Annotated in this window: 48 protein-coding genes (1 of these 48 running past the window's edge); 23 read left to right on the forward strand and 25 right to left on the reverse strand. The window is 71.3% G+C overall.

Going from position 1 to position 57671, the window contains the following annotated elements; genetic code table 11:
- Positions 1 to 589 precede the first annotated feature (589 nt).
- A complete protein-coding gene (locus ACIPJ2_RS17865; RefSeq protein WP_402729967.1) occupies positions 590 to 847 on the reverse strand; it encodes an acyl-CoA carboxylase subunit epsilon in 258 nt (85 codons plus the stop codon).
- A complete protein-coding gene (locus tag ACIPJ2_RS17870) occupies positions 844 to 2439 on the reverse strand; it encodes an acyl-CoA carboxylase subunit beta (RefSeq protein ID WP_281265019.1) in 1596 nt (531 codons plus the stop codon). Before ACIPJ2_RS17870 ends, ACIPJ2_RS17865 begins: the two co-directional genes overlap by 4 nt.
- 74 nt (positions 2440 to 2513) lie before the next feature.
- Here ACIPJ2_RS17870 and ACIPJ2_RS17875 point away from each other — a divergent pair, with 74 nt between their 5' ends.
- From ACIPJ2_RS17875 to ACIPJ2_RS17890, 4 genes are read left to right on the forward strand one after another with little or no spacing between them, the layout of a single operon-like run.
- Entirely contained in the window at positions 2514 to 3320 is an 807-nt protein-coding gene (locus ACIPJ2_RS17875; RefSeq protein WP_402729968.1) for a biotin--[acetyl-CoA-carboxylase] ligase, read from the forward strand.
- A 4-nt stretch (positions 3321 to 3324) separates the two neighbouring features.
- The gene (locus tag ACIPJ2_RS17880; protein ID WP_281265017.1) at positions 3325 to 3852 is read left to right on the forward strand and encodes a PH domain-containing protein; all 528 of its coding nucleotides are present in this window, start codon (positions 3325 to 3327) and stop codon (positions 3850 to 3852) included.
- A 54-nt stretch (positions 3853 to 3906) separates the two neighbouring features.
- A complete protein-coding gene (locus ACIPJ2_RS17885) occupies positions 3907 to 5214 on the forward strand; it encodes a UDP-glucose dehydrogenase family protein (RefSeq protein WP_402729969.1) in 1308 nt (435 codons plus the stop codon).
- Between the two features lie 8 nt (positions 5215 to 5222).
- Positions 5223 to 6686 carry a hypothetical protein gene (locus tag ACIPJ2_RS17890; RefSeq protein WP_402729970.1) on the forward strand — a complete coding sequence of 488 codons (1464 nt, stop codon included), beginning with the start codon at positions 5223 to 5225 and terminating at the stop codon, positions 6684 to 6686.
- Here ACIPJ2_RS17890 and ACIPJ2_RS17895 read toward each other — a convergent pair.
- A complete protein-coding gene (locus ACIPJ2_RS17895) occupies positions 6664 to 7839 on the reverse strand; it encodes a glycosyltransferase (protein WP_402729971.1) in 1176 nt (391 codons plus the stop codon). The genes ACIPJ2_RS17890 and ACIPJ2_RS17895 overlap by 23 nt on opposite strands.
- 128 nt (positions 7840 to 7967) lie before the next feature.
- Between ACIPJ2_RS17895 and ACIPJ2_RS17900 the strand changes: the two genes are divergently transcribed.
- Together ACIPJ2_RS17900 and ACIPJ2_RS17905 are read left to right on the forward strand one after the other, a co-directional pair.
- On the forward strand, positions 7968 to 9191 hold the full coding sequence (locus ACIPJ2_RS17900) for a polysaccharide pyruvyl transferase family protein (RefSeq protein ID WP_402729972.1): 1224 nt from the start codon (positions 7968 to 7970) through the stop codon (positions 9189 to 9191).
- Positions 9188 to 10162, forward strand: a complete 975-nt coding sequence (locus ACIPJ2_RS17905) for a lysylphosphatidylglycerol synthase domain-containing protein (RefSeq protein ID WP_402729973.1) — start codon at positions 9188 to 9190, stop codon at positions 10160 to 10162. Before ACIPJ2_RS17900 ends, ACIPJ2_RS17905 begins: the two co-directional genes overlap by 4 nt.
- A gap of 46 nt (positions 10163 to 10208) precedes the next feature.
- On the opposite strand, the gene ACIPJ2_RS17910 is transcribed toward ACIPJ2_RS17905, so the two are convergent.
- Together ACIPJ2_RS17910 and ACIPJ2_RS17915 are read right to left on the reverse strand one after the other, a co-directional pair.
- Positions 10209 to 11780, reverse strand: a complete 1572-nt coding sequence (locus ACIPJ2_RS17910) for an ArnT family glycosyltransferase (protein ID WP_402729974.1) — start codon at positions 11778 to 11780, stop codon at positions 10209 to 10211.
- 102 nt (positions 11781 to 11882) lie between these two features.
- Positions 11883 to 12371 (reverse strand): GtrA family protein, encoded by a 489-nt coding sequence (locus ACIPJ2_RS17915; protein WP_402729975.1) that lies wholly within the window; start codon positions 12369 to 12371, stop codon positions 11883 to 11885.
- A gap of 111 nt (positions 12372 to 12482) precedes the next feature.
- On the opposite strand from ACIPJ2_RS17915, the gene ACIPJ2_RS17920 reads away from it, so the two are divergent.
- The 3 genes from ACIPJ2_RS17920 (at position 12483) to purE (ending at position 16357) form a co-directional block, all read left to right on the forward strand.
- Positions 12483 to 13619, forward strand: coding sequence for a 5-(carboxyamino)imidazole ribonucleotide synthase (locus ACIPJ2_RS17920; protein WP_402729976.1), 1137 nt, complete (start codon positions 12483 to 12485; stop codon positions 13617 to 13619).
- A 207-nt stretch (positions 13620 to 13826) separates the two neighbouring features.
- Positions 13827 to 15782 carry a glycoside hydrolase family 6 protein gene (locus ACIPJ2_RS17925; RefSeq protein ID WP_402729977.1) on the forward strand — a complete coding sequence of 652 codons (1956 nt, stop codon included), beginning with the start codon at positions 13827 to 13829 and terminating at the stop codon, positions 15780 to 15782.
- 62 nt (positions 15783 to 15844) lie between these two features.
- Positions 15845 to 16357, forward strand: a complete 513-nt coding sequence (gene purE / locus ACIPJ2_RS17930) for a 5-(carboxyamino)imidazole ribonucleotide mutase (RefSeq protein WP_402729978.1) — start codon at positions 15845 to 15847, stop codon at positions 16355 to 16357.
- 9 nt (positions 16358 to 16366) lie between these two features.
- Here purE and ACIPJ2_RS17935 read toward each other — a convergent pair whose 3' ends face one another.
- Both ACIPJ2_RS17935 and ACIPJ2_RS17940 read right to left on the reverse strand, forming a co-directional pair.
- The gene (locus ACIPJ2_RS17935) at positions 16367 to 17311 is read right to left on the reverse strand and encodes a GH25 family lysozyme (RefSeq protein ID WP_402729979.1); all 945 of its coding nucleotides are present in this window, start codon (positions 17309 to 17311) and stop codon (positions 16367 to 16369) included.
- 85 nt (positions 17312 to 17396) lie between these two features.
- The gene (locus ACIPJ2_RS17940; RefSeq protein WP_402729980.1) at positions 17397 to 18539 is read right to left on the reverse strand and encodes a glycosyltransferase family 4 protein; all 1143 of its coding nucleotides are present in this window, start codon (positions 18537 to 18539) and stop codon (positions 17397 to 17399) included.
- Between the two features lie 105 nt (positions 18540 to 18644).
- On the opposite strand from ACIPJ2_RS17940, the gene ACIPJ2_RS17945 reads away from it, so the two are divergent.
- Positions 18645 to 20483, forward strand: coding sequence for a hypothetical protein (locus tag ACIPJ2_RS17945; protein WP_402729981.1), 1839 nt, complete (start codon positions 18645 to 18647; stop codon positions 20481 to 20483).
- 65 nt (positions 20484 to 20548) lie between these two features.
- Here the strand turns inward: ACIPJ2_RS17945 and rfbD are convergent, their stop codons facing one another.
- The 5 genes from rfbD to ACIPJ2_RS17970 form a co-directional block, all read right to left on the reverse strand.
- Entirely contained in the window at positions 20549 to 21397 is an 849-nt protein-coding gene (gene rfbD, locus ACIPJ2_RS17950; RefSeq protein WP_402729982.1) for a dTDP-4-dehydrorhamnose reductase, read from the reverse strand.
- Complete coding sequence (rfbB, locus tag ACIPJ2_RS17955) at positions 21394 to 22380, reverse strand: dTDP-glucose 4,6-dehydratase (RefSeq protein ID WP_402729983.1); 987 nt, start codon at positions 22378 to 22380, stop codon at positions 21394 to 21396. Before rfbB ends, rfbD begins: the two co-directional genes overlap by 4 nt.
- 109 nt (positions 22381 to 22489) lie before the next feature.
- Positions 22490 to 24046 (reverse strand): hypothetical protein, encoded by a 1557-nt coding sequence (locus ACIPJ2_RS17960; protein ID WP_402729984.1) that lies wholly within the window; start codon positions 24044 to 24046, stop codon positions 22490 to 22492.
- A 1-nt stretch (position 24047) separates the two neighbouring features.
- Positions 24048 to 24989 (reverse strand): glycosyltransferase family 2 protein, encoded by a 942-nt coding sequence (locus tag ACIPJ2_RS17965; protein ID WP_402729985.1) that lies wholly within the window; start codon positions 24987 to 24989, stop codon positions 24048 to 24050.
- 125 nt (positions 24990 to 25114) lie between these two features.
- Positions 25115 to 25774: a hypothetical protein gene (locus ACIPJ2_RS17970; protein WP_402729986.1), complete on the reverse strand. Its 660-nt coding sequence runs from the start codon at positions 25772 to 25774 to the stop codon at positions 25115 to 25117.
- 145 nt (positions 25775 to 25919) lie between these two features.
- On the opposite strand from ACIPJ2_RS17970, the gene ACIPJ2_RS17975 reads away from it, so the two are divergent.
- The 6 genes from ACIPJ2_RS17975 (at position 25920) to ACIPJ2_RS18000 (ending at position 31518) form a co-directional block, all read left to right on the forward strand.
- Positions 25920 to 27005: a hypothetical protein gene (locus ACIPJ2_RS17975; protein ID WP_402729987.1), complete on the forward strand. Its 1086-nt coding sequence runs from the start codon at positions 25920 to 25922 to the stop codon at positions 27003 to 27005.
- A 75-nt stretch (positions 27006 to 27080) separates the two neighbouring features.
- Positions 27081 to 27440, forward strand: coding sequence for a DUF2142 domain-containing protein (locus ACIPJ2_RS17980; protein ID WP_402729988.1), 360 nt, complete (start codon positions 27081 to 27083; stop codon positions 27438 to 27440).
- Entirely contained in the window at positions 27437 to 28060 is a 624-nt protein-coding gene (locus tag ACIPJ2_RS17985; protein ID WP_402729989.1) for a DUF2142 domain-containing protein, read from the forward strand. The genes ACIPJ2_RS17980 and ACIPJ2_RS17985 overlap by 4 nt, the downstream gene beginning before the upstream one ends.
- Positions 28061 to 28101: 41 nt before the next feature.
- Positions 28102 to 28710 (forward strand): dTDP-4-dehydrorhamnose 3,5-epimerase family protein, encoded by a 609-nt coding sequence (locus ACIPJ2_RS17990; RefSeq protein ID WP_402729990.1) that lies wholly within the window; start codon positions 28102 to 28104, stop codon positions 28708 to 28710.
- A 13-nt stretch (positions 28711 to 28723) separates the two neighbouring features.
- Complete coding sequence (rfbA, locus tag ACIPJ2_RS17995) at positions 28724 to 29587, forward strand: glucose-1-phosphate thymidylyltransferase RfbA (protein ID WP_281264996.1); 864 nt, start codon at positions 28724 to 28726, stop codon at positions 29585 to 29587.
- Between the two features lie 2 nt (positions 29588 to 29589).
- Positions 29590 to 31518, forward strand: coding sequence for a glycosyltransferase (locus ACIPJ2_RS18000; protein WP_402729991.1), 1929 nt, complete (start codon positions 29590 to 29592; stop codon positions 31516 to 31518).
- Here ACIPJ2_RS18000 and ACIPJ2_RS18005 read toward each other — a convergent pair.
- From ACIPJ2_RS18005 to ACIPJ2_RS18030, 6 genes are all read right to left on the reverse strand, one after another.
- The gene (locus ACIPJ2_RS18005; protein WP_402729992.1) at positions 31515 to 32660 is read right to left on the reverse strand and encodes a glycosyltransferase family 2 protein; all 1146 of its coding nucleotides are present in this window, start codon (positions 32658 to 32660) and stop codon (positions 31515 to 31517) included. The genes ACIPJ2_RS18000 and ACIPJ2_RS18005 overlap by 4 nt on opposite strands.
- A gap of 53 nt (positions 32661 to 32713) precedes the next feature.
- A complete protein-coding gene (locus ACIPJ2_RS18010) occupies positions 32714 to 33559 on the reverse strand; it encodes a glycosyltransferase family 2 protein (protein WP_402729993.1) in 846 nt (281 codons plus the stop codon).
- A complete protein-coding gene (locus ACIPJ2_RS18015; RefSeq protein ID WP_402729994.1) occupies positions 33556 to 34671 on the reverse strand; it encodes a glycosyltransferase family 4 protein in 1116 nt (371 codons plus the stop codon). Before ACIPJ2_RS18015 ends, ACIPJ2_RS18010 begins: the two co-directional genes overlap by 4 nt.
- A gap of 16 nt (positions 34672 to 34687) precedes the next feature.
- Complete coding sequence (locus tag ACIPJ2_RS18020) at positions 34688 to 35929, reverse strand: ABC transporter ATP-binding protein (protein ID WP_281264991.1); 1242 nt, start codon at positions 35927 to 35929, stop codon at positions 34688 to 34690.
- Positions 35930 to 35933: 4 nt separating this feature from the next.
- Positions 35934 to 36830: an ABC transporter permease gene (locus tag ACIPJ2_RS18025; protein ID WP_402729995.1), complete on the reverse strand. Its 897-nt coding sequence runs from the start codon at positions 36828 to 36830 to the stop codon at positions 35934 to 35936.
- Between the two features lie 69 nt (positions 36831 to 36899).
- Positions 36900 to 39467 carry a glycosyltransferase gene (locus ACIPJ2_RS18030; RefSeq protein WP_402729996.1) on the reverse strand — a complete coding sequence of 856 codons (2568 nt, stop codon included), beginning with the start codon at positions 39465 to 39467 and terminating at the stop codon, positions 36900 to 36902.
- A 121-nt stretch (positions 39468 to 39588) separates the two neighbouring features.
- Here ACIPJ2_RS18030 and ACIPJ2_RS18035 point away from each other — a divergent pair, with 121 nt between their 5' ends.
- The 4 genes from ACIPJ2_RS18035 (at position 39589) to ACIPJ2_RS18050 (ending at position 45782) form a co-directional block, all read left to right on the forward strand.
- Complete coding sequence (locus tag ACIPJ2_RS18035) at positions 39589 to 40617, forward strand: glycosyltransferase family 2 protein (RefSeq protein WP_402729997.1); 1029 nt, start codon at positions 39589 to 39591, stop codon at positions 40615 to 40617.
- 234 nt (positions 40618 to 40851) lie between these two features.
- On the forward strand, positions 40852 to 42927 hold the full coding sequence (locus ACIPJ2_RS18040; RefSeq protein WP_402729998.1) for a hypothetical protein: 2076 nt from the start codon (positions 40852 to 40854) through the stop codon (positions 42925 to 42927).
- 90 nt (positions 42928 to 43017) lie between these two features.
- Positions 43018 to 44538 (forward strand): hypothetical protein, encoded by a 1521-nt coding sequence (locus ACIPJ2_RS18045; RefSeq protein ID WP_402729999.1) that lies wholly within the window; start codon positions 43018 to 43020, stop codon positions 44536 to 44538.
- Positions 44535 to 45782 (forward strand): lipopolysaccharide biosynthesis protein, encoded by a 1248-nt coding sequence (locus ACIPJ2_RS18050; RefSeq protein ID WP_402730000.1) that lies wholly within the window; start codon positions 44535 to 44537, stop codon positions 45780 to 45782. Before ACIPJ2_RS18045 ends, ACIPJ2_RS18050 begins: the two co-directional genes overlap by 4 nt.
- Before the next feature lie 68 nt (positions 45783 to 45850).
- Here ACIPJ2_RS18050 and ACIPJ2_RS18055 read toward each other — a convergent pair whose 3' ends face one another.
- From ACIPJ2_RS18055 to ACIPJ2_RS18065, 3 genes are read right to left on the reverse strand one after another with little or no spacing between them, the layout of a single operon-like run.
- Positions 45851 to 46870 carry a glycosyltransferase family 2 protein gene (locus tag ACIPJ2_RS18055; RefSeq protein ID WP_402730001.1) on the reverse strand — a complete coding sequence of 340 codons (1020 nt, stop codon included), beginning with the start codon at positions 46868 to 46870 and terminating at the stop codon, positions 45851 to 45853.
- Positions 46870 to 47253 (reverse strand): DUF2304 domain-containing protein, encoded by a 384-nt coding sequence (locus tag ACIPJ2_RS18060; protein ID WP_402730002.1) that lies wholly within the window; start codon positions 47251 to 47253, stop codon positions 46870 to 46872. The genes ACIPJ2_RS18055 and ACIPJ2_RS18060 overlap by 1 nt, the downstream gene beginning before the upstream one ends.
- Positions 47250 to 47987: a glycosyltransferase family 2 protein gene (locus ACIPJ2_RS18065; RefSeq protein ID WP_402730003.1), complete on the reverse strand. Its 738-nt coding sequence runs from the start codon at positions 47985 to 47987 to the stop codon at positions 47250 to 47252. Before ACIPJ2_RS18065 ends, ACIPJ2_RS18060 begins: the two co-directional genes overlap by 4 nt.
- Positions 47988 to 48081: 94 nt before the next feature.
- Between ACIPJ2_RS18065 and ACIPJ2_RS18070 the strand changes: the two genes are divergently transcribed.
- Positions 48082 to 48828: a polyprenol monophosphomannose synthase gene (locus ACIPJ2_RS18070; protein ID WP_402730004.1), complete on the forward strand. Its 747-nt coding sequence runs from the start codon at positions 48082 to 48084 to the stop codon at positions 48826 to 48828.
- Here ACIPJ2_RS18070 and ACIPJ2_RS18075 read toward each other — a convergent pair.
- Positions 48773 to 50164 (reverse strand): hypothetical protein, encoded by a 1392-nt coding sequence (locus tag ACIPJ2_RS18075; protein ID WP_402730005.1) that lies wholly within the window; start codon positions 50162 to 50164, stop codon positions 48773 to 48775. The two genes, ACIPJ2_RS18070 and ACIPJ2_RS18075, sit on opposite strands and share 56 nt — an antisense overlap.
- Positions 50165 to 50189: 25 nt before the next feature.
- The gene (locus ACIPJ2_RS18080; RefSeq protein ID WP_402730006.1) at positions 50190 to 51503 is read right to left on the reverse strand and encodes an O-antigen ligase family protein; all 1314 of its coding nucleotides are present in this window, start codon (positions 51501 to 51503) and stop codon (positions 50190 to 50192) included.
- Positions 51504 to 51599: 96 nt separating this feature from the next.
- On the opposite strand from ACIPJ2_RS18080, the gene ACIPJ2_RS18085 reads away from it, so the two are divergent.
- Positions 51600 to 52988 carry a hypothetical protein gene (locus tag ACIPJ2_RS18085; RefSeq protein ID WP_402730007.1) on the forward strand — a complete coding sequence of 463 codons (1389 nt, stop codon included), beginning with the start codon at positions 51600 to 51602 and terminating at the stop codon, positions 52986 to 52988.
- A gap of 30 nt (positions 52989 to 53018) precedes the next feature.
- On the opposite strand, the gene ACIPJ2_RS18090 is transcribed toward ACIPJ2_RS18085, so the two are convergent.
- Entirely contained in the window at positions 53019 to 54398 is a 1380-nt protein-coding gene (locus ACIPJ2_RS18090; RefSeq protein WP_402730008.1) for an O-antigen ligase family protein, read from the reverse strand.
- Positions 54399 to 54417: 19 nt separating this feature from the next.
- A complete protein-coding gene (locus ACIPJ2_RS18095) occupies positions 54418 to 56529 on the reverse strand; it encodes an acyltransferase family protein (RefSeq protein ID WP_402730009.1) in 2112 nt (703 codons plus the stop codon).
- A gap of 78 nt (positions 56530 to 56607) precedes the next feature.
- Between ACIPJ2_RS18095 and manA the strand changes: the two genes are divergently transcribed.
- Positions 56608 to 57671, forward strand: the 5' portion of a protein-coding gene (gene manA, locus ACIPJ2_RS18100) for a mannose-6-phosphate isomerase, class I (protein ID WP_402730010.1). Its footprint extends 154 nt past the window's final position; 1064 of the gene's 1218 nt are visible here — the first part of the coding sequence; its start codon is at positions 56608 to 56610; the stop codon falls past the right edge of the window.

Consider the following 57671-nt stretch of genomic DNA (forward strand, 5'->3'; position numbering starts at 1 on the left):
GAACACGGCACGGAACTCCCGCGAATACGCCGCCTCGCGACCCACCACAACCACCCCAATCGCTCAAGGTGTTGCGACCACCGAATGAACCCAAGTCGTCGTACGACAGCGGTCCTGTCGCTGGTGCGCGCGTGCAACAGTTGCGCGCGCGTGCTGACGACAGCGTCGTTGTCGTACGACAGCGAGTCTGTCGTTCCGAGTCGGCAGCGCCCGGCACGTGGCAGCACGAGTCGGCAGCGCCCGGCACGTGGCAGCACGTCCGGAAACGGGGAACGGGCCGGTCAGGAAACCCGACCGGCCCGTTCACGACCCGAGGCAGAGCGACAACCCGAATATCGCCCTGGCTCGCAGCGGACAGTGGCTTCGTACCCTAGTCGGCCACCGTCCGGCGATGTACTTCGTACACCGAACACCAGTAACTATGCCCGGAAGTACGCATCGTGTCAGTCATCATTATGGGGGACAAACACGCCCTTTCCGGTCCCCCTCGAGCGACACGTGTCCCCCGCACGAGGGGAGACCGACCGGGAAGTGCACCCTGCAACGCGCATACCGTCCGGTATCCCAGGGGTACATCCCAGCTCGGTCGTCAGCGCAGCGAACGGGCCCAGGCACCCGGACCGTGGGGCAGTGGGCCGCGGAGCCCACGAGCGGAGGTCTCCCACCCGACACGCGGTGACACCTCGATCTGCGCACGGCCAGCGGCCGCCGCTTCGTCGGCCTGGTGCTGCAGGACGGCGATGACCGCCGCGAGCTCCTCGGGCGTCGGCTCGCCGGAGACGACGTGGACGTCCGCGACCGGAGTCGGTTCGTCCGCGGGGACGGCTGCTGCGTGGCGCGGCGTCACAGCGGGATGTTCCCGTGCTTCTTCGGCGGCAGTGATGCCCGCTTGCCGCGCAGCGCCCGCAGCGCCTTGATGACCGAGACGCGCGTGGCATGCGGCTGGATGATGCCGTCGAGCTCCCCGCGCTCGGCGGCGAGGTACGGCGACGCCACGTTGTACGTGTACTCGTTGGCCAGTCGGGAGCGAACGGCTGCGACGTCCTCGCCCGCCTCTTCCGCGCGCTTGATCTCGCTCCGGTAGAGGATGTTCACGGCACCCTGGCCGCCCATCACGGCGATCTCGGCGGTCGGCCACGCCAGGTTGATGTCGGCGCCGAGCTGCTTCGAGCCCATCACGATGTACGCGCCGCCGTAGGCCTTGCGCGTGATGACGGTGACGAGCGGGACGGTCGCCTCGGCGTACGCGTAGAGGAGCTTCGCGCCGCGTCGGATGACGCCGGTCCACTCCTGGTCGGTGCCTGGGAGGTACCCGGGGACGTCGACGAGCGTCAGGATCGGGATCCCGAACGCGTCGCAGAACCGCACGAAGCGCGCCGCCTTCTCGCCGGCGTCGATGTTCAGCGTGCCGGCCATGGCCTGCGGCTGGTTCGCGATGATGCCGACGGTGCGTCCCTCGACCCGGCCGAAGCCGATGAGGATGTTCGGTGCGAAGAGCGGCTGCACCTCGAGGAAGTCGGCGTCGTCGACGATGTGCTCGATGATCTGCGTGACGTCGTACGGCTGGTTCGCGGAGTCCGGGATGACGACGTCGAGTTCGCGGTCGGCGTCGGTCGTCTCGAGCTCGGGGGCCAGGTCGTAGGCCGGTGCGTCGGACAGGTTGTTGTCCGGCAGGAACCCGATGAGCGAGCGCGCGTAGTCGAGCGCGTCGTTCTCGTCGTCGGCGAGGTAGTGCGCGACACCGGAGACCGCGTTGTGGGTCTGTGCGCCGCCGAGCTCCTCGAAGCCGACGTCCTCGCCGGTGACGGTCTTGATGACGTCGGGGCCGGTGACGAACATGTGGCTGGTCTTGTCGACCATGATCACGAAGTCGGTGAGTGCGGGGGAGTACACCGCGCCGCCGGCTGCCGGGCCCATGACGATCGAGATCTGGGGGATGACGCCGGACGCCTGCGTGTTGAGGCGGAAGATCTCGCCGTACTTGCCGAGCGCGACGACGCCTTCCTGGATGCGGGCGCCGCCGGAGTCGAGGATCCCGATGATCGGCACGCCGGTCTTCAGCGCGTGCTCCATGACCTTGACGATCTTCTCGCCGGCGACCTCGCCGAGGGAGCCGCCGAAGACGGTGAAGTCCTGCGCGTAGACCGCGACCTGTCGTCCGTGGATCGTGCCGAGTCCGGTGACGACCGCGTCGCCGTACGGCCGCTTCGACTCCATGCCGAAGGCGTGCGTGCGGTGCCGGACGAACTCGTCGAGCTCGACGAACGAGTTCTCGTCGAGGAGCAGCTCGATGCGCTCGCGCGCCGTCATCTTGCCCTTGGCGTGCTGCTTCGCGATGGCTGCTTCGCCCGCAGCGGTCACGGCCTCGTGGTACCGCTCGCGGAGGTCGGCCAGCCGGCCTGCCGTCGTCGAGAGATCGGGGGTGTCTCCTGAAGTCACCCGCTCACCCTACCGGCGGCGGGGTGGGCGTCGGTTGGAGGACCTCCACGGTTCCTGCCCGTAGATTTGCGTGCATGTCCACACCGGTCCTCCCGCTCTCGCGCGCCGCACTCGACCGGGTGGGTGCCGTCCTCGACGTCCGCGACACGACCGGTTCGACCAACGCGGACCTGCTCGCTGCTGCGTCCGACCTGCCGGACGGCAGCGCGATCGTGACGCTGGACCAGACCGCCGGCCGCGGACGCCTCGACCGTTCGTGGTCGGCACCGGCCGGGGAGACCCTCGCGGCGAGCGTGCTCGTCCGTGCCGCGCTGTCCGACCGCGACCGCGGCTGGCTGCCCCTGGTGGCCGGCGCGGCCATGCGGGACGCGGTGAGCGGAGCGCTCGAGCCGAGCCGACCCTCCCCGTCGGAACGGGTGCTGGTGAAGTGGCCGAACGACGTGCTCGTGGACGGCAAGAAACTCTGCGGCATCCTCTGCCAGGTCGCCGCCGACGGCTCCGTCGTCGTCGGCGCCGGCGTCAACCTGACCATCCCGGCCGACCGGCTCCCGACCCCGACGTCCACCTCGCTCGCCGTGGCTGGAGCGACCGGCGAGGCGGTCGACCTGGCGGACGCGGTCCTGTCCGCCTTCTGGTCGGGCGTCCGGGAGGCCGTGGTCGCCCTGGTCGCCGGTGGCGCGGCGGCCGACACGGTGCGGTCGCACGTCCGCGCCGGCTGCGGCACGATCGGCGCGCGGGTGCGCCTCGAGCTGCCGGACGGCAGCACCGAGGAAGCCGACGCGACCGGCATCGACGACGACGGCCGGATCACGATCCGGGATCGAGACGGCGCGGAGAGGGGCGTCGCCGTGGGTGACGTCACCCACCTGCGGTATGCATGACGGCATGACCGCCGAGCCACCGCCCGAACGCGTCGTGGCCCGGCTCCGGCCCCACGCGCGTCGTCTGGTGCGTCCGGCGGTGTTCGTCGTCCTGGTCGCGGTCGCCGGCGGGTTCGGGTTCGGGGTCTTCCAGGCGCAGCTCGCGTGGATCAACGCCGTGGTCGCCGGACTCGTGCTCGTGCTGGTGCTGTTCGGCGGCGTCGTGCCGCTGGTGCGGTGGATGACCGAGCGGTACGTGGTCACCACGAGGCGACTCGTCGTCGTGCACGGCTTCGGCACCAGGACCCGGCAGGAGCTCCTGCACTCGCGTGGGTACGACGTGACCGTCCGGCGGCGTGGGCTGCAGGGGCTGTTCCGGTCCGGAGACGTCCTCGTGTTCCCCGGCGACGACCCCGCCGTGGTGCTCGCCGACGTGCCGCACGCCGACCTCGTGGTCGCGGTGCTGCACGACATGGTCGAGGCGTACGAGGCCCGCCGTCGGCACCGCGAGCCGGACTGGGACGAGATCGTGCGGGGCCCTGACCGCTCCTGAGGCGTCGTCATCGCCCTCGGTGGAAGTTCGCACGTGGTCCGGTACCGTCGTCCCGTGCGCATCTCTGTCATCGGCTGCGGGTACCTCGGTGCCGTGCACGCCGCATCCATGGCCAAACTCGGACACGAGGTCGTCGCGGTCGACGTCGACCCGGTGAAGATCGAGCGGCTCGCCGCGGGCGACGCTCCCTTCTTCGAACCGGGACTCCCCGAGATCCTCGCCGAGGCGATCGCCTCCGGCCGCATCCGATTCACGACGGACTACGCCGAGGTCGCCGGGTCCCGCGTGCACTTCCTCGCCGTCGGGACCCCCCAGGGGCCGACCGGCGCTGCGGACATGACCTACATCGACTCTGCGATCGCGTCGCTGACGCCGCACGTGGCCGCCGGGGAGTTCGTCGTCGGCAAGTCGACCGTGCCCGTCGGGACGGCTGCGCGGCTCGCCGCCGGCCTGCAGGACGCGGTGCCCGGCGCGACGCTCGTGTGGAACCCGGAGTTCCTCCGCGAGGGATTCGCCGTGCAGGACACCATCTCGCCCGACCGGCTGGTCTACGGCGTGCCGTCCGGCCCCGCGGGATCGTCGGCGGTCGAGGCCCTCGACGAGGTGTACGCGACGACCCTGGCCGAGGGGACCCCGCGTCTCGTCGTGAACCTGCCGACGGCCGAGCTCGTCAAGGTCAGCGCGAACGCGTTCCTGGCGACGAAGATCTCCTTCATCAACGCGATGGCCGAGATCGCCGAGGTCGCCGGGGCGGACGTGACGGCGCTCGCCGACGCGATCGGGCACGACGACCGGATCGGCCGCAAGTTCCTGAACGCCGGACTCGGGTTCGGCGGCGGCTGCCTGCCGAAGGACATCCGCGCGTTCCAGGCCCGAGCCACCGAGCTCGGGGTGGGGGAGTCGCTCGACTTCCTGGCCGACGTGGACGCGATCAACCTGCGTCGCCGCGCCCACGTCGTGACCGTCGCGTCAGACCTGCTCGGCGGCGACGTCGCCGGCAAGCGGGTCGCGTTGCTCGGGTTGGCGTTCAAGCCGAACTCGGACGACGTGCGGGACTCGCCGGCACTCGACATCGCCGCGCGGCTGCTCGAGCTCGGCGCCACCGTGTCCGCGTACGACCCCGAGGCGAACGGCACCGCTGCCCGGGTCCGTCCACAGCTGCGGTACGTGGACACCGCAGCGGCCGCGATGCAGGACGCCGACCTCGTCCTCGTCCTGACCGAGTGGAACGAGTTCCGCACGCTCGACCCGAACACGGTGGCGTCGATCGTCGCGAGCCCCGTCGTCATCGACGGGCGCAACTGCCTGGACCGTGACGCCTGGACGACCGCCGGGTTCGTGTACCGCGGCATGGGGCGCTGATCCACCAGGTGGCGTCCTTCGTCGCACGCCTGCAACGGCACGCCTGGGCCACCCCGACCGTGCTGCTCGCCATCGTGGTCGTGATGGCGGCCTCCGTCGCGCGGGCCTTCACGACCGACCCGCTCGGCAGCGCCGACGAGCCCGCGCACCTCGACTACGCCCTGCAGGTGTGGCACGGGCACCTCCCGCTGTTCGCCGACGGCCTGCGGAACACCGTGCCGTTCGGCGCGCACCCGCCGGTCCAGTGGGTCGCGCAGCACCCGCCGCTGTTCTACCTGGTGCTCGCCCCGATCGTGGGACCGGCGTGGGACAGCGGTCACGTGCTGGTGGCCGTGATGCTCGGCCGGTTGTGCAGCGTCGTCTTCGCCGGCCTGCTCGTGCCCGCCTCCGCGTGGGCGGCCGCGCGCTGCTTCCCCGACGCCCGTCGCCTCCCGTCCGCCGTCGGCGTCGTCGTCGCGCTCACGGGCATCGTCGTCGTGCAGGGGGGCTCGATCTACAACGACTCGCTGTACGCCGTCCTCTGCGCGCTCGCCGCGGGTGTGGCCGGAGCGGCGCTCCGCTCCGGGCTCGGGCCGCGCCTGCTCGTCGGCGGCGTGCTCGTCGGCGCAGCCGGGATGACGACACGGTTGTCGTTCGGGATCTGGCTCGCCGCGATCGTCGTGGCGTTCCTGCTCGCCCGTCGTGTCCGACTCGGTGCACTCCGCGGGATCGGCGGCAGGATCGTCGCCGGGATCGCCCCGCTCGTCGCCGCCGCGGCCGCGTCCGGCTGGTTCTACCTGCGGAACCGCGAGGTCGCCGGCAGCTTCAGCGGTCGTCCGACCGGGTGGGCCGGCCACGTTCCGCGCGAGAAGCGCAGCGACCTGCAGGTGGCGGTCGACCCGGAGTTCTGGCGCGGGATCTACGGCGTGTTCCGTGGTGCGCTCGACCCGCTGTCCGCGGTGCCGTGGCTCCTCCTCGTCGTCCCGGTCCTCCTCGCCGTGGTGGCGATGGTGCTGCACGGGGTGCTCCGACGTCGATCCCTGCCCCGTGGGGGTGACGCGCTCCGCACCGCGCTCGTCGTGGCGATGCTCGCCGTCGTGACCGTCCTGTTCACGGTCGCCGAGCTGCGCTACGTGGCAGGAGGCGGTGGCGCGATCAACCGGTACGTGCTGACGGTCGTCGTGCCGGTCGCCTTCCTGGTCGCCGCCGGACTGGTCTCGTGGGGTCGTGCGTCGGCGTGCTTCCTCGTCGCGTGGTCAGCACTCGCCGTCGTGCCGTCGGTGTCGCTCGTGACGTTCTCGGGCGTGGCGATGCTGCCGCACTCGGGCGCGGTGGGCACCCTCGCCTTCGTCGTGTCGATGGCCGCCCTCGTGCTCGCGCTCCTCGCGTTCGTGCTCGCGGAGCGTCATCGTCCGGACGGACCCGCCTCGCGCGGTGCCGGCCGACGTTCGGCCGGTCGAGGGGGCTCGGTCAGCGGAGCGCGGCCCGGATGACGGCCCGGTAGCGTTCGCCGATCCGGTCGCCCGAGAACGCCTGCGCCGCGGCTGCTGCGCCGTCCTGGAACCGTGCTCGTGCCGTGTCGTCGGTCAGCACCGTCCTGAGCGCGGACCGGAGCGCGGGGACGTCGCCCGGTGCGACGAGCAGCCCGGACACGTCGGTCTCGACGACGTCGCGGATCCCCGGCAGGTCACTGGCGACGATCGCGGCGCCGACGGCCGCGGCCTCGAGCAGCGTCACCGGCAGACCCTCCTGGTCCCCGTTCGCCGCCGGGACCGACGGCAGTGCGACGACCGTGGCGGACGCCAGGGCGTCGAGCACCTCGGTCTTGCCGCGCTGCCCGAGGAACGTCACCTGCAGCCCGGTCGCCTGCCGTTCGAGCCGCTCGCGGTACGGGCCGTCCCCGATGACGACGAGCTCCCACTGGACGTCCTCGATGCCACGGAGCGCCTCGATGAGGTTGCCGAAGCCCTTCTTCTCGACCAGCCGACCCACTGCGACGACCCGTCCGGAGCGGCGCTCGCCGCGCTGGCGAGCCGCTTCGGCCGGGGCGAGGTCGACGCCCATCGGGACGACGCTCGACCGCGCCGTGGGGACGCCCCATCCGGTGAGACGATCGCGCATCTCGCCGTTGACCGTCGTCACGTGGGCCGCGCGCCCGAGCACCCAGCGCTTCAGACGGACGAGCGGCGCCGCCCGGAGCGCGTAGACGTCGCCGCCGTGGGTGGTCACGACGAGGGGGACGCCCGGTGCCGCGAGGGTCGCGATCAGGGCCTGCGGGATCGCCCAGTGCGCGTGGATCACGTCGGGACGGAACGACCGGACCGCCCGGCGCACCGCGGCGTACTGCGCGGCCATCAGTGCGGGCACCTGCACGAGGCGGCTCCGACGTTCCTTGAGGTTGTCGAGGATCGCGCCGTCCGCGAGGTCCTCGAACCGACGTGGGAAGTACGGGAACCGCACGACCCGGACACCGTCGACGACCTCGGACCGTGCCGCTCCTGGCACCCGCGGCGTGAGCACCGCGGTCTCGAACTCCGTCGCCTCTTGCCGGGCGAGGTCGAGGACGAACGCGGGGACGCCGTCGTCGGGACGTGCGGGGAAGGTGGACGCGAGCACGAGCACGCGGGGCCGGGCGGGGACGGGCATGGGGGTTCCTTCGCTGCGTCGGGCGCGGTTCGTCGGCGAGTCCCGGACGGGCATTGGTACCCTGCTGGGGGCCCGCGGAGCCGGTCGACGATCGGCGTCAGCGGGCCGGACCCCCGAGCAGGAGACCCGTGCGAGTTCTGATCCACAATAGCGATTCCCCCCACAACCGCGGGGACCGTGCGATCCTCGCCGGCAACGTCGAGCTGGCGCGTCACCGCTGGCCGGGCGCCGAGATCGTCTCGCTGTCGCAGTACCCCGAGCGCGACGCCGCCTGGTTCGGCATCCGGTTCCTGCCGGTCTCGCCCTACAGCACCGGCGTCGGTGACCTGTTCCGGCTCCTCCGGGCAGCGCGCGGTGCCGATGTGGTGCTCTGGGGCGGCGGGGAGATCCTGAAGGACTACACGAACAAGCTCGGGCTCGTGTACTGGCTGCTCAAGCTCCTGCTGCTCCGGCTCGTGAACCGTCACCTCGTCGGCGCCTTCCAGGGCATCGGCCCGACGTCCGCGTCGATCAGCAAGCGCCTCATCCGCGCCACGGTCGACCTGACCGAGGTGTTTCTCGTCCGCGACGACGAATCCCGCGAGAAGCTGGTGGCGTGGGGCGTGCGGACGCCGGTCGTCTCGTCGTTCGACCCCGCCGTGGTCGGCACCGTCACGACGCCCGACGCCGACGTGCTCGAGCGTCTCGAGCGCACCACGGGGCTCACGGCCGAGCGCCTCGACGGGTCGATCGGCATCGGCGTCCGACGCTGGTTCCACTACAAGCGCAGCGGCTGGATCCCCTTCCGGTTCGTGCCGAAGGCGTTCCGGAAGGCGCACGCCGAGTCCGAGGACCTCCAGACCTACCGGCGCGCGCTGACCGACCTCGTCGACGCCGTCGTCGATCGATGGGACACGGACGTCGTGTTCTACCCGATGCACATGGAGGCGTCCGAGGGTGATGCCGCCTTCGCGCGTGAGGTCATCGCCGGGCTGCGACACCCGAAGCGCGCGCACGTCGTCGAGGCCGACGTGTTCTCACCGTCGGAGTACGCGGGGCTCATGTCCAAGAGCCGGCTGTTCGTCGCGAGCCGGCTGCACTCGGCGATCGTGGCCACCATCGCCGGTGTGCCCGCCACGGTGCTCTACTACGTCGACAAGGGCCGCCTCTTCTTCGAGCAGATCGGCATGCAGCGGTTCGCCCGCCCGATCGAGGACGCACTCCGGCCGTCGTTCGTGGCGGACGTGATCGCCTCCCTCGAGGAGCTCGACCGCGAGCGCACCGCCGTCGTGGCCGACCTCGCCGACGGTGTCGCGACGATGAGCGCGGCCCTGCGCGACGACTTCGCCAGGGGTACCGAGGCGATCCGATGAGCCCCAGGACGCGCGCGGTCCTCCGACGCGCGGTGCCGATCGTGTTCTACGTGGCGCTCGCGGTCTTCCTGTTCCTCTACGTCCGGAGCGTCGACTGGGGGCAGCTCGCCGGCATCCGGTGGAACTGGTGGTGGGTCGCCGTCGCGACGGCGATCAGCCTCGGCTTCCGCTACTGGGGCGTCGGCATCTGGTTCTACCTGCTCCGGCGGCTCGGTGCGACGGGGCTCAAGGGCAGCGGGGTGACCCTGACGGCCGTGTACGCCAAGTCGTGGATGGGCCGGTACATCCCCGGCGCGGCGACCTGGATCATCGGCAAGGTGTACTTCGCGTCCCGGCACGGGGTCTCGAAGGCCCGGCTCGGCGTCAGCGGTCTGCTCGAGGGCGGCCTGCAGATCGCCGCGACCCTGGCGCTCGCATTGGTGCTGCTGCTCATCGACCCCCGCACCCACGCCCTCGATCCGTGGATCGTGGTGGTGATGATCGCAGCGTTCGTCGGCTGCGTGGTCTGCCTGATCCCGAAGGTCTTCGTCTTCCTCGTGAGCACGGCGCTCCGCATCCTGCGTCGGCAGCCACTCGACGAGGACGTCACCCCCGGCATCGGGACGGTCCTCGGCGGCGCGGCGCTGTACGTCGTCGGCGCGCTGTTCTCCGGGACCGCGTACTACTTCATCACCCTGGCGGTGTACCCGTCGCTCAAGGGCAGCGACGCCGCGTTCGTCATCGGTGCCGCGAGCATGGCCTCCGCGATCAGCATGCTCGCGGTCTTCGCTCCCGGCGGGCTCGGCGTCCGGGAGGGCGTGCAGGCGCTGCTCCTCGGGCTCGTGATGCCAGGACCGGTCGCACTCGTCGTCGTCGTGGTCACGCGCGTGTGGAGCCTGGCCGTCGACGCGCTGTTCCTGCTCTGCGCGTCGATCCCCACCTGGTTCGCCCGGAAGTCCACGGGCGAGGCGGAAGAGGCCCCGGCCGCCTGACCCGGATGCGGCGTCCGGCCGACCCGGAGGTCGGGCGGACACGATGTCAGACCGTCACGCGCTCCCGCCGCGGCGCGCGGTCGCGGACACCCGGGGCCACCACGACGGCCGCGACGGTCAGCGCCAGCGCGACGAGCATGACGACCACGGCCACGACGACGACCGACACGGGGACCGGACCGAGGGCGGTGTACCACTCGACCGCGAGCCCGGACAGCGGCACCCGTGCGGCGTTCCAGAACCAGCTCGTCACGACGGTCAGCCCGTAGAGTCCGACCACCGGGCCCGCGACGGCGAGCGTGATCGCCAGGGCACGCCGACCCCCGGCGCTCCGCGGGATCCTCCGCCAGGCCACCGCGCTGATCGCGATGAAGCACACGATCGCGGGGAAGTAGTAGCGGCCCTGGGTGGCGGCGACCTCGGTCGTGGTCAGGTACGCGTGCGCGCTCGTGTAGGTCTGGATCCCGATCAGGAGCGCCGGGAACACCGCGAGGACGACGACGGCCCGGAGCTCGGGCCCGCGGCGGAACGCGAAGAGCACCACGGCGAGCAGTGCGACGATCGTCAGGACCCCGGTGAGGACGTCGCCGATGGTCACCTGCGCCTTGATCCCGGGGCTGCCCCAGAACGTCCGAGCGATGGTGCCCCAGCTGACGTCGAGGAAGTGGCCGAGCGTCGGGTGCTCACCGGGCGGGAACTCCTTCGGCGGCCGCATCGCCGCGTACCCGTTCGGCTGCAGCCGGTGGTAGGCGACGAGGTTGTGGAGCCACCACCACGCGCCGATGCCCCCGGCGACGCCGAGCGTCACGACGGTGCGCACGAGCCGGTGCACGATCGGCAGGACGCCGGCGCCGGCGACGAGCACCACGAGCGCGACGAAGGGGATCGCGGGCAGCGCCGTGCCCTTCACCCAGATCGCCGCACCGAGTGCGACGCCGAGTCCGATCGTCGTCCGCCACCGCAGGTCACCGGTCAGGAGCCGGACGGCCAGCCAGACGACGATCCCCGCCAGCAGCATCACCGGCGCGTCGTTCGAGACGGAGGCCCCGATCGACGCGAGCTGCGGGGTGGCGAAGAGCGCGAGCGCTCCGACCAGTGCCGCACGCGGCGAGCGGGTCAGCCGACGGACGGACGCCCACGCCAGCAGCGCCAGCGGGGTGACCGCCAGGGCATCGGCGATCCGGAGGGCGAGCACGGCGTGGTCGAACCGGAGGTCCCCGAAGTGCACGGCGCGCAGGACCGCGGCGCCGGCGAGGTACGCGGTCGGCGGGTGCTGCGTCATCTGGTTGACGGTGGTCGAGACGCCGGGGTTCGCGGCAAGCAGCTCGGTCATCGTCGACCACTCGCTCTTCGGCAGCGTCGCCTGCTGCTGCGCGGCGACCTGGACGGCGTTGAGCACGTGCATCTCGCCGGGGGCCGACCACGGGTCACCGATCGCCAGGTGCACGGCGGCGTCGATGTGCGCCGTCTCGTCCGGCGCCTGGAACGTCGGCAGGACGAGCGCCCAGACGAGCAGCCACAGGCCGAAGGCGGCCGTCACGACGGCGAGGGCGATGCGCTCCCACGGCCGGATCGGGGGAGCGGACACGGTCACGTCGGCGGGAAGGGTCGTCGGCACCCGACAATCCTAGGTGGACGCCGGCCGTCCGCCGTCGTGACACCGACCATCCGCCGTCGTGACACCGGCCGAACGCCGCGCGGACGCCGCCGCGCGGTCGGCTCAGACCTCGTGCGGCTCGCGGACCTCGGCGGCGACGACGCCGCGACGCGACGCCTCGCGCTCCACGCGGTCGGGGTGGTACACCCACACCTTGTACAGCCAGAAGCGGAACGCGGTCCCGAGCAGCAGCCCGATGACGTTGCCGGAGACGTTGTCCGCGAACGCCGACGTGAAGCCGAACACGTAGTGGGACAGCCCGAGGCAGCCGAGGGAGATGACCATGCCGCCGAGCGAGACGACCACGAACTCGAGCCCCTCGCGGGCCGCGACCGATCGGCGCTGGTTGCGGAAGGTCCAGTACCGGTTGCCGATCCAGTTCACCATGATGGCGATGACGGTCGAGATGACCTTCGCCCAGAACGGCCCGGAATGGACGTCGTCGGGGGAGAGCACCGTCGCACGCAGCAGGTTGAACACGGTGAAGTCGACGACGAAGCCGACCGCGCCGACCACACCGAAGCGGGCCAGCTGCGCGATGAGTCGCCGCACGTCGTCTCCAGGATCCGTAGAGTTGTGACGGACCGGGGAACCCGGACCGAACATCGATTGTAGACAGCCCGCTCTCCCTGCGCGGTGAGAACGGCGGAAGGAACACTCAGCATGGCGTTGCGCGTCGGGGTCGTCGGTGGAGGGCAGCTCGCCCGGATGATGGTCCCTGCGGCCGTCGAGCTGGGGCTGGACATCCGTGTCCTCGCGGAAGGACCCGGCATGTCCGCAGCGATCGCGGCGACGGCGGAGGGGGACTACCGCGATGCGGCGACGGTCCTGGCCTTCGCCGAGGAGGTCGACGTGATCACGTTCGACCACGAGCACGTGCCGCAGGAGGTCCTCCGCGCGCTCGTCGACGCGGGCGTCGCGGTCCGACCGGGGCCGGGGGCGCTCGCCGTCGCCCAGGACAAGATCGTGATGCGGCAGCGGCTCACCGACCTCGGCCTGCCCGTCCCGGACTGGGCCGCGGTGCAGGACCCGGACGAGCTCCGGCAGTTCATCGCCGACCACGGTGGCCGAGCCGTCGTGAAGACCGCTCGCGGCGGCTACGACGGCAAGGGCGTCCGCGTCGTGTCCGACCCGGCCGAGGTGGACGACTGGTTCATCGCGATCGCCGAGGCAGGCGGTGACCAGGCGCTCCTCGTCGAGGAGCTCGTGCCGTTCACGCGCGAACTCGCGCAGTCCGTGGCGCGACGTCCCTCCGGCGAGGTCGTGGCGTGGCCGCTCGTCGAGACGGAGCAGCGCGACGGTGTGTGCGCCGAGGTGCTGGCTCCGGCGCCGGACAGCGCAGGACGGATCGCCGATCTCACCGAGTCGATCGCGGTGCGCATCGCCGAGGAGCTCGACGTCACGGGCGTGCTCGCGGTGGAGCTGTTCCAGACCGGCGACGAGCGGATCCTCATCAACGAACTCGCGATGCGGCCGCACAACACCGGCCACTGGTCGATCGACGGTGCGACGACGAGCCAGTTCGAGCAGCACCTCCGCGCCGTGCTCGACCTGCCGCTCGGTGCGACGGGCATGAACGCGCCGTCCGCCGTGATGGTGAACGTGCTCGGCGGACCGGCCGACGGCGACCTCGCGGCACGGTACCCGGCCGCGCTCGCCGCCTTCCCCGAGGCGAAGTACCATTTCTACGGCAAGGCCCCGCGGCCCGGCCGGAAGATCGGGCACGTCACCGTGACCGGCGACGACGTCGACGACGTCGTCTACCGGGCGCGCGCGGCCGCCGCGCACTTCGACGACTGACAGCGGACGGACCGGAACCGGACAGGAGGCTCGGATCACCTCGACCACGCGACCTGCGTCGCCGAGGTGATCCGGGCCTCCAGTGCGTCTGCGCCCGCGGAGCGGGTGCCACCCGTGCAGGTGGCACCCGCTCTGGCGTCTGGTACCGCGGGGCACTGCGTGGTGCCATGGGATGGTCAGGGGTCGACCATCCAGGGGAGTCGCGCAGTGCGCCGTCACCAGTTCATCGCGGGCGCCGTCGCGCTCGCGTCCGCCGTCGGCATCGTCAGCGCGCCGATGCCGGCGACCGCGGCGACCGACGTCCGCAGCGCCTCCTCGACCCAGCTCTACGGCAACGGGCAGTACAACCCGCCGACGAGCGAGGCCGCGAAGAACGCGACCCTGCTCGCCTCGACCGACCCGGCTGGTTCGAAGGCGGCCGCCACCATCGCGAAGTACCCCGTCGCGACCTGGCTCGGCGAGTGGAGCACCGGGACGACGCTCGCGCGGACCATCGACACCGCGACGGCAGGTGCGGCGGCGAACGGGACCACCGCCGTCTTCGTGACCTACGCCATCCCGGACCGCGACTGCGGTGGGTACTCGGCCGGCGGCTTCGACGAGGCGTCCTACGACGCGTGGGTCGACCAGATCGTCGCTCGGCTGGCGGGGAAGCGTGCTGCGGTCGTCGTCGAACCGGACTCGCTGGCGATGCTCAGCAACGCCGCGTGCACGAAGGTCCTCGACCAGCAGCGGTACCGGATCCTCGCGCGTGAGGTCGCGGCCTTCACCGCGGCCGGTGTCCCCGCCTACCTCGACGCCGGGAACTCGAACTGGGTGCAGCCCGCGGTGATCGCGAGTCGCCTGAACAGTGCCGGCGTCCAGAACGCCCGCGGCTTCTTCACGAACGTGGCGAACTACTACCCGACGGCGCAGGAGCAGACCTACGCGCAGAAGGTCTCGTCGCTCACCGGTGGGTCCCACTACGTGATCGACACCTCGCGGAACGGCCAGGGATGGCGCGGGACCTGGTGCAACGGACCCGGGGCCGGCCTCGGCACGACGCCCCGGGTGGTGGCCGACGGGACCGCGCTCGACGCGCTGCTCTGGGTGAAGACCCCAGGGGCCAGCGACGGCACCTGCAACGGCGCCCCCGCCGCCGGGAAGTGGTACTCGGCCTACGCGCAGGCGCTCGTCGCCAACGCGGTGCTCGGGACCCCGCCCACCCTGCGGTCGCCGGTCGGGACGCTCGACGCCGCCACCGGTGCCGCGAGGGCCGTCCGCGTGCAGGGGTGGGCGTACGACGAGGACGACACGGCGGCCGCCCTACCGGTCCGGGTGACCGTCGACGGTGTCGCGGTGGCGACCCTGACGGCGGACGCTCCCCGGCAGGACATCGACGACGACTACGGCGTCGGCGCGAACCACGGCTACGACGCGACGATCGCGGTCTCCGGCGAGGGAGCGCACTCGGTCTGCACGACCGCGCTCAACGTGGGGACCGGTGTCGATCACCGGCTCGGGTGCGAGGACGTCACGGTCTGGGGCCACGACCCGGTCGTCCGGATCGACGCGGCGAAGGTCGTCCGTGCGGGCATCGACGTGACCGGATGGGCGGTGGACGCCGACGCCGGGACCACCCCGGTCACGGTCGACCTCACCGTGGACGGCACCGTCGTCAGGAGCCTGCCGACGACCGTCGACCGACCAGGAGTCGTCGCGCCGGCGGGCTCAGGCTCCGTGCACGGGTTCCGGACCGTCGTCCCGGCCGCGGCGGGCAAGCACACGGTGTGCGCCGTGGGCCGGAACCAGGGGACGGGATCGGACGTCCGTTCGACCTGTTCCGTGCTGACGGTCGCGGCCAGCGCACCGTGGGGCTCGCTCGAGTCGGTGACCGGATCGTCCTACCACCGCACCACGGTGACCGGATGGGTGTTCGACCGGGACGCGATCACTCGAGGGCTCACCGTCCGCGTCACCGTGGACGGCAAGCCGAGCAGCACCGTCCTGACGGCGGACGGCGATCGACCCGACGTCGACCGGACCTGGGGGTCGGGGCCGGCGCACGGGTTCTCCGGGCGGATCCCGTCGTCGTCCGGATCGCACACGTTCTGCGTGACGGCGGTCGGAGCAGGCAGCGGTGGGGACAAGGCACTCGGGTGCCGGACGGTCCGGGTGCCGTGACGGCGCGGCTCGGCCCGGTGCTCGTCGTGCGGCGTGTGGTGCTGCTCAGCTAGCCTCATCGGGTGACCGACACCACCGCAGCCGCCGCCCCGCTCGTCTCGATCATCATGGGGTCCGACTCGGACTGGCCCACGATGCGCGCCGCCGCCGACATCCTCACCGAACTCGACATCCCGTTCGAGGCCGACGTCGTCTCCGCGCACCGGACTCCGGACAAGATGGTCGCCTTCGGTCGTGCAGCAGCCGGACGGGGCATCCGGGTCGTCATCGCCGGTGCCGGGGGAGCCGCGCACCTGCCCGGCATGGTCGCGGCCCTCACCACGCTCCCCGTCATCGGTGTCCCGGTCCAGCTCGCGCGGCTCGACGGCCTCGACTCGCTGCTGTCCATCGTGCAGATGCCCGCCGGCATCCCGGTCGCGACGATGGCGATCAACGGCGCCGCGAACGCCGGACTGCTCGCCGCCCGGATCATCGGGTCGGCGGACCCGGAGGTCGCCGCGCGGCTCGCGGACTACGCCGCCGGCCTCGAGCAGGTCGTCGAGCGGAAGGCGGCGGCACTCCGTTCGCAGCTGTAGCGATCGGCGCTACTCGTGCTTGCGCGCGAACAGGCGCAGGTTGCCGATCGTGCTCTCGTAGACGTCCTGGTCGCCGGGGAACGTCCCCGCTGCCCGCCACTGCCAGAACTTCCACTTCGTCCAGCTGTGCCCGAGTTCACCCGGTGACGTGAAGTCGTTCACCGGGTAGATCGCGACGAAGAGCGGGTTGCCCGCGAACTGGCGGCTGTTGTTGGTGCAGCGCTTCCACCAGTCCGTCGTCGTGTAGATCGCCGGGAAGCGGTGGATCCGGTTGTACACCTGGTCCGAGAAGTCATGGATCCAGTTCCGCATCGCGCTCCAGCTGAGGCCGTAGCAGGTGCCCTGCGACGCACTGCCGTACTCGATGTCGAGCAGCGGGGGCAGCGTGGTGTTGTCGTCGCTCCACCCACCGCCGGATGCGAAGAAGTAGTCGGCGGTGGCCCGGCCGCTTGCCTGGCTCGGCTGGGCGTAGGCGTACCCGCCCCGGACCATGCCGACCACGGCGGAATCGAGGTACTGCTTCTGGTACGTCCGACTCTGGTAGCTCACCCCTTCGGACACCTTGATGTACGCGAACCGCGCCCCCTGTGCGTAGGCGGCTCCGAAGTCGACGTCCGGCTGCCACGCACTCACGTCCATGCCCTGCAGTTTGCCCGGCGGCGGGCCGGACGCCGTGGCCCTGGCCTGCGGCGCCGCGAGCATCTGCGTGCCGGCAGCGTCACCGGCCGCCTGGGCGTGCGCCTGGATGCTCGAGCCCATCGTGTGGTTGCCGGTGGCGTCCTGGGTCTCGATCGACGGATCGGCGGTGACCCCCGCGGGCTGCGCGCTCGCGGCGGCGGTCGCTGGTTCGGCGCCGCTGACGGCGTCGGCTGGGCCGTCGACGGCGAGCGCCACGAGCAAGCCCGTGGTGATCACCGCCGCGGCCACGGTGGTTCGTCGCGCTGCTGCACGCATCCGGTTGCTCCCCTGTCCGAGAAGGCCGGAGCACGGACGTGCTCGGGCCGTGTTCGGGGCAGCCTAACCGAACGCGTGGACCTTCTCAGAGGTCGGCGTGCAGCTGCCAGGTCTCGGCGGCGGAGTCCCGCCAGTCGAACATCCGCGCACGGTCCGGTCCGGCGATCGCGAGCTGCTCGGCGAGCAGCGGGTCGTTCACCACCTGGTAGACGGCCTGGGCGAGGCGTTCCTCGTAGCCGGATCGCGGCTCGAGCGGCACGGTGACGCCCGCGTCCGAAGCGACCTCACGCACCGCGGCGTCGTCGGAGTGGATGACCGGCGTGCCGAGGCTCATGGCCTCGATCACCGGCAGCCCGAAGCCCTCGGCAAGACTCGGGAACACGAACACCGTCGCTCGGTCGTACACGACGGCGAGGTCCGCGTCGTCGACCCGACCGAGGACCTTGACCCGCTCCTGGGACAGCCCGGCCCGCTCGGCGATGGACACCACGTCGACGTCTCCCCAGCCGTCGGGACCACTGATGACGAGCGGGACGTCCTGTGGCGCGTCGGGGTGCGCCATCGCCTCGATGAGGTGGGTGAGTCCCTTGCGCGGCTCGAGGGTGCCGACCGCCAGGACGTACCGGTCGGGCAGCCCGAGACGCTCGGCGCGGAGGTCGGCGTCCACCGGGACACGGAGGCGGCCGGAGGGAGCGCCGCCGATCACGCGGAGGCGGTCGTCGAACCGGTGGATGTCGTTCAGCGCTGCGGCGACCGCGTGGGTCGGGACCACGACCGCGTCGGCGTGCTTCCACGCGCGCTTGACCATCGCCTTGTGGAAGTGGACGCCGCGCGGCGTGAGGGTCTCGGGATGCGTCCAGGGCACGGTGTCGTGGACGGTCACGACGGTCTGGCGACCGGGCTCCTGGAAACGGTCGTGCTTCACGAGCGGCGCGAGGACGCTGGGTGCGTGCACCATGCCCTGCGACGCGCCGCGCGCGATGCCGCCCTGCCACGCCACCGCGAGCTCCCGACGCGGGAGTGCGAGACGGTCGACGTCCCGGAGACCGGGCAACAGCATGCGGATGCGCTCGACCTCGGCGGGGGCCACAGCGGACACCACCGCCTCGACGTCGCATCCGCGTGGCGCGGTCGCGATGAGCTGACGCGTCAGTTCCTCCGCGTACCGTCCGATGCCGCCGGGGATCGGTGCGACGACCTGGTCCACGATCACTCGGAGTGTGGTCACGGGGCTCCTCAGCGGTCGGTGTCGGCGGGCCCCCGGAGCGTAGCAGGAAAGGTTCAGCGCCCCGTGAGGACGCTCGGGCGACCAGCGGGATGGCACGATGGTGACGTGACACGATCCGCGCCGGCGACCGCCGAACCCGTCCGGACGCCATCGCTGAAGGTGTTCCCCGGCTCCGTCGTACTCGGTCTCGCGGTCGTCGTCGCCGTGGTGCTCGTCGGTTTCGTCGTCTCCCAGCAGCGACTGCAGGTGGTCACCGCGGACGGGATCTCCTACCTGTCGATCGCCCAGCAGTACGCGCATGGCGACGTCGCGGCCGCGGTCAACGCCTACTGGTCGCCGATGGTGTCCTGGCTGATGGCACCGTTGATCGCCGCGGGTGTCGGACTGACCGACGCGTTCGGGGCCGTCAGCAGCTTCGCGGCCGCGGTCGTGGTGGGCGTCGGCGCATGGTTGGCATGGACGGAGACCCGGCGGGTCGTGCCTGCGCTCGTCTACGTCGTCGCGGTGACCCCTGCGATGATGGCCGCGGCACCGGCCAGGACGCCCGACCTGCTCGTCGTCGCCTGGGTGATCGGGTTCCTCTGGTCGCTGCGCTGGGCGGACCGCACCGCGGCCGGGCCGGCGCGTCGGCGCGCGGGCGCGGCGGTGGTGCTCGGAGTCGCCGTCGCTCTCGGCTACTTCGTCAAGCTGTACCTGCTGCCCGTCGCCGTGGTGTCCGTCGTGGCGTGGCTGTCGGTGCGCTGGTGGTCCGCGCGACGCCACGGCACGCGCACCGCCCGCCCGTGGCTGACACCGGCGGTGGTGTCGCTGGCGTTCGCGCTCGTCGTCGCACCGTGGGTGGGCGCGCTCAGCGCGAAGTACGAGACTCCGATGCTCGGCTCGTCCTTCGGGGTGAACTTCGGCAACAAGTTCAGCTCGACGACGAACGACCAGGGCTGGCCCTTCCTGCCGGTCCCACCGAACGACGCCGCCACCACGCCGAACGAGGACTTCACGCCGTCGGTCTACGGGCAGGGGCCGTTCGACCGCCCGACCGACACCCCGGCTCCGGGCGACGAGACGGCGACGGACGACGCGGCGACGGACGCCACGGTCGACCAGTCGGACACGTCGCTCGTCGGCAAGGCCCGGTACTACGTCGAGCAACGACTCCTCGCCTTCCCCTACTACGTCAAGAAGATCTCCGATTCCGCGCCGGCGACGCTGCCGATCGGGGTGCTCTTCGCCGCGGCCGTGGTGGTCGGGGCCGTCCGGTTCCGACGCTCGCCGTTCGCCTGCACGACCGCGGTCGTCGGACTCGTGTACTTCCTCGGGTACGCGGCGATCACATCGGCATCGAGCGCCGGCGGCAACGTCCGGTACTACTGGCCGCTCTTCCCGGTCAGCGTGCTGCTCGCGGCCGTGATGCTGCCGGCAGTGTGGCGAACAGTGACCGAACGCGGCGTGGTCAGCCGTGTCGTCGTCGGAGTCGCCGTCGGGATCATCGCCGTGGCGTCCGTTGCCCAGAACCTCTTCGGCGTGCAGGCACCGTTCGTCGCCTCGACGACCACGACGGGCGCGCTACCGGTGTTCAGCGGCCCGGGGAAGTCCGCGGTCCTGGCGCTCGCCGAGGACATGGTCGCAAGTGGCGACCTGCCGACGGACGCGCGGATCATCGGGACGAACACACGGGTCACCGCGAGCCTCGCGCTCCTCGTCGACGCACATGCCTACGGCCGCTCCGGTCAGGGCTACGACGTCTCCTCCGCCGGTCAGCGCGCGCTGTTCTCGCAGGTGGGAGTGCAGTACTTCCTGCAGTTCGACGAGGCCGGACAGCCGCAGCGGGACTACGACGACGCCGGGGTGCGCGTCGGATCCTTCACCGCGACCATCCCGTGTTCGTCGGACGCGGCCGGGGTCCCGCCCACCGACTGCCGAGTTGACGTCGTCCGGATCGACCCCTGACCGCACAGACGGCGATGCGCGGCCCCGATCGGGACCGCGCATCGGCGTCTGCGTGCAACCGGAGATCAGACGAGGACGCCCGCTTCCGCTGCGGCATGCAGCGCTTCGCGCCAGTCCCGCATCGGTTCGATGCCCGCTCGACGCCAGGCATCGTGCCCGAGCACGCTGTAGGCGGGTCTGGGGGCCGGACGCACGAACGCTGAACTGTCCGTCGGCAGGACGCGCTCCGGGTCCAGCCCGACCTCGGCGAAGATCGCCCTCGTGAAGTCGAACCAGGAGCCCTTGCCCGCGTTGGTGCCGTGGTAGATGCCGGCCGGGGCGTCCGCGTCGAGCATCGCCACGATCTGGCGGGCGAGGTCTCCCGTCCACGTGGGCTGACCGAGCTGGTCGACGACGACCTGCACGGTGTCGTGCGAGCCCGCGAGCCGGATCATCGTCTTCGCGAAGTTCGGGCCGCCGGCACCGTAGAGCCACGCGGCGCGCACGATGTACGACGAGTCGGGGGCGATCTCACGCACTGCTGCCTCGCCGGCGGCCTTCGTGCGTCCGTAGGCCCCGATCGGGGCGGTCGGCTCGTCCTCCGCGTACGGCGAGGTGCCGTTGCCGTCGAAGACGTAGTCGGTCGACACGTGGACCAGCTTCGCGCCGGTGGCGGCCGTCGCGCGGGCGAGGACCTCTGGTCCGCGGGCGTTCACGGCATGGGCGTCGTCCTCGTGGGATTCCGCATCGTCGACCTTCGTGTACGCAGCCGCGTTGATGACGACGTCGTGCCCGGCGACGGCGTCGGCGACGGCCGCCTCGTCGGTGATGTCGAGCGCTGCGCGGCTGAGAGCGGTGACGTCACGCCCGGACAACGCCAGCTGGAGGTCCTGTCCGAGCATGCCGGCGGCGCCGGTGATGAGGTAGCGGGTCATGCGATGGCCGCGCGCTCCTTGAGCGGCTCCCACCACGCGCGGTTGTCACGGTACCACTGGACGACATCGGCGAGGCCCTGTGCGAACGGCACCTGCGGCTCGTAGCCGAGCTCCGCCTGGATCTTCGAGATGTCGACCGAGTAGCGCAGGTCGTGGCCGAGCCGGTCGGCGACGCGGTCGACGTACGACCAGTCCTTGCCGGTGGCCTCGAGCAGCATCTCGGTGAGCTCCTTGTTCGTGAGCTCGGTGCCGCCGCCGATGTTGTAGATTTCGCCGGCGCGCCCGCGGGTGAGCACCATCGCGATGCCGCGCGTGTGGTCGTCCACGTGCAGCCAGTCGCGGATGTTGTTGCCCTCGCCGTAGAGCGGGACGTGCTTGTCGTCGATGAGGTTCGTGACGAACAGCGGGATGACCTTCTCGGGGAAGTGGTAGGGCCCGTAGTTGTTCGAGCAGCGCGTGATCGAGAGGTTGAGCCCGTGCGTGCGGTGGTAGCTCCTGGCGAGCAGGTCGCTTCCGGCCTTCGACGCGGAGTACGGGGAGTTCGGCTCGAGCGGGCGGTCTTCTGCCCACGAGCCCTCGCTGATGGAGCCGTACACCTCGTCGGTGGAGACGTGCACGAAGCGCTCGGTGCCGTGACGGAGCGCCGCGTCGAGGAGACGCTGGGTGCCGACGACGTTGGTCTCGACGAAGATCCCGGAGTCACGGACCGAGCGGTCGACATGCGACTCGGCGGCGAAGTGCACGATGGCGTCCACCGCGGGGACGACCTCGTCGAGCTTGGCGGCGTCGCGGATGTCACCCTGTACGAACGAGTACCGCGAGGAGTCCGAGACGGGTGCGAGGTTCGCGAGGTTCCCCGAGTAGGTCAGGGCGTCGTAGACGACGACCTCGGCGCCTTCGAGGCCCGGGTAGGCGTCCTCGAGGGTTCTGCGGACGAAGTTCGAGCCGATGAAGCCGGCCCCTCCGGTGACGAGGATCTTCACGCTGGTTTCCTTTTCGTGGCCGATGGAGGTCGGCTGGATGCGCCGACGACGGTCGGCGAGCAGTCTACCGGCGTCGGCCTCGGCGTCCGGGCCCCGCCGACGGCGCGGCTCAGTCCTTCGCGAACACGATGATGCTGAAGGCGCTCTCGGACCACTGGCGCTCGACGTGCCAGCCCTGCGCCGCGAGCTGCTCCTCGGGGATTCGTGGCTGGTCGGGTGTCGGTTCGCCGACGAACCACACCCGGTCGAGACCCGCCGTGCTCGGCAGCGGTTCGGCGGTCGTGTACCGCTCGGCCCAGAGCTGCCCGATCGAGATCGCGTCGCGCTTCAGCGTGAGGTCGCGCATGCCCGCGAACGCCTCGGGGTAGGACGACGCGACGAACTCGGTCGTGCGGTTGGTGTGGCTCGGCAGCGGGCCGTAGTAGACGCCGTCGACCGTGCCGGGCGGCTCCTCGGCACGCTCGGCGGTGATGAGCGCTGCTGCGACGTTCCAGGTCGAGTCGTCCTTCGCCGTCGGCGTGCGCTGTGCGAGGTAGATCGGCGCCACGAATCCGGCAGCGACGACGAGCGCAGCAGCCGTCACCGTGCGCCACGGTAGCGCGGTCAGCGCGAGGCCGAGCAGGACGGCGATGAACGGCGTGCAGAACGTGAAGTAGCGCGGGTCGTAGAACGGGCGGACCAGGACCGACACCGCGATGACGATCACGGTCGGCAGCACGACGATCGGGAGTGCCACCTCGATCGCCGGGATGCGGGACCGGAGCCGCGGCACCGCCAGCGTCGCGAGGATGCCGATGCCCATGAGGGCGAAGGGGATCGGCGCCCATGACCCGGTCCCGAGGAACCACTGGTCCACGAAGACCCGGCGGGCGAGGCCTGGCCCGATGACGAGCGGCCCCATCCAGTAGAGCTGAGCGGTCTGACCGGAGACGACCCTGACGAACGGCAACAGCGCAGCACCGGTCAGAACGGCTGCGCCGACCCAGAACAGTGCCGGGCGGATCATCGAGGGGTTGGCGCGACGCGCGATCCGGCGGAGCTGCCAGATGGCGAGTGTGACCGCGTGTGCGACGAGGATGAGCGCCAGGTAGACGAAGAGCACGCTGCCGGCGATCGCGACACCGGTGTACGCGGCCCACCATGCCCAGGCGACCCGGCGTCGGTCGAGGGTCTTCTGGACCGCGATGACGAGCAGCAGGGTGAGACCGACCGCCGCGGCTGCGGTGAGTGCGTTCGAACGCCCCTCGATGGCCGAGAAGGTGACGCGGGGGAGGACGCAGTACACGATTCCCGTGGCGATCGCGGGGCGGACTCCGGCGAGCCGGTGCACGAGGAGGACGGCGAGGCCGGCCGCGAGCCCCGTGGCCAGCGCGCTCGGGAGCCGCAGCCAGAAGGGGCTGTACGGGACCACCTCGAACCAGAGGTGCAGCAGCAGGTAGTAGAACGAGTGCACCCCGTCGACGTTGTGCGCCATGTGCCAGAGCTCGGGGATCGAACGCCGCACGCCGCTCATCGTGGCGGCTTCGTCGGCCCACGCCGCCGGGATCCACGAGCCTGCCGCACCGATGACGACGCCGAGCACGGCGATCCCCGCCGCCCACACGAGTGTGGAGACGCCGACCCGGGTGCTGGTGCCCGTCGTCGGGGCAGGAGCGGTCCTGGTCACCTCAGTCCCCGTACCTTGCGAGCTTCTGCAGGTCGAGCTGCTCCTCCGCCAGGGTGCGGTTCAGCCGTGTCAGGTCGGCGACGACGCCGATCACGATGGCGAGCACGGCCGTGATGAGGAGCACCACGCCCAGGATGATCGACTGCAGGTGGTTCCCGCCGGAGTGCATGGCGAGGAGGACGAGGTACCGGACGAGCGGCCAGGCCCCGAGGCCGCCGAGGACCGCTGCGACCCAGAGGAACAGCGCCATCGGCCGGTACATCAGGTAGACGCGGGCGATCGCGGAGCCGGACTGGAACATGTGCTGCCAGATGTTCTTGAAGAGCCGGGACTCACGGGTCTTCGCGTTCGTCGTGATCGGGATGCTCGCGATCGCGAGTCGCTTGTACCCGGCCTGCACGATCGTCTCCATGCAGTAGCTGAACCGCGTCACGATGTTGAGCCGGATCAGCGAGTACTTCGAGTACGCACGGAACCCGCTTGCGGCGTCCGGCAGGTCGAGACCGGCCGCCCGGCTCGCCACCCACGACCCGAAGCGCTGCATGAGCTTCTTGAACCCGGAGAAGTGCTCGATCGTCCGTGTCTGACGGTCGCCGATCACGATCTCGGCTTCGTTCCGGAGGATCGGCTGCACGAGCTCGGTGATGTGCGCCTGCGGGTACTGGTTGTCACCGTCGGTGTTCACGACGATGTCGGCACCGTGGAGGAGCGCGTAGTCGACGCCGTCGCGGAAGGACCGGGCGAGGCCCATGTTCGTCGTGTGCTGGACGAAGTGCGTCACTCCGTGCGCCTTCGCGACCTCGACGGTGCGGTCGGTGGAGCCGTCGTCGATGATGAGGATCTCGATCTCGTCGATCCCGGGGATCGAGGAGGGGATCGACTCGAGAACCGCCGGGAGGGTCTGCTCCTCGTTGAGACAGGGGATCTGCACGAACAACTTCACGACGTGTCGGGTCCTCGGGAGTCGGGGCTGGTGGCGAACCCGACCATCCTACGGGCGCGACCGACCGGTTCACCGCGGTGAACCGGTCGGCCCCGTCCGCGAGGTGGTCGGAGGCGGGGCGTCCGTCAGGAGGTGGCGCCGCTGATCCCGTCCACGATGACCGTGGACGTCGACGAACCGGTCAGCGTCGCGGTCCAGGTCGGAGCCGTCGCCGACCCGCCGAGGACGAGCGACGAAAGCGTCCCGCCCGACGATGCGCCCACGGCGGTCTTGGCCGCGGTCGCCGCGTCGACCTCGGCGGCGGCCGCGCGGTCGGCGTCCGCGGTCTTCGTCGCCTGGTCGACGTCCTTCGGGAACGGACCGGAGGTGACGCGTCCGAGGGTCGCGGACACGACCGACTGGGTCTGTGATCCGTCCGGTCCCGAGACCACGACCGTCCAGCTGTCCCCGGAGCCGGTGAGGGAGACGACGGAGCCGCCGCCTGCCGCGGCGATGCCCTGCTGCGTCACTGCCGACCAGTCGACGGTCTCCGGTGCGTCCACGCCGCTGCCGTTTCCGGTACCGGGACCGGTGCCGTCGTCGGCGGAGCCGGTCTGGTCGTCGGACGGTGTACCGCTCGACGCGTCGGCCGATGGTGCGGGTGATCCAGACGCCGGTCGGCTCGCCGAGGCGGACGGGCTCGGAGTCGGGGCGGCCCCGTCCGAGCAGGCCGCGAGGACGGTGGTCAGCCCGAGGCCGAGCACGATCGAGGCAGTGAGCACGGGCAGGGATCGTCGAGTCGACATGTCCTCGATGATCCCAGTCGCAGGACCCGGCGGACGTCGGCGACACGGGGTCACCGGGTGAATCGATGTCGAGCCGTGACCGGGGATCTGCGGACGTCGAGCGGATCGGCTGCTGGTGGCCGGACGCTGATGCGAGGATGGGCGGATGCCAGGCCTCCGTTCCGTCGCCGCCCGACTGCTCCGCCGAAGCGCTCCGCCGGAACCCGCAGCGCCCGAACCGCCCCTCGTCGGCTTCGTCGTCCACGGCGCTGGCGGCGTGCACCCCGCCTCCGCGCACATCCGCGTCACCGGAAGGCTCTCGGCGCTGGCGGCGGCCGGCGAGGCGCGGGTCGCGCAGGTCGACCCGGTGCGGTGGGCGGACGGCACGGACACGGCGCACCTCGACGTCCTGCTGGTCCAGCGCGACGCGTTCCCGGCGTCGCACCTGGAGCAGGCGTTCGCGCGGGCGGCGCGCGAGGGCACGCGCGTGGTCGCCGAGGTGGACGACGACTTCTTCAGCCAGGAGGCCCGTGCTCGGCTCGCGCGGTCCGAGTACGACCCGGCGCGGCTCGCCTCCGTCGACGCCCTGGTCCGTGGGGCCGACGCGGTCGTCGTGTCCACGGACCGTCTGGCGACGGTCCTCGCCGCAGAGGGCATCGCGTCCGTCGTGGTGCCGAACGCCGTCCAACCGGGCATGTGGGGCGACCGGCCCGCCGTCCCCGATCCCGAGGGCCCCCGCCGCGTCCTCTACATGGGCTCGGTGACGCACAGTGAGGACCTCGACCTGCTCCGACCGGCGTTCGACGGGTTCACCGACGACGACGGGCGGCCCGTCCGGATCGAGGTCGTCGGCATCACCGCGGACGGTCACGATTGGTTCGATCGGCTCGCGCTGCCACACGGCGCCACGCACTACCCGGAGTTCGTCGCGTTCCTCCGCGCGAACGCCACGAGGTGGTCCGCCGGCGTCGCACCGCTCACCGGTGACCGGTTCAACGACGCGAAGAGCGACCTGAAGTTCCTGGAGTACTCGATGCTCGGGCTGCCGTTCGTCGGTTCGAACCGTCCGTCGTACGCGGGGGTCGACGCCCACGGCGGCCTGCTCGCCGGTGATGCGCCCGACGCCTGGCGCACCGCTCTCCTGACGGCGTTCCGCGAGTCCGACGAGCGGGTCCGGACGGCGCAGGCATACGTGCGCGCCGAACGGAGCATCGGTGCCGAGCCCGTCTGGCGGGACGCGCTCGGCGTCTGACGCGATCGTTCCCGAACGGGTGCGATGAATTCCGTTAGGGTTCTCCGAGTGCCCGCAGCGGGCGAGGATGACGGCGTGTCATCGACGGAGACTCAGGCAGCGAACGAGCGGGAGAGTCAGGACGAGCTGACCATCGGCGAAGCGCCCGCTCCGCCGGTCCGGCGATCCGGCCCCGGCGCGTGGATCGAATGCTCCTGGCAGTCCATCGCGTTCCTGCTCGTCTTCCTGCTCGGCGGTGCGGCGTTCATCGCCGCCACGCCGCCCGGCCTGAACCCGGACGAACCGGCGCACGTCTACCGGGCCTACCAGGTCGCACACGGCGGGATGATCGCCGACGAGGCGCACGGCATCCAGGGCATCCACGACGGTGACCGCGACCGCGACCGAGCCTGGCAGACCTTCACGAACACGGTCCAGTACCCGCCGGCACCGTGATCGTCGTCGCCGCCGGGGTCACGCTCGCGTGGCTCCGCGCGACGTCGTGGGTGACCCAGGGCGTCAACCCCCTCAACGACCCGGAGGCGCAGCGGACCTTCCTGCTGCACAACCCGTTGGTCTTCGTGAAGGCCGTACTCCGGTCGCTGTTCCTCGACTACCCGACCGGACTCACCGACCAGAAGGGCGAGATCTGGCGTGGCGTCTTCGGGTCGTTCTCCTGGCTCCGGGCGCCGCTGCCGATGTTCTTCGTCCTCCTCCTCACGGTCGCACTCGTGCTGGCGCTCCTGGTGGTCGAGCCGCACGAGCGCGCTGCGGTGACGCGGCTCCGCAGCGGTGTGCTGTGGCGGGTCCCGGTCGCCGCCGGTGCCGCCATCGCGGTCGGCGGCGTCTGCCTCGCGCTGTACATCTACCACACGGTGAACGAAGGGCAGTGGCTTCAGGGGCGGTACTTCCTCCCGGTCCTCCCAGCGGTCCTGCTGCTGTTCATCGGCGGACGGCTCGTGTCGACGCGGGGGATCCGGATCGCCGTGTTCGCCGTCGCTGCGGCGTCGGTCGTCGCCGGTCTCGTGACCGTCGACCTGCACTTCTACCAGAGCATCACGCCGTACTGGGGCTGACCTCCGCAGGGTCGGTGCCGGGTCCTTGCTAGGCTGCTCCGGTGCAGATCCGCGAACTGAAGATCCCCGGCGCGTGGGAGTTCACCCCCGTCCAGCACGGCGACGCACGGGGAGCATTCCTCGAGGCCTACCGCGCCGACGTCCTCGAGGAGACCGTCGGGCACCCGCTCGACCTCCGCCAGGTGAACATGTCGATCTCGTCGCGCGGCGTCGCGCGCGGGATCCACTACGCCCTCGTCGCGCCGAGCCAGGCCAAGTACGTGACGGCCGTCCGTGGCGCGTTCATCGACTACATCATCGACATCCGCGTCGGGTCGCCGACGTTCGGGCAGTGGGACTCGGTCCGCATCGACGACGTCGACCGCAAGGCCGTCTACCTCTCCGAGGGGCTCGGCCACGCGATCGTCGCGCTCGAGGACTCCTCCACCGTGAACTACCTCGTCAGCGCCCACTACAACCCGGAGCGCGAGAAGGGCATCACGATCCTCGACCCGACCGTCGGGCTCGAGCTGCCGGACGGCATCGGCGAGCCGGTGCTCTCCGAGAAGGACACCAGCGCACCGACGCTCGAGCAGGCGGCCGAGCTCGGTCTGCTGCCGACGTACGACGAGTGCGTCGCCTACACCGAGTCCCTGCGGACGAAGAAGTAACAGGAGCACAGCAGTGAAGGGCATCATCCTCGCCGGCGGTTCCGGCACGCGCCTCTGGCCGATCACCAAGGGCATCAGCAAGCAGCTCATGCCGATCTACGACAAGCCGATGGTCTACTACCCGCTGTCGACGCTCATGATGGCCGGCATCCGCGAGGTCCTCGTGATCACGACGCCGGAGTACAACGAGCAGTTCAAGGCGCTCCTCGGCGACGGATCGGCCCTCGGCATGGAGATCCAGTACGCTGTGCAGCCGTCCCCGGACGGCCTCGCGCAGGCATTCGTCATCGGCGAGGACTTCATCGGCGACGACAGCGTCGCGCTCGTCCTCGGCGACAACATCTTCCACGGCACCGGTCTCGGCACCAGCCTGAAGAAGAACACCGAGGTCCAGGGCGCGACGATCTTCGCGTACCACGTGGCCGACCCGAAGGCGTACGGCGTCGTGGAGTTCGACGACGACTTCACCGCGGTCTCCATCGAGGAGAAGCCGGCGGAGCCGAAGTCCAACTACGCCGTTCCCGGCCTGTACTTCTACGACAACAAGGTCATCGAGATCGCGAAGACCATCGAGCCGAGCGCCCGCGGGGAGCTCGAGATCTCGACGGTCAACGAGCGCTACCTCGAGGCCGGCGAGCTCGGCGTGCAGGTCCTCGACCGCGGTACCGCCTGGCTCGACACCGGCACGTTCGAGTCGATGATGCAGGCCTCCGAGTACGTGAAGGTCATCGAAGACCGTCAGGGTTTCAAGGTCGGCTGCATCGAGGAGATCGCCTGGCGCAACGGCTGGATCGACGACGCACAGCTCGCCGACCTCGCCGCACCGCTCGTCAAGGGCGGCTACGGCGTCTACCTGCAGAACCTGCTGCGCGGCTGACGATGGCCCGAGCGGGGCTGCGCCGGTTGCTGGGGCGGCCCGGCTCGCCCGAGCCGGCCACGTCGGCACCGGACCCGACCGACGGAGGCGAGCCGAGCCTCCCGGTCGACACGTCCCTCGTCACGGACGCGCCGCGACCCGGTGACGACGGCTTCGACGTCGTCGTCACCGTCGCGGAGTCCGTGTACCGCGACGGCGCACACCTGGCGGCGGTCGCGGCCGCGCGCGCGGCCGGCGCGTCGTCGGTCGTCGTGAGCGCGTACGACGTGCACGCCGGCCCGATGAGCGTCTACCCGGCCGTCGTCGACGGCGACGGCCACGTCGCCGCCCGCGCGACCGTCGCGGCCACCTGGGGCGGCGCGGTCGCCGCGGCACGCCCGCTCCTGACGAGCGCATCGGTCGTCGTCCAGGACGCGTCCATCACGGTGCCGGTCGACGGGTACGGCCGCCTGCTCCGCGCGCTCGGCCAGGAGGCTCGGGTCGCCCTGGCCGTCGTCCGCACCGGGGACGACGTGGTCGCGAGCGCCGGTGCGGTGCTGCCGCGTGCGACGGCTCCCGTCGCGTCGCTCCTCCGGGGCCACCCCGCCGAGGACGCCGACGCGCTCGACGGCGTCGCCGTCTTCGCCGCTGACGAGCCGTGCTTCGCCACGCGCACGGCGGACCTCGCGGTACCCGTCCGCACCGTCGACACCCGCACGGCCGTCGCCCGGCTCACCCGGGACACCGCGGACGGTGCTGACGGCGACTGCGTCGTCGTGCCGCTCGGCCGGGTCTACCGGACGACCGCGCTGCGTGAGCGTCGCTACGACACCGATGCCGCTGACGCCCTGCTCGCCTGGGGTGGGCGGACGGACGACACTGCCACCGCCGCGCTCGGCCGACTCGGCTTCGTGTCGGGCGTGCCGTCGGCCGACCAGGTGGGCGCACCGGTCGCGCTGCGGGAGCCGATCGTCCGGGCCGAACGCGGTCCGGGGCGGCTGACGCTCCTCGACCGCGGCGAGCGGCTCCGCTGGTCGATCCGGATCGCCGCACACCCGGGACCCCGCGGGGACGACTGGGGCGACACGTTCTTCGCGCGCGACCTCGCCGCCGCACTCCGGTCCCTCGGGCAAGAGGTCGTGGTCGACCACCGCGAGTCCCACGTCCGGCCGTTCTCCGAGCACCTGGACGACGTCGCACTGACGCTGCGTGGGCTCGACGACACCCCGGTGCACCCCTCGGCGACGAACGTGCTCTGGGTGATCTCGCACCCCGACCTGCTGACACCGGCCGAACTCGCCCGCTACGACCTGCGGTTCGCTGCCGGACCGGCGTGGGCGTCCCGCACGGCGTCGTCGACCGGGTTGCCCATCGCTCCGCTCCTGCAGGCCACCGACCCGGCGCGGTTCCACCCGGGCAGCCAGGACCCGGCGTACGCGGGGCTCGACACGGCGTTCGTCGGCAAGACCCGGGCGGTGTTCCGGCCGGTGGTCCGCGACGCCGTGGCGGCCGGTGCCGACCTGGCGGTGTGGGGCGAGGGCTGGGAGGGGCTGCTGCCGGAGGGCGTGCACCGCGGTGTGTTCGTGCCGAACGACGAGTTGCCGGCGCTCTACCGCAGCGCTCGCGTCGTGCTGAACGACCACTGGGACGACATGGCGCGGGACGGGTTCCTGTCGAACCGGCTCTTCGACGCCGCGGCATCAGGAGCGCTCGTCGTCACGGACCCGGTCCCAGGCGTCGACGAGCTGTTCCACGGTGCGGTCCGGACGTACGACTCGGTGGAGGCGCTGCAGGCGCTCGTCGGCGTCGGGCTCGTCGAGGGCGGGGAAGCGGCGACGGACGAGCAGCGCCGCGTCCGCGGGGAACGGATCGGCGCGGAGCACTCGTTCGCGCGCCGGGCATCGGTGCTGCTCGGCGCCGTCAGGAGCGCGCGCACCGCGTCGGCTCGCTAGCGGCGGCGGACCCGGCGCGCGAGGTCCCCGGCCTTGTCGGCGAGCCGGACCACCCGCCTGGCGTGCATCGCGGCGAGCTCGGCGTCACGGGCGGCGGTCTCGCGGATCGCAGCCTCGGCACGCTCCCGTTCGAACTGCACGGCCGAGCGGAGCGTGTTCGCCGTCTCCTCGCCGACGCGGACCTGGTCCTCGAGCGCCTCGATCCGCAGGTCCCGCTCGGTGATCGCGCGCCCGAGGGTCTGCAGGCGGAGGAGTTCTGCCGCGGGGACGAGCGGGTCGCTTCCGGCGTCCACGGCGGGGGAGCCGGCGCGCCGCAGCACCTCGGCCACGCCGTCGTCGCGGGTGAACGGGCCGTCGACGGCGTCCTCGTCGGTGACGAACCGGAGCGCGAAGGTCGACTGCAGCACGCCCTCGTGCAGCCGCCGGTAGTCGCGCATGCCGTGGTGGCGCGGGCTCGGGGTGAGGTCCGGGTTCGCCTCGTATGCCTTGCCGCTCACGTCGACACGGTGCTCGTACTGCTTCCAGGAGCGCCACGGCAGGTGCAGGACCTCGAGCCGGAGCGCATCGGGCACCGGGGCGCCGTTGGCGACGCTCACCTGGTGGTTGCCCTGCACGACGGTGACGTCGGGCGAGCCGACGTGGATCGCGTTGGTGGTCGGTGGAGCGACGAGACCGGCCGCTCGGAGTTCGTCGACGGAGCGCTCGTCACGCCAGTGCAGTCGCTCGATGCCCCCGCCGGACTTCGCGAGACGACCGGTGAGGTTCACGACCGGCACGGTGAACGCGCCGATGGCGGGGTCGAGCCGTTCGAAGACCTGTCGCACCGTCAGGGAACGGTCCACCGGGACGATGAACTCGTCGGCGTCGGCGTTGACGACCCAGTCGGCGTGGTGGACGGTCGCCGCGTCGCGTGCCATGCCCGTGACGACGGTGCCCTGCTGCTTCCGGTGCACGGGGTCGTGTCGCAGGTCCACGGTCACGTCGTCGCGTTCGGCGAAGGCCGTCAGGAGCTCCGTCGTGCCGTCGACTGATCCGTTGTCGGTGATGACGAAGACGTCGAACCCCTGCGCGACGTGGTAGTCGAGCCAGGCGGGGATGACGTCCGCTTCGTCGCGGACCATCAGGGTGACGGCGAGGATCATCGGGGAGAACTCCGGTTCGGGAACGGGTCGGGCTGCGGTACGACGCTAGTGGGTCAGCGGGTGTGGGTGGCGCGGGCACGCACGGACAGTGCGACCTTCAGCGCGACGCGGAGTGGCCAGAGCCACCACGCGGAGTACTTCTGCGCGAGGAACCGGTAGGCGCTCTCGTGGTGGGCCTTCCGCATGCGCTCCGACGACCCCTTGGTGGCGGTCCCGCCGACGTGGACGGCGGTGGCAGACGGGTCGTACACGTTGCGGAAGCCGGCCTTGCCGATCCGCCAGCCGAGGTCCACGTCCTCGAAGTACATGAAGTAGCCCTCGTCGAAGCCGCCCAGCCGGTCGAACACGTCACGGCGGACCAGCACACACGCGCCGGACAGCCACCCGGCGTCGCGCCGGACGGAGTGGTCGCCGTCCTGGCGGTAGCGCTTGGTCCACGGGTTCCCCGGCCAGACGTTCGCGAACGCGGCGTGCCCGAGTCCGGTCCGGAGCGACGGCACCAGCCGCGCTGAGGGGTAGACCTCGCCGGTGGGTTCGAGGAGCCGGGGCCCGACGGCGCCGATCATGGTGTCGGCGGACGCCGTGGCGATCATCCGGTCGAGTGCGAGCGGTTCGAGCACGACGTCGGGGTTCGAGACGAGGACCCATCGGACGTCCTGGTCGAGCGTGGCGACCGCGCTGTTCGCCGCGGCACCGTACCCACGGTTCTCGCCGAGCTCGAGGAAGCGTGCGCCGGCCGCCTCGGTGATGCGGCGGAGCTCGTCGGCGTCGGCGGAGTCGTTGTCCGCCACGACGACCTCGACGTCGTCGGCGCTGGCGTCCGCCGTGGACGCGAGGAACGGCGGCAGCACGTCGAGAGAGTTGTACGACACCGTGACGATCGCGGCCCGCCCGCTCATGCGAACACCCCGAGGTGGGCACGGGCACACGCGGCCCAGGTGAAGCCGTCGGCACGAGCACCGGCGCGCTCCACGCGGTCCGCCCTGACCGCGGGGTCCTGCGCGAGCAGCTGCTCGAGTGCGTCCGCGATGGGGCCGGCGTCCGGCTCGGTGTAGGTGACGGTGTCGCCGCCGACCTCCGGGATCGCCAGACGGTCCGTGGTCAGGACGTCGGCACGCGATGCCATCGCCTCGAGCACGGGGAGGCCGAAGCCCTCGGCGATGCTCGGGTAGGCGACCACGCGGGAGCCACCGAGGAAGGCGCGCAGGTGGTCGATCGGCAGGTACCCGAGGTAGCGCAGTGGCGCCCCCGGTCGGTCACCGGCCGCTTCGAGCTGTCCGCGGGCGGTCTCGTCCCAGCCGAGCCCACCGGCGACGAGCAGCGTGGGGACGTCGGTGCCGGTGCGGTCGGCGAGGGCGCGGTGCGCCGCGATGAGCTCCGGCACGCGCTTCCGCGGCTCGACGGTGCCGAGGAACGCGATCCACTCCGTGCCGTCGTCGATCCGGTGGGTGCTGCGGAACGCCGCGACCTCGTCGGCGCTCGGTGCGTGGAACAGGGCGGCGTCCACCCCGAGGTGGGCGACCACCGTCGCCGTCCGTGCGCGACCGGCGAACCGGTCGAGCTCGCTGACCGTGGCGGCACTCGGTGCCACCGTGGCACGGGCGAACCGGCGCGCCAGACGCGTCCAGGTGCGGAAGAAGAGCACCTTCAGGCGCGAGTGCGCGGCCGGGTCGCTGAAGAAGGTCGCGTCGTGCAGGGTGACGACCGTCCTGGAGGCACGGGTCACCGGGAACGTGTAGTGCGGGCTGTGCAGGATGGTCGCCCCGACACGGCGCACCGCCCGGGGCAGGCCGACCTGCTCCCAGACGAACCGCGCCGGCCGCGAGGCGGTCCAGCCGGGCGCCGCGTGGTACCGGTGCACGGGTGCGAGCCCGCGGAGCCAGTCGAGGTCACCGGGCTTCGCGATCACGTCGACGCGGACGTCGAGGTCGGCCAGGCCGGTGAGGAGCCCGGAGATGTACCGAGCCACCCCGCCACGGTTCGGCGGGACCGACGTGGCGTCGATCAGCACCGGCCGTTCCTGCACGTCAGCCCTTGACCTGGCGCTCGGTGGTCTTCGTCCAGGCGATGCCGGACTGCGTGTCCTCGTCGACGACCACGAACCGTGCGGCCTCGCGCTCGATGACGATGTGTTCGCCGTTCGGCTTCGCCAGGAAGACGTGCACGAAGTACTGACCGCCACCGAGCCGCAGGTCGGTGAGGTGCCACTCGACGGTGGCCGTGCCGCGCAGCGGATCGTGCCGCACCTGCGTCTGGCGGCTGTCGATGCCGAACGCGGGGTGGCCGAGGTGCGTCTCGATCTTGATGCCAGCACGCCACTCGGGCAGGACGTCCTTGTGCGAGAAGGTCGCACGGATCACCAGGTCGTCGCCGTGGCGGTGTTCGGCCCCGGGGGCGCGGCCGGGGATCTCGAGCTCGACGTGCTCGACCTTGCCGGGGTTCGCGTCCGCCTCGGGGTTCGCGGCCTCGGCCTCGGCGACACGACGGCCCTCGAGGATCTCGCGGAAGTTCTTCACCGCGAGACGCGCCGAGCCCTGGAACTTGACCTCGCCGTGGTGCAGGACGACGGCGGAGTCGCAGAGTTCCTGGACCTGTCCGAGGGAGTGCGACACGAGGATGATCGTGCGGCCCTGCTCCTGGAACTCGCGGATCTTGTCGAGGCACTTCTTCTGGAACTGCTCGTCACCGACCGCCAGGACCTCGTCGACCAGCAGGACGTCCGGGTCGGTGTTGATCGCGACCGCGAAGGCGAGCCGGACGTACATGCCGGACGAGTAGAACTTCACCTGGGTGTCGATGAAGTCGCCGATGCCGGAGAACTGCAGGATGTCCTCGAAGCGGGCCTCGGTCTCCTCCTGCGTCTGACCGAGGATCGCGGCGTTGAGGTAGACGTTCTCGCGGCCGGTCAGGTCGGGGTGGAACCCGGCGCCGAGCTCGATGAGTGCGGCGAGACGACCACGGCGCTCGACGGACCCGGTGGTCGGTTCGAGGATGCCGCCGATGGTCTTCAGCAGCGTCGACTTGCCGGAGCCGTTCGGGCCGAGCAGCCCGATCGTGGTGCCGGCCGGGATGTCCAGGCTGATGTCCTTGAGCGCCCAGAAGTCCTCGCTGTGCCGACGTCCGGCGCGGCCGAGGGTGACGATGCGCTCCTTGAGGGAGTTGTCCTTGCGGATCGTGAAGCGCTTCGAGACGTTCTTGACCGTGACGACGGCCGGTGCGTCGGTGAACGGGGACCGGGTCTCCTGGGCGATGTCGTTGTCGATGCTCATCGGGTCAGATCTCCTGGGCGAAGTTGCCCTGCAGCTTGGCGAACACCCGCTGGCAGACCAGCAGCGCAACGAGGCCGACGACGCCGGCGACGACCAGGCGGATCAGCAGGTGCGACGGGTACTCGGAGTCGGCACCGGCGGTCCAGAACGCACGGTGGATGCCGAGGACGGCGAGGGTGATCGGGTTGGACGTGTAGATGCTCAGCAGCCACTCGGGTGCACGGGTCGCGACCATCTGCCAGCTGTAGACGATGGGGGAGCCCCACATGAGCAGGAGCACGAGGACCTCGACGAGGTACTGCATGTCACGGAGGTAGACGTTCGCCGCGGCGAGCAGCAGCGCGAACGCGGTGGCCCAGATCAGGATCACCAGGGTCGCCGGGAAGAAGTACAGCAAGTCGGGACGGATCCAGGCGAAGCCGCTCTGCAGGATCGCGGCCGCGAGCAGGACGACGAGCTGGACGCCGAAGTTGAACAGCGCGGCGCCGACGCTCGCCAGCGGGTAGATCTCACGGGGCAGGTAGATCTTCTTGATCAGGCCGGCGTTCCCGACGATCGACGCGGTACCGGCCGCGACGATCTCGCTGAAGAGCCCGTACAGGGTCAGCCCGGAGAACACGTAGATCGCGAACTCGGGGATGTTCCGTGACGCGCCGAGGATCTCGCCGAGCACGAAGTAGTAGATCGCCAGCTGGACGAGCGGACGGATCAGGGTCCAAGCGAAGCCGAGGGCACTGTCCTTGTACCGCGACTTCAGGTCGCGGCGGATCAGCAGGTCGAGCAGCTGCCGGTGCGCGAAGATCTCGCGCAGCGACCCGATGACGGCCGTGGCCGGTCGACCGGCGGGAACCATGTGTTCCTGCCGGAGGCGATCGAACCGCTCGGTGACGATGTTGCTCAAAAGGGGTCCTTACATTCGACGCGGGCGACGGACAACTGTACATCGGCGGCCGTTGGGGGCCGCCTGAGGTCAGCGGCCGTTCTTGCTCTCCCGCATGATGCGCACCCGGTTCTGCACCTTGTCGCGGAGCCCGGAGACGCCGTTCTCGCGGAGGTACCAGGTCGCCAGACGGACGTCACGGGAGATGCCGTGGCGGCTGTTCGCGATCTGGTGGAACTGCAGCTCGCGCTGGCGAGCCGGGCTGAGGGCGACGCGCGGACGTCCGCCGGCCGCGACGGACCCCGCGGGCACCGCGGCGTCGTGGGCGCGGTCCGCGGCCACGTGCGGGTCCTTGCAGAACTCGACGAGCGGCGCGAGGGCGCGGTCCCACGTGAAGTCCGAGCGGACACGACTGACGGCGTCACGAGCGGCCTGCGCCGCCTGCTCGTCGTAGAGCATCGACTCGAGTGCGGCGGCGAGGCCGTCGACGTCGCGCTCCTTGACCGCGACGCCCATGCCCTCCGCTGCGACGAGGTCGCCGAAGCTGTCGCCGTCCGTCGTGACGATGGGCAGGTTCGCCCACATGTAGTCGAGGATGCGCGTGCGGAACGAGAACGTGGTCTCGATGTGCGCGAAGTGCGTCGACACGCCGGCGTCGGCCTCGAGCAGGTAGTTCTGCCGGTCGTCGAGTGCGACCCACTGCTCGTTGAAGAACACGTGCTTGTTCGTCAGGCCGAGCTGGTCGCTGATGCGGCGGGTCTCGGAGACGATCGCCATCTCGGGCACGTCCGGGTTCGGGTGCGCGACGCCGAGGAAGAACAGTCGGATGTCGTCGTGGGTCTCGGCGACCTTCGCGACGGCGCGGACCAGCGACGGGGTGTCGAACCAGTTGTAGATGCCGCCGCCCCAGATGACGACCTTGTCGTCCTCGCCGATGCCGGGCGTCACGCCGCGGATCGCCTTGCGCTCGTGCTTCGGCGGGGTGGAGTCCATGCCGAACGGCGCGATGGCGATGAGCTTGTTGAGGTTGTCGTCCGCCAGGTAGTTGTCCGGGTTGACACGACCGACTCCGGCGAGCTGGCCGAGCCAGAACAGGCGCTGGCGCTCCGAGGCGCACAGGAAGAAGTCGCCGCGCTCGAGCTGGGCGTTGATGACCTCGGTCGTCGAGGTGACCTGGTTGCGCCAGCCGACGTCGCCGTTGTCGCGAGCCTGCTCGAGCTGCTCGAGGTGCATCGGGTCGTACAGGTCGACGACCATGATCTTGTTCGAGCGCTGCAGCGTCTGGAAGTGGTGGAGCGCGTAGCCCTGGAAGAAGATGACGTCGGCCCACTCTTCGTGGTCCTTCATGGTGCGCTCGTGCTGGAGCGGCACCCGGGAGACCTCGAACGTGTCGGACTTCCGGTTCGCGACGTTCCAGGTCACCAGACGGACGTCGTTGTGCTCGCTGAGGGCCTCCGCGATCTTCCACGCGCGCATGCCGGGGCCGGCCATCTTCTCGCCGAGGGCGTCTCCGGTGATGACGAGCACGCGGTTGCGGTGCATCGGCTGCTCGACGTCGAAGGCCTCGATGATCGCCTGGTAGCCCTCGAGGAAGTAGCCGTCCTCGAACAGCGGCTTGAACGCGTCGCCGAAGAGCCGGAAGACCTCCTTGTCGGTCTTCACCCGCTGGCCCTGGATGCGGCGGCGGTCCTCGGACAGACGCGGCAGGTCGGCGACGAACTGGTCGAGCGCGTAGAGGCCGGCGACGGCTTCCTTGGACATCGGCGTCGTCGGGTCGAACTCGTCCGGTGCGCCGGTGAAGCGGCGGATGTCGAACTCGCCGGAGTCGCGGCCGCTCTTCGCCACCGCGCGGCGGGCCAGGAGCGCCAGCGCTGCTGGCAGGAAGGTGCCGAGGTTCTCGTCGGAGAGGTTCTTGTAGAGCAGGTGCAGGGCGTTCCGCTCGAGCAGGTACATCTCGCGGTGGTCGCCGAACGACTTCATCGAGCCGTGGTGCTTGTGGTAGACGACCGAGCGCGGCGCGAACCGGACGCGGTAGCCGAGCAGGTTGAGGCGCCAGCCGAGGTCCACGTCGTCGTAGAACATGAACAGGCCCTCATCGAAGCCGCCGACCTCGAGGAAGACGTCGCGGCGCACGAAGAGTGCCGAGCCGGTGCCGAAGAGCAGGTCGCGCGGCTCGTCGAAGCGGCCGTCGTCGAGCTCGGCGATGTGGTTCTTGTAGCCCATGCCGAACCAGCTGAGCCCTGACTCGACGAAGTCGATCGTCTTGCCCTCCCAGTCGAGGACCTTGCTGGCCACGGCGGCGACGCGGGGGCTCGGTGCGAACCCGGCGATGCCCTCCTTGACCCAGTTGACGTCGGGCTTGGCGTCGTTGTTGAGGAACGCGACGACGTCGCCGCTCGCCTCGCGGGCACCGAGGTTGCTGCCGCCGGTGAACCCGAGGTTCTCTTCGGAGACGATGATCCTGACGTTCTTCTGCTCGCCGAGCGCGGCACGGAGGCGCGCTTCGCTGTCGTCACCCGACCCGTTCTCGACGACGACGATCTCGAGACGGTCCGCCGGCCAGTCGACCTCGCTGAGGCGGGCGATGCACTCGAGCGTGTCGTCGGTTCCGCGGAAGTTGATGACGACGACGGACACGCGAGGCGCGAAAGTGGACACGGACGAACTCCATACGTCGGCTGGCGGTGGTGCCCGGAAGGCGGCACCACTATACCGACGCCGTGTCCACGGTGCGGGCGGCCCGGGGCTCGGACCGCCCGGAGCCTGGGAGACTGGCGGCGTGGACGTCTCCGTGGTCATCGTCGATTGGCACCAGCCCGAACTCACCCGTCGGGCGATCGACTCCGTGCGCTCGCAGCGCGTCGACGCGGCGATCGAGCTCGTGGTCGTCGTGAACGAGGCCGACGACGCGACCGTCGCCGCCTACCGCGCCGACCACCCGGACACGGTCGTCGTCGCCGAGCCGACCAACTCCGGGTTCGCCGGCGGGGTCACCCGCGGGATCCGCGCGTCCTCCGGTGACGTCGTCGTGCTCCTCAACAACGACGCGGTCGCGGACCACGGGTTCCTCGACCGCGGGCTCGCGGTGCTGGCCGCCGGCGGTGACGTCGTCGCCGCGGTGGCCGCCACCGCGGTGCTGGAGGGCGCCTTCACCCGGGTCACCGGCGCCGACCGCGGCGACGACGACCTGGTCGCCGGGGACGGGACGCGCTGGCGTCGGTCCGGCACCGGTCAGACGCTCGTCAACGGCACCGGCGTCGTCGTCGACCGCGTCGGCAACGGTCGCGACCGGGACTGGCTGCGCCCGATCGACGATGCGCCGGAGTCGGCGCCGCTGTTCGGCTTCTCCGGGGGAGCGGTGTTCCTGCGCCGCGGACCGCTCGAGCAGGTCGGCGGCTTCGACGAGTCCCTGTTCATGTACTACGAGGACCTCGACGTCGCGTGGCGGCTCCGGCTCGCCGGGTTCGACGTCCGCTACGCCCCCGATGCGGTCGTCGTCCACCGGCACGCCGCCAGCTCCGGCAGCGACTCACCGCTCGTCCGGTACCAGAGCATGCGGAACCGCCTCGCGGTCGTGGTGCGCAACGGCTCTCCGGCCTTCGCGCTCCGGGTCGGTGCGCGCACCGTCGTGCGCATGCTGCGCGACCTGGCGCGTCCGTCCGGCGCGCAGCTCGCGCCGTCCGCGTGGCGACGGCTCGTCCTGGAGGCCCCTGCCGTGCTCCGCCACGCGCGTCGCGCCCGCCGTGCGGACGGATTCGGCGCCGCCGCGCGTCGGCGCGTCGAGTCACTGGTCGAGCGCGCAGACTGAACGCGCGCGCAGACTGAACGCGCGCTCAGGGCCGTCCAGGTGGCGGACCGCAGCAGCGGCGCGGGCACGACCCGTGCCTCCCGTTCGGGGGAGCACTTGGGGGCTGTGGGATCACTGTGATCGGGGTAGCCTGCTGTGGCACGTGTGACTTGGCCGGTTCCAGGGATCCGGCTTCGGCCGCCACCGCGAAGCGCGTGCCAACCACCCCGTCGCCGCCCCAGGGAGGCCCCCGACGTGAAAAAGTTCATCGCCATCGCCGCGAGCGTGCTCGCGGTCGCGAGCGTGTTGGTCGGCTTCCAGATCTCCGGACCCACGGCGTCGCAGGACTCCGCGTCCGCGCTGAGCGGCTCCCAGTTCGACCCGGGCAACATCATCCCCGACGCCGAGTTCTACAACGGCGGCGGGATGTCCGAGTCGTCGATCCAGGCGTTCCTCAACGCGCAGATCGGCACGTGCTCCTCCAGCTCCTGCTTGAACGTCGGGCGCTACTCGCTCAACAGCCACGGCGCCGATGCGATGTGCAACGCCGTGGCGGGTGGTTCCTCGCTCTCGGCGGCGCAGATCATCGCGCGCGTCGGAGCTGCGTGCAGCATCAACCCGAAGGTGATCCTCGTCACGCTCCAGAAGGAGCAGACCCTGGTGAACGGCGGGATCGCCAGGAACCCGTCAGCAGCCGTGCTCTCCCGCGCGATGGGGTACGCATGCCCGGACAGCGCCAACGGCGGCTGTGACCCGGCGTACTCGGGTGTCGGCAACCAGGTCTTCTGGGCGTCGTGGCAGTGGAAGCGCTACGGCAACCCGGCCGGCACCAGCAACTACTTCACCTGGTTCGCCCCCGGTGGGAACCGCAACGTGCAGTACAGCCCGAACGCGGCGTGCGGCACGAAGAGCGTCTACATCCAGAACAAGGCGACGGCGGCGCTGTACTACTACACGCCGTACACGCCGAACCAGGCGGCACTGAACAACCTGTACGGCACCGGTGACGGCTGCTCCGCCTACGGCAACCGCAACTTCTGGCGGCTGTACAGCGACTGGTTCGGCATCACCAGCGCCCCGAACCCCATCGGCAGCCTCGACTCCGTCAGCGGTGGCGCCGAGGTCGTCAAGGTGCGCGGCTGGGCGATCGACCCGCTGAGCGCCGGCGCCACGAGCGTCCACGTGTACGTCGACAACGTCCCGACCCCCGTCGTGGCGAAGAGCTCGCGACCGGACGTGCAGCGCGCGTACCCGTCGTACGGTGCCGCCCACGGCTTCGACACGTCCGTGGTGGCCAGCCCCGGCACCCACAAGGTGTGCGTCTACGCGTTGAGCATCGACACGTTCCGGAACACCACCCTGGGCTGCTCGACGGTCTCCGTGACGCAGGCGTCGCCGTACGGCTCGGTCGACCAGTCGCGAGCGGTGCCAGGCGGCATCGCGGTCAGCGGCTGGGCGATCGACCCGGACAAGCCCACCCAGTCCATCGCCGTGCACGCGTACGTCGACTCGCAGGTGACGGTCCTGAGCGCCAAGGCGTCGCGTGCCGACGTCGCTCGGGTCCACCCAGAAGCCGGCGCCGCGCACGGGTTCTCCGCGACCCTGTCGACGACGCCCGGTACCCACAAGGTCTGCCTCTACGGCATCAACGTCGGCGCCGGTGCGAACAAGCTGCTCGCCCCGTGCACGACGTACACGGTGCCCGGAGCGAACCCCGTCGGCAGCGTCGACTCGCTCACCGCCACGGCAACCGGCATCTCGCTGCGCGGCTGGGCGCTCGACGGCGACACCACCGCCTCGATCCCGGTCCACGTGTACGTCGACGGGGTGCCCAGGGTGCTCACCGCGAACGCGTCGCGGCCGGACATCGCCCGCGTGTACCCGGCGTACGGCGCGGCGCACGGCTTCAGCAGTCAGATCTCGCTGCGGCCAGGGCCGCACTCGGTCTGCGTGTACGCGATCAACACCGGAGCCGGCACCGACAACACGACCCTGAAGTGCGCGACGGTCCAGGTCGGCAACGCCCCGGTCGGGTCCTTCGACACGGCCACGGCGGTGACCGGCGGCATCCGCGTGACGGGCTGGGCCTTCGACCCGGACACGACGGCTGGGATCAACGTCGCCGTCTACATCGACGGTGCTGGACGGTGGATCACGACGGGTACCCCCCGCAGCGACGTCGCCCGCCTGTACCCGAAGGCCGGATCGAACAGCGGCTTCGACACGGTCGTGCCGGCTGCGTCCGGTTCGCACCAGGTCTGCGCCTACGCGATCGACACCAACGGCGGCGACAACCCGCTGCTTGCCTGCAAGACCGTCTCCGTCCGGTGACGGCTGCGTGGCCCGACGACCGGGGTGTGACGGGCTCGCCACACCCCCGGTTGTCGGGAACGGACCCCGACGTACGGCAGACTCGTGGTCATGTCTGAAACCCGATCAGGACTCGGACGGTCCGTGCTGCGCTTCTGGATCGTCCCCGTCCTCCTCGTGATCGCGGCCTTCGCGTCGGTCGCCGTGCACGTCCCGAAGAACACCGCGCTCTCGCCGCTCGACGAGTACGTCTACGTCGACTACATCGCGAAGGTCCCGAGCGAGGGCGTCGTGGCCGAGGGCGAGCCGACCGGGGCGTTCGCCCGCGAAGCACTGGTCTGCCTCGGCAACCGCGGCGTGCCCACCGTGCCCGCGACCACGTGCGCGGACGCCGGCAAGGCGCCCGCCTCGGTGTTCCCGATGGCCGGGAAGACGTCGGCCGACATCTACACGCCGCTCTACTTCTGGGTCACGCGTGCGTTCGCGCAGCCGCTCGTCTGGGCGGGCATGGGGCTCATCGACGCGGCATCGTACGTCGGCGCGCTCTGGCTGGCCGGTGCCGTCGTGCTCCTCGTCTTCGCCATGCGCCGGTTCCGGGTCCGTGAACCCGTGATCCTCGGGCTCGGGCTCGCGCTGATCGCCAGCCCGGCCGCGTACTGGTCGTCGACGTACATCAGTACCGACGCCCCGTCGCTCGCGGTCGGCGCGGCGCTCGCGTTGCTCGTCGCCCGGTACGCGACCGGCAGTCGAGGGCTGTGGCTGTTCCCCCTCGTCGCCGCCGTCGGCGTCGCGTTCAAGGTGCAGAACATCGCTGCGGTCGGCATCGCCGCGCTCGCGGTGCTGTCGATCGCCGTCACCCGGGCCGTCCGGGAGCGCGGGCCGCGACGAGCAGTCGCCGTCCACGGGGTCGCCGACGGTGCGGTCGCCCTCGACGGGGTCGCCGACGGTGCGGTCGCCCCCGGCGAGGTTGCCGACGGTCGGGGAGCCTCCGGTGGGGTTGCCGACCACGTCGTGGCCGATCGCTCCGACGGGTTCTCCGTCGAGCCGGCGGACACGGAGCGCCGTCGCGGATGGGGGCAGGTCGTCCTGGCGACCGTCACCGACCGTGCCGTCTACCTCGCGGTCGGCAGCGCGCTCCTCGCCCTCGTCGTGCAGGTCGTCTGGCTGATCGTCCGTGCCGACATCCAGGCGGCGCCGCCGCCTTCGCAGGGCACCGAAAAGCCGTTGCACTTCGCGAACCTCGTCACCGAGAGCCTGAAGTTCCTGCAGGCGACCCCGCTCGACCCGACGGGACGCGAGAACGGCGTCGCGATCGGCACCGCGGGGATCCTGCTGTCGTGGCTCGTCATCGCGGGAGTCCTCGGCTGCATCGCCGCCGGCCCCGCACGGACCGGCATCCGACCGATCGCGTGGTCGTCGCTCGTCGTGGCGCTCGCACTCGGACCGCTTCTCGTGCTCGGGACGCTGAAGGTGTCCGGTTACTACTTCGAGCTCCCGAGCCGGTACGGCCTCTCGATGCTGCCGTTCTTCCTCGTGCTCAGCGGGGTGCTGTTCTCCCGGTACCGTGCCCCGTCCGTCCTGCTGTGCGCGGGTGGCGTGGTCCTGTTCGGCGCGTCGCTCCTCGGCTCGTGACCACACCGGTCGCGCCGAGCGGGGCGACCCTGGCTCGCTCTGCGGCGTGGTCGACGGGCGGCATCGTCGCGCAGGGTGTCGCCCGGCTCGCCTACACGGTGCTCATCGGACGGTTCTTCGGCTCGGCCGACCTCGGACACGCGAGCGCGCTGCTGTCGCTCTCGATCTTCGTGGCGTTGCTCTGGCCGACCGCTGCCGGCAACGCCCTGTCCCGCTACATCGCGCTCGCGATCTCCAGAGGCGACGACGACCGCGCCGTCGTCGGTCTCCTGACCCGCACGTGGGCGCTCGCGACCGTCGTCCTCGGGGCCGCCTCGGTGCCGATCGCCTGGGTGTGGACGCACGACGCGGTGCTCGCCGCGTCGGCGGCCTGGGTGGTTGCCGGGTACGGCGCCTACGCGTACGCCAGGACCGGGGCACTGGGCCGGGGTCTCGCGCGCCGCGTCGGGGTGCTCGACGTCTGCACGGGAGTGCTGGCGGTCGCCGGGTTGCTCGTTGTGGTCGCCGTGGACGACGCCTCGCTCGTCCTCGTCCCGATCTCGCTCGGCTACACCGTGTTCGCCGTGGTCTGCTGGCCGCGGTCCGTGCGTGGCGGCGTCGCGATGCCCCGCACCGGGGTCCTGTCCTTCACGGCGTGGAACGTCCTCGCCGGCCTGGCGACGAACGGACTCCTGCAACTCGCGATGATCAGTGCCGAGGTCTTCGCCGCGCCCGCACAGGTCGGCGTCTACGCGGCGGCGTTCACGCTCGCGACACCCGCGTCCATGGTCGGTCAGGCGGTCAGCCAGATCATCGTCCCGGCGTTCGCGCACGACCCGGGCTCCGGCAGCCTCCGTGACGGCAACCGGATGCGGGTCTTCCTGGTGTTCACCGCCGGGTGCGTGGTCGTGTTCGGCGCGGTCGCCCTCCTGGCGGGTGTGGTCATGCCGATCTTCTACCCGGAGCAGGGCGCCGCTGCCGTTCCCGTCCTCCGCGGGCTGCTCGTCGGGGTGTTCGTGTTCACCGTCGCGCTCGTCCCGGCAGCGTTCCTCCTGTCGGCCGGGCGCTCCGGCGAGGTCGCGCTGGCGTCGGTCACCGGGCTCGTCGTGGGGATCGTGGTGATCCTCGTGAGCGCACCGTTCGCACCGCTCACGGCCGGGACGAACGGGTTCGTCATCGGGTCGGTGTGCAGCCTGGTCGCACTCGTCGTCGTGGGACTGCGACGCCCTCTGGGGCACGCCGGCGGGTCGGCGACGAGCGCGTAGTCCGTCGTTCCGGCAGCCTGTCGGTCGTGCGACAGCCCGCCGCTACCGGGACGGTCGGTCGCTCCTGGTCAGAGCAGGCGACGGGCGACGGCCCAGTAGCCGCGCATCACCGCCTGCAACACCCCGGAGCCCGGCGGCAACGGAAAGACCTGCTGGTCGAGGACCGGGGTGAGGAGCCGCGCCATGGTGCGGTCGTCGACGGTCCTGGACCTGGCCACCTCGGCTCGGCGCCGACGGAGCCACGCACGGTTCGTGCGGATCCACTCCTGCGCCTGCCGGTGCTCGGCAGCCCACCCCTGGCCGCGTGCGACGAAGCCGAGTGCCACGCCGACGGCCCAGGTGGGGAGCGCGGTCACGGCGCGGAGCCTCGGCCCGTACAGCGTCGCCAGGAAGATCCGCCGGTTGCGCTCGAGCAGGAACATCTTGCGACTGTTCCGGCTGAACTCGTAGTGGTGGAGGACCACGGCGTCCGGCACGAACAGCACGCGGAGGCCGATCTGCCACGACCGCCAGCTGAGGTCGACGTCCTCGTGGTAGGCGAAGTAGGTGGCGTCGAAGCCGCCCAGACGGTCCCAGACCTCCCGGCGCAGGACGAGTCCAGCACCGGAGGCCGACGCGATCTCGCGCTCCACCTGGTGGTCCGCGGCTGGTTCCTCGAACGCTCCGGCCCAGCTCAGCCCGACGACGTGCACCGGGTTGCCGGCGGAGTTCATCAGCTCGGGTCGGTCGGCGAGACGGATGCTGCCGCTCGCGATCCCGACGTCTGGTCGGCTCGCGACCCGCACGAGCGCAGCGATCGCGCGGGGCTCGACCTCTGCGTCGGAGTTCACCAGGCACAGGAACGGGGCGTCAGCGGCCGCTGCGCCGTGGTTCACGCCACCCGCGAACCCGAGGTTCTCGTCCGGCACCAGGACCCGGAGGCGCGGGTCGTCCGGCAGGCTCGACACGGCATCGGACGTGCAGCCGTTGTCGACGAGGACCACGGAGACGTCGACGTCCTCCGAGGCGAGGACGGACCGGACCGCGTCGTGCAGCACGGGTTCGTCCCCGTACGCGAGCATCACGACCGACACCTGGGGCGCGGTCATCACCGGTCCTCGACCGACCGCCGACCGGCGACCGCGGCGTCCTCGAGCCGGCGGACCCGCTCCTCGAGCAGTGCCGAGTGCTCGGCGAGCACCCGGGTCTTCTCCTCGAGCACCGTGAGCTCCGAGCTCTGCGAGACCGAGACCATGAAGAGCAGGACCAGCGCGACGAAGAACCCGAGGTTCGTCGGCACCGAGAACCCGAGGAGGTGCGCAGTGGCGGTCAAGACGCTCGGGAAGACCGCGATCACGAGCGCGACCGTCCCTGCGGCGAGCCACCAGAGCGCGTGGCGTTCCCGCAGTCGCCGTCGTCGCAGCAGTTCCCCGACCGCGACGAGGACGAGGACGGCGACCACGATGCCGAAGACGTATGTGGTGATGCTCACGTTCCCGGTACCTCCTGCGCCCGGAGCGACAGCCGCGGACGCCACAGCGCGATCACGAGGGCCATAGCGGCACGCCCGAGGTAGATCATCGCCTTGAACGGCGCGTGCGACGGCGTGCCGGCGGCCCTGGCACGCATCGCGACGGGAATCTGCTCGATGGAGCACCCCGCACGCGCGGCGAGCACGAGGGACTCCACGGTGTCGCCGAGGTACTCGGCCGGGTAGTGCACCGCGAAGAGCTCGATCGCTCGCGGGCCGGCGCCCCGGAAGCCGGACGTCGTGTCCGTGAGCTTCGTCCGTGCGATCGACGAGACGACACGCGCGAGCACGACCATCGCCCAGCGCCGCGGCCCACGGCTCTCGTAGTCGCCGACACCGGCGAACCGGGCCCCGATCACGACGTCGTTGCGCTGCAACGCATCGAGGATCTGCGGCACACCGGCGGGATCGTGCTGCCCGTCGGAGTCCACCTGGACGACGTAGTCGAACCCGTGCTCGGCGGCGTACTTGAAGCCGGTGCGCATCGCGCCACCCACCCCGAGGTTGAACGGAAGGTCGAGCACGATCGCCCCTGCTCGTCGTGCGATCTCGGCGGTGTCGTCGCCGGAGCCGTCGTTGACGACGAGGATCGAGACGCCGGGGAGCGCCGCACGGACCTCAGCCACGACGTCGCCGACGGCGGCGCGTTCGTTGAATGCGGGCATGACGATCAGCGCCCGCTCGAGTGAGGACATGTGGGCGATCCTAGCCGGGGCGCGGAGCCGGGACGAACGCCTGCTCGGCGCGCCGCCGCTCGGCGCGTCTCGGTCCAGGGGAAGATGGTGCACCATGACCACCGCCGACGTCCTCGTCGTCATCCCCACCTACGACGAGGCGGAGAACGTCCGCGGCATCATCGACGTCGTGCTCCACGCCGTCCCCGGCGCGCACGTGCTGGTCGTCGACGACGGCAGCCCGGACGGCACCGGCGACGTCGTGGACTCGATCGCATCCGGGGACGACCGCGTCCACCTGCTCCGTCGCGCCGGCAAGCTCGGGCTCGGGAGCGCGTACGTCGCCGGCTTCCGCTGGGGCCTCGACCGCGGCTACGACCTCCTCGTCGAGATGGACGCGGACGGCTCGCATCCGGCCGATCGTCTGCCGGCGCTCATCGACGCCGTCACGAGCGACGAGGACGTCGCGCTCGCGATCGGTTCGCGCTGGACGCCAGGCGGGTCCGTCGTCGACTGGCCCTGGTACCGGCAGGCGCTGAGCCGTGGCGGGAACGCGTACGCGCGGGTCATGCTCCGGATCGACGTCAGGGACATCACCGCTGGGTTCCGCGTGTACCGCGCACCGACGATCGCCGCGATGGACCTCGACTCGATCGACTCGAAGGGCTACTGCTTCCAGGTCGACATGACGCTCCGCGTGCACGACCTCGGCGGCCGGATCGTCGAGGTGCCCATCCAGTTCCGGGACCGACTCCTCGGGGTCTCCAAGATGAGCCAGGCGATCGTCGTCGAGGCGATGCTGCGGGTCACGCAGTGGGGTCTGCAGCGACGCTTCGGGCGGGCGCCGGCGACTCGACGCTGACCTCGGCCTCGGCCTCGGCCATGGCCTCGGTCGTGGTGCCGATCGTGGTGCCGGGGTCGATGACGGTCTCCACGGTGCGGCGCACCGTCGGGGTCCTGAGGAACACGACCACCAGGACGACGAGCAGCGCGGCGCGCATCCACATCGCCGCCGTCATCATCTGCGACGCCCACGTGTCGCCGGTCACCCCGAGGGCCTGGTAGTACCCGCTCCGGAAGAAGCCAACGGTCAGGCAGACGTCGGTGACGAGGTAGGCCGCGATCCACCACCCGCCGAGCCGCAGCACGACGAAGAACGGCAGCAGCCAGAGCACGTACTGCGGCGAGTCGACCTTGTTGCAGACCATGTAGACGCAGAGCATCGCGGCGGACGCCTGGATCCACGGCGTCCGACCGGTCCGCGCACCGACGACGACGGTGACGACGAGCACCGCGAGGATGCCGAGCGCGGTGGACACGGTCGCGAGCATCGACATCGTGTCCTGGATCGGCGACGACAGGTCGGCTGACCGGGGGAGCAGACCGTAGTACCAGACCGAGAGGGTCGACGCCCCGATGGGGCGCTGGGCCTGGAACTGGAACACCGAGTACCAGCCCTCGAAGTTGACGACCATGAACGGCACGTTCGCGGCGAGGACCACCCCGACGCCGGAGCCCAGTGCGGTGAGGGCCCGCCGGAACCGCCCGGACAGGTCGAGGTCCCGGTCGAGCAGCGCGGCGAGCACCAGCGCCGCGAGGAACATCAGCGGGTAGAGCTTGAACGCGCCGCCGAACCCGAAGGCGGCGCCGGCGAGTGCCCAGCGGAGCAGCGGCGGCCAGGTCCGTGGTGCCGAGGTCGCGACGAGGAGCCCCGCGACCGTGCACAGCACCGGCAGCAGGTCCCAGTTGTAGGCGGAGTACAGCGCGAGCGGGGGTGTCGCGGCGAACACCCACGCGCGCCGACCGGCGATCCGCGCGAGCATCAGCGTCACGAGCACCGCGATCACCACGGCGACGGCGGCCGTCACGACGAGGAACTGCTTCGCCGAGTCCGCGGGCAGCGCGGTGATCCACACCCAGATCCCGGTGAGCGTCGGGTACTCGACGGTGCCTCCCCCGAGCCGGGGCGGATCGCCGCGCCACGTCCCGAACACGTACGGGAAGACGTGTGCGCCGAGCTCCCGCTGGTTCCAGAGCGACACGACGTCGGACCAGCACCCGTACTGGTTGACGTACGCGCTCCGCGAGACGTCGGCCGGGCGCGGGACGGTGCAGAGGAGCTTCTGGCCGAGGTTCAGGACGCAGAACAGCGCTGCGACGACGCACATCGCGATGCGTTCGGGGAGACGGGGGTGCACCCGCCAAACCTACCGAACGGTGTCGTCAGCCATGGTGCTCCACGCGCGGCAGCAACCGTCGCCACGACCGGCGCCGCGCCGCGACGACGAGCACCGTCGTGAACACCATCAGCCCCGCGCCGTGCAGCAGGTAGCTCTCGGCCGTGCTCGTGACCGCGAGGAGCACGAGGATCGCCGCCGGCCAGACGTAGGCGACACCGGGGAACGTCGTCGCCGTCACCCAGGTGCGTGCGAACGCGAGGCCCGCGGCCACGAGGAGGATGAGCATCCCGGCGAGGCCGATCTGCAGCCAGGCGTCGACGAATGCGTTGAGCCCCGAGGTGTACCGGACCCCTGCCGGGTCGACCAGGACGGCGAACGGGACGACCTCCTCCCGCGGCCAGGTCCCGACCCAGCCCCAGCCCTGGATCGGGTACTGCGCGATCAGCTGACGGATCTGCGACCAGAGCGCCAGACGGGTGGCGCTGCCCCCTGCTGCACCGATCTCGGCGAGCAGCCTGCCGCGGACGAGGAACGCGAGGACTGCCACGACGAGGACGAAGACCCCGAGGACCGTGTTGACGATCGGCCGGGTGGTGGGTCGTGCGTGTCGGAGGGACCAGAGCGCGAGCGCGGTCACCGAAAGGGCGATCATCGCGAGCCCGGTGATCGGCGACTGGACGAGCATGAGCGCGATCACCGCCATGGCGACGGACCCGATGGCCCGCCACCTGGTCACGGAGCGGGTGAGGAACTCGACCACGAATGTGACGAGCGCGGTCGCGGCGACGAACCCCATGAAGTTGCGGGTGCCGCCGATGCCCTGGATCGGACCGCCGTACGCGATGTCGCCGTGGATGCCGAAGGCGGGGAAGGGCACGTCGAGCACCAGTCCGGAGAGGACCTCGAGCCCGAGTGCGACGACGAGCAGGATGCGGAAGGCGTCGCCGGCCGCGCGGATGACCTGCACGAGGTCGCGGCCGAGTGCCAGGTAGAGCCCGAGCCCGACGAAGCAGACCGTCGCGACGAAGCCACGGAGGGCGACCCACGAGTACTCGCTCCACAGCACGCTGAGCGCGCAGTACCCGACGAACGCCAGGAGCGACAGGGGGAGCACGCCGTGCCACTCGATCCGGTAGCGCTGTCCGAGGAGACTCAACCCGGCGAGGACCACGAGCGTCACGAGGACCGCCCACGTGCCGGCGGTGCCCACGAGCGTGGACACGGCCGACTGCCCGAAGGCGAAGAGCAGGACGACGGTCGCGAGCGCCTGGCTGAATCGACCGCCGGCGGAGAACCCGATCCAGGCGGAGAGGTACCGACGCGCGAGCGCTCGCCTGGTCACCCTGCCGTCCGTCACGTCCCCATCCTCTCGCACCCGGCGGGGTGCGGCGCCGTCCTCATCGCGGTGCGTCGATATCGCGCCACGCGATACTGCCGGTAGGTTTGCTGGTCGATGAGACCCGACTCCAGGCAGCGCACCATCGGACGTGCCGCCGCGCTGCTGCTCGGCGCGGTGCTCGTCGGGCTCGGCGCCGCCGCGCTCGCGTGGTACCGGCTCGGACCGATCGCGCGTGGGACCGCGTGGGCCGAGGACGGTGGGCTCTTCCTCCGCGAGCGACTGCAGTACGGCGTCGACGGCACGCTGCTGCGACCGTACGCCGGGTACCTGCACCTCCTCCCGCGCCTCGTCGTCGACCTCGCCGTGCACCGGCCGATCGAGCAGTACGCGCTCACGGTGTCCGCGTCCTCGTGCGCGATCGTCGGTGTGGTCGCGGGCGCGGTCTTCCTGCTCGCCAGGGACCTCGTGCCGGCCTGGCCCCTCCGGCTCGTGCTCGCCGCGGTCCCCGTCGTGTTCCCGCTCGCACCGTTCGAGATCAGCGGGACGGCGGCGAACCTGCACTGGTACATGCTCGTCCTCGTCCCCTGGCTGTTCGCGTACCGCGCCCGCACCTGGGTCGGATCCGCCGTCGTGGCGGTGCTCGCACTGTTCGCGGTGCTCACCGAGCTGCAGACGGTCGTCTTCGTGCCCCTGCTGCTGCTCGCCTGGCTGCCGTTCCGCTCTGCGGATGCGCGGCTCCAGGGGCTCCGCGCGCTCCCCGTCACGGTGGTGGCGCTCGCAGCGGGGGCCGCGCAGGTCACCGTGTCGCTGACGACCCCGCGGGTGTCACGTCCCGGGGACCCGACGCTCGCCGACGTCACCCACGGCTACCTGCTGCAGCCGGTCGCCGCGATGGCGAACCGGGACATCGCTGCCGTCGGCCGCCTCGTGGCCGCGAACGGGTGGTGGGTGCTGCTCGTGCCGGCCGCCGCCGTCGCGGTCTTGCTCGTCGTCGCACTCGTGGTCGCCGCGTGGCGGGCCCGCGTGCTCCTCGTCGCGCTCGCCGGTGGGTCGGCGGTCGTGTGGACCGCTGCCCTCGTCGCCAACGCCTCGGCGAACGCCGGCTGGGGGACGCTCGACCCGGCCGGGCTCGGTGCGCTGGTCCCCACCCGGTACGCCGCAGCCTCCGGCATGCTGCTGCTGTCCGCCGTGGTGCTCGCCGCGGCCGTGCTGGCTGATCGACGGTCGTGGTCGCGGCCGGTGGACGCGCTCGCCGGCCGGACGGGAGGCGCGGTGCGCGTCACCGGGGCGATCGTCGGCTGGTGCGTGGTCGCCGTGGTCGTCGCGGCAGCCGTCGCGAACGTGGCCCCCGGTCCGTCGCAGCGTGCGGACGGCCCGCTGTGGGCACCGCAGGTCGCGTCGTCGGTCGCGGGGTGCCGGGCCGACCCGGACGCGTCCGTGTCGGTCAAGACGGCCCCGTGGGGCGCGCAGGTGCCGTGCACGCTGGTGCTGCTCGACCGCTGAGCACCCGGCGTCGTCCGGGTACCGGGCGGTTCAGCGCGTGGCCGCCCAGCGGAACTCGCGCCTCGCCGGCGGCGTGCGCGGGCCGTCGCCGACGGAGACGGGCTCTTCGCCCACCAGGACGATCCTCGACTTGATCGCGATGAGGGCGAAGAGGACCCAGTTGCCCTGGTAGAGCAGGCGCGACTCGGCGAAGGACTGCACGAGCAGCGCGACGACGACGAGCAGCGGGAAGAGCGACACCGGGTCGAAGGGACGGGGCAGCTGGTCGGCGCCGTACCCGATCCGCGTGGCGCAGGACCACGACCGGCTGAGCGTCGTGAGGGCGTAGAGCGCGAAGAGGAGCAGCCCGATCAGTCCGGTCTGCATCCAGACGTCGAGGAACGCGTCGTGCGCCTGCAGGTAGGTCACGCCCTTGCGCGGTGCCAGGTCGGCGAGCTGGTGGATGCTCGGCCACCAGTACCCGATCCAGCCCCAGCCGACGACGGGGTGCTGGTCGATCATCCCGAGCACGGCCGACCAGATGTCGCTCCGGCCGGTGAAGTCCGAGCTCTTGCCGAGCAGGCCGGCGATCGTGCCCCTGGCCAGGACACCGACGACGACCACGACGACGGCGAACGCTGCGATGAGCAGGTACCGCGGTGTCCGGCGCTCGGTCGGGACGCGGCGGACGAGCACGGCGAGCGCGAACGCCACCGCAACGACGGCTGCGGCGACGATCACGGTCGACGAGCGCGTCAGGAGGAACACCGCTGCGGCGACCACGAGCCACCCGATCGCGCGGTTCCTGCCCATCCGGCCCTCGGCGAACTGCACGGCGACGGCGATCGCCGCGAGGAGCGCGACCATCGCGAGCAGGTTGGCGTTGCCGGGGAACCCCTGGATGCGCCCGCCCGTGAACAGCTCGGCACGGGAGAAGTAGAAGGCGTCGGGGATCTTGCGGTCGCCGTAGTGCGTCCAGATCGGCGCGATGGGGTGGCGCACGACCACGGCGACCACGGCCTCGAAGAGGAGCGACAGGCCGAGGACCCAGCGCAGCGCGGCGCTGACGGCGTCGAGGATGCGCCGCCACGTCAGCGTGGAGGCGATCGCGAAGGCGACGAGCACGCAGAGGAGTTGGGCGGCCATGCTCGCGAGCGTCGCGGCACGCCAGTGCGACCAGGCGACCGAGACCAGGCACCAGGCGAGGAACAGCCACAGTGCCCTCGGGGTCCGCGCGACGGTCGGCTTCGCCCGGACGACGATCGTGATGCCCCACGCTGCCTCGAGCGCCCAGACGACGGCTGCGCCGTACCAGGTCAGCATGTTCGGGACGGCGTCGCCGGCGAACATCGTGAAGAGGATCGTTGTGGCGAAGGCGAAGGCCTCGCGCTCGGGTACGGTGCCGCGCGCGATGGGCCAGGTGTTCGTCACTCGGACAGGGTAGCGCCGCTCACCGCCCGAGCGAGCCGAGCGCCTTCGCGATGTCGGCACCGAGATAGGGCGCCAGGGTCGTCGCGAAGGTCGCCGTCAGGTGCGTCGGATCGCGGTGGACCAGCACGCCGCCGATCACGGCCGGACAGGACGTGGCCGTGCAGTACGAGTCCGTCAGGTCGACGAAGCGCGCCCGGTCACCGATCGCCTCGACGGCCTGCTCGGAGCCGTCGAAGGACGACAGCGCCTCGTCCCGTGGCACGTCGCACGCCGTGGTCGTCGGGCCGGTCATCTGCCCCATGCAGGTCATCACGTCGTCGTGGGCGACCGGGTTGTCGCGGATCGCGATCACCGGGATGCCCGCATCGGTCGCGGTGCGCCAAGCCTGGACCATGCCGTCCACGGTCGCCTGGTCGGACGATGTCCCGGCGGGCGGGATCACGGGTGACTTCGTGGTCGCGTGCGTCACCACGATCGCGTCGAGGTCCTTCTGCCCGCGGATCCAGTCGAGCGCGGACCGCTTCCACGTGTCGCACCAGTCCGTGTAGGTCTGCGACGGCGCCCACTGTTCGGCCGTCGTCAGGTAGCAGCCGATGTGCCCGGCGACGTCGATGCGCCAGTTCCGCTCCTTCGCGATCGCCTCGTACGCGCTCAGCAGGGCGTTGTTGTGCGAGTCACCGATCGCCGCGATGTGCTTCGTGTAGCCGCTCTTCGGACCCAGGCTGCACACGTTGAAGTCGGCGTTCTTGCTCGACCAGCACGCGCCGCGGTTGACGTCGTCCTTGCCGGCAGCGGCGGGAGTGGGCACCCGCACGTCCGCGAGCTTCGGGTTCACGCAGGGGTGGGCGCTCCCGATCCGGGCAGCGGCGCCGAAGCAGTCCACGTCGCCGGTCTCGAGCGACTTCTGGAACGCCGCCGCCTGGACCTGCTGGACCTGGAGCGCGCCGAGGGTCGAGGCGCCGAGCGCGACGACGAGCACCGTGCTCAGCGCTCCGTACAGCGCGACACGACGCGGGCGGAGCGCACGGACCCAGGTCGAGAACCGCAGCGGTTCCTCGACGAAGAGCGTCGTCACGGCGGCGATGACGAGCGAGGCGACGAGGATCGCGACCTTGCTCCGCGTGCCGAGCGGGTGCCCGGTGGCGATCGGCAGCAGGACGACGGCCGGCCAGTGCCAGAGGTACACGGCGTAGGAGATCCGGCCGAGGAACGCGACGGGCGCGAAGCGGCCGAGGACGTCGAGTCCCGAGCGGGCGCCGAGCAGGACGACCAGCGTCGCTCCCGCGACCGGGAGGAGCGCGGCGATGCCGGGGAACGCCGTCGCCGGGGTGATCACGACGAGCGACGCGAGCAGCAGTGCGACACCCAGCCACGAGCCTCCCGTCCGGACCAGCCTGGCCACCTGCGTGCGGGGAGCCGCGAGCGTGACGGTGGACGCGAGCCCGCCGAGCGCGAACTCCCACGCACGCGTCGCCGTGGAGAAGTACGCGATGCCGGGGGCCGTGCGGGTCTCGACGACGCACCAGACGAGCGACACGACGACCACCGCTCCGAGCAGCACCCGGGCGGTGCGGACCGGGGCATGCCACCTCGTGCGGCGGAGCACCAGCGCGAGTAGCACGAGCAGGATCGGCAGCGCGATGTAGAACTGCTCCTCGACCGACAGCGACCAGAAGTGCTGGAACGGCGACGGCTGGTTGTCCGACGCCAGGTAGTCCACCGAGTCGGAGGCGAGCTGCCAGTTCTGCACGTAGATCGTCGACGCGATGAGCTCGCGACCGTACTGCCCCCAGAGTGTGCTCGGGACCAGCACGAGGACGGCAGCACCCGTCGCGAGCAGGGTCAGGAACGCCCCGGGGAGCAGACGCTTCGCCCGCCGCGACCAGAACCGGCCGAGCGCGATCCGCCCGGTCGCGGTCTGCTCGCGGAGCAGGTGCCCGGTGATGAGGAAGCCGGAGATGACGAAGAAGACGTCGACGCCGACGAACCCCCCGGGGAGCCGGTTCGGCCAGAGGTGGTAGAGCACCACGGCGAGCACGGCGAAGGCGCGGAGCCCCTGGATGTCCCACCGTGTGGTGTCGGGCCGGGTGGCGTCGGGACGGCGGCGAGTGGCGGCGGGCTGGTCAGACATCGCGGAAAGTCTATGTATCGCGAATCGTGCCAGTGCGCAGGAGGCGGCTTGACGGTCGTGCCCGATACGCTTCGGGGCATGTTCCTCGGCATCACCAACACGGCGCGCGACTACGCGTGGGGATCGGTCACCGCGATCCCAGAACTCCTCGGCCGGACCGTCACCGGCGCCCCGCAGGCCGAACTCTGGCTGGGCGCGCACCCCGGCAGCCCGAGCGTCGTCGTGAACCCGGCGATGGTCGGTGGCGCGGACACCGTCCTCGACTGGATCGCCGCGGAACCGGAGACCGCGCTCGGCGCCGGGCGCACCGGGCTGCCGTTCCTGCTGAAGCTCCTCGCCGCCGCCGCACCGCTGTCCCTGCAGGCGCACCCCACCCCGGAGCAGGCACGAGCGGGGTACGAGCGCGAGAACGCGGCTGGCGTCCCGCTCGACGACCCCGCCAGGAACTACAAGGACCCGTTCCCGAAGCCGGAGCTCGTGGTCGCGCTGAGCGAGCGGTTCGAGGCCCTGAGCGGGTTCCGGCCGATCGAGTCGACGCTCGCCGACGTCGAGGTACTCGACGCGGACAGCGGACGCCTCGGCCCGCTCGTCGCACACCTGCAGCAGGGGCTCGAGGACACCGTGCGCTGGCTCGAGACCGCTGACCCGTCCGCCCTGGCGATCGTCGACGCCGTGGGCCACCTCGCCACCGACGCGGTCGCAGCGGGGGACGTCAGCCCGAACCTGGCCACCGCCGCTGCGCTCGCCGAGCGCTACCCGGGCGACCCCGGTGTCGTGGTCTCGCTGCTCATGCACCGCGTGACGCTCGCGCACGGCGAGGCGATGTACCTCCCGGCCGGCAACATCCACGCGTACCTCGACGGCCTCGGCATCGAGCTCATGGCGCCGTCCGACAACGTCCTGCGCGGGGGGCTCACGCCGAAGCACGTCGACGTGCAGGAGCTGCTGCACGTGCTCGACTTCACCGCCTACCCGGCGCCGGTGCTCGTGCCGGAGCCGCTCGCCTCCGGTGTCGACCGGTTCGCGCCGGACGGCGTCGGCTTCGCGCTCGTCCGCGTGACCGGCGACGGCAAGCCCGTGGGGCTCGGCACCGGTGGCGTCGCGCCGCTGTCCGGCCCGTCGATCGCGATCTGCACCGAGGG

The organism is Curtobacterium sp. NPDC090217 (genome assembly GCF_044746705.1).
GTDB lineage: Bacteria > Actinomycetota > Actinomycetes > Actinomycetales > Microbacteriaceae > Curtobacterium.

What these genes read in the sequence shown, in the direction of transcription:
- ACIPJ2_RS18045 (WP_402729999.1), top strand. Translation starts at nt 43,018, where the DNA reads ATGTCTGAAACCCGATCAGGACTCGGACGGTCCGTGCTGCGCTTCTGG.
- ACIPJ2_RS18010 (WP_402729993.1), bottom strand. Translation starts at nt 33,559, where the DNA reads ATGAGCGGGCGGGCCGCGATCGTCACGGTGTCGTACAACTCTCTCGAC.
- ACIPJ2_RS18000 (WP_402729991.1), top strand. Translation starts at nt 29,590, where the DNA reads ATGGCCCGAGCGGGGCTGCGCCGGTTGCTGGGGCGGCCCGGCTCGCCC.
- ACIPJ2_RS17920 (WP_402729976.1), top strand. Translation starts at nt 12,483, where the DNA reads ATGGCGTTGCGCGTCGGGGTCGTCGGTGGAGGGCAGCTCGCCCGGATG.
- ACIPJ2_RS18070 (WP_402730004.1), top strand. Translation starts at nt 48,082, where the DNA reads ATGACCACCGCCGACGTCCTCGTCGTCATCCCCACCTACGACGAGGCG.
- rfbD (WP_402729982.1), bottom strand. Translation starts at nt 21,397, where the DNA reads ATGACCCGCTACCTCATCACCGGCGCCGCCGGCATGCTCGGACAGGAC.
- ACIPJ2_RS18085 (WP_402730007.1), top strand. Translation starts at nt 51,600, where the DNA reads ATGAGACCCGACTCCAGGCAGCGCACCATCGGACGTGCCGCCGCGCTG.
- ACIPJ2_RS18055 (WP_402730001.1), bottom strand. Translation starts at nt 46,870, where the DNA reads ATGACCGCGCCCCAGGTGTCGGTCGTGATGCTCGCGTACGGGGACGAA.
- ACIPJ2_RS17875 (WP_402729968.1), top strand. Translation starts at nt 2,514, where the DNA reads ATGTCCACACCGGTCCTCCCGCTCTCGCGCGCCGCACTCGACCGGGTG.
- ACIPJ2_RS18095 (WP_402730009.1), bottom strand. Translation starts at nt 56,529, where the DNA reads ATGTCTGACCAGCCCGCCGCCACTCGCCGCCGTCCCGACGCCACCCGG.
- ACIPJ2_RS17895 (WP_402729971.1), bottom strand. Translation starts at nt 7,839, where the DNA reads ATGCCCGTCCCCGCCCGGCCCCGCGTGCTCGTGCTCGCGTCCACCTTC.
- ACIPJ2_RS18065 (WP_402730003.1), bottom strand. Translation starts at nt 47,987, where the DNA reads ATGTCCTCACTCGAGCGGGCGCTGATCGTCATGCCCGCATTCAACGAA.
- ACIPJ2_RS17880 (WP_281265017.1), top strand. Translation starts at nt 3,325, where the DNA reads ATGACCGCCGAGCCACCGCCCGAACGCGTCGTGGCCCGGCTCCGGCCC.
- ACIPJ2_RS18005 (WP_402729992.1), bottom strand. Translation starts at nt 32,660, where the DNA reads ATGATCCTCGCCGTCACCCTGATGGTCCGCGACGAAGCGGACGTCATC.
- ACIPJ2_RS17975 (WP_402729987.1), top strand. Translation starts at nt 25,920, where the DNA reads ATGCCAGGCCTCCGTTCCGTCGCCGCCCGACTGCTCCGCCGAAGCGCT.
- ACIPJ2_RS18020 (WP_281264991.1), bottom strand. Translation starts at nt 35,929, where the DNA reads ATGAGCATCGACAACGACATCGCCCAGGAGACCCGGTCCCCGTTCACC.
- ACIPJ2_RS17935 (WP_402729979.1), bottom strand. Translation starts at nt 17,311, where the DNA reads ATGCGTGCAGCAGCGCGACGAACCACCGTGGCCGCGGCGGTGATCACC.
- ACIPJ2_RS17970 (WP_402729986.1), bottom strand. Translation starts at nt 25,774, where the DNA reads ATGTCGACTCGACGATCCCTGCCCGTGCTCACTGCCTCGATCGTGCTC.
- ACIPJ2_RS17905 (WP_402729973.1), top strand. Translation starts at nt 9,188, where the DNA reads ATGAGCCCCAGGACGCGCGCGGTCCTCCGACGCGCGGTGCCGATCGTG.